At 67.7% G+C, this 57,671-nt stretch carries 50 protein-coding genes and 1 tRNA gene (2 of these 51 only partly in view); 29 read left to right on the forward strand and 22 right to left on the reverse strand.

Annotated features, from left to right (window positions below; translation table 11 throughout):
* On the reverse strand, window positions 1-597 hold the 5' end (the start) of the coding sequence (locus tag OG496_RS28830; protein WP_405972956.1) for an MFS transporter. It extends 612 nt beyond the left edge of the window; 597 of the gene's 1,209 nt are visible here — the first part of the coding sequence; its start codon is at window positions 595-597; its stop codon lies off the left edge, out of view.
* A gap of 141 nt (window positions 598-738) precedes the next feature.
* On the opposite strand from OG496_RS28830, the gene OG496_RS28835 reads away from it, so the two are divergent.
* A complete protein-coding gene (locus OG496_RS28835) occupies window positions 739-1,197 on the forward strand; it encodes a MarR family transcriptional regulator (RefSeq protein WP_366494815.1) in 459 nt (152 codons plus the stop codon).
* 40 nt (window positions 1,198-1,237) lie between these two features.
* Entirely contained in the window at window positions 1,238-1,690 is a 453-nt protein-coding gene (locus OG496_RS28840; RefSeq protein WP_405972957.1) for a GNAT family N-acetyltransferase, read from the forward strand.
* Between the two features lie 100 nt (window positions 1,691-1,790).
* Here the strand turns inward: OG496_RS28840 and OG496_RS28845 are convergent, their stop codons facing one another.
* Window positions 1,791-3,176: a serine hydrolase domain-containing protein gene (locus tag OG496_RS28845; RefSeq protein ID WP_405972958.1), complete on the reverse strand. Its 1,386-nt coding sequence runs from the start codon at window positions 3,174-3,176 to the stop codon at window positions 1,791-1,793.
* Window positions 3,177-3,261: 85 nt separating this feature from the next.
* On the reverse strand, window positions 3,262-4,740 hold the full coding sequence (dnaB, locus tag OG496_RS28850) for a replicative DNA helicase (RefSeq protein ID WP_405972959.1): 1,479 nt from the start codon (window positions 4,738-4,740) through the stop codon (window positions 3,262-3,264).
* A 459-nt stretch (window positions 4,741-5,199) separates the two neighbouring features.
* Between dnaB and OG496_RS28855 the strand changes: the two genes are divergently transcribed.
* Window positions 5,200-6,537 (forward strand): MATE family efflux transporter, encoded by a 1,338-nt coding sequence (locus tag OG496_RS28855; protein WP_405972960.1) that lies wholly within the window; start codon window positions 5,200-5,202, stop codon window positions 6,535-6,537.
* A 166-nt stretch (window positions 6,538-6,703) separates the two neighbouring features.
* Here OG496_RS28855 and rplI read toward each other — a convergent pair whose 3' ends face one another.
* The 4 genes from rplI to rpsF form a co-directional block, all read right to left on the reverse strand.
* Window positions 6,704-7,150, reverse strand: coding sequence for a 50S ribosomal protein L9 (gene rplI, locus OG496_RS28860; protein ID WP_019073380.1), 447 nt, complete (start codon window positions 7,148-7,150; stop codon window positions 6,704-6,706).
* An 18-nt stretch (window positions 7,151-7,168) separates the two neighbouring features.
* A complete protein-coding gene (rpsR, locus tag OG496_RS28865; protein ID WP_006381652.1) occupies window positions 7,169-7,405 on the reverse strand; it encodes a 30S ribosomal protein S18 in 237 nt (78 codons plus the stop codon).
* A gap of 57 nt (window positions 7,406-7,462) precedes the next feature.
* Window positions 7,463-8,062, reverse strand: a complete 600-nt coding sequence (locus tag OG496_RS28870; protein ID WP_405972961.1) for a single-stranded DNA-binding protein — start codon at window positions 8,060-8,062, stop codon at window positions 7,463-7,465.
* Between the two features lie 79 nt (window positions 8,063-8,141).
* Window positions 8,142-8,432 carry a 30S ribosomal protein S6 gene (rpsF, locus tag OG496_RS28875; RefSeq protein ID WP_006604399.1) on the reverse strand — a complete coding sequence of 97 codons (291 nt, stop codon included), beginning with the start codon at window positions 8,430-8,432 and terminating at the stop codon, window positions 8,142-8,144.
* A 276-nt stretch (window positions 8,433-8,708) separates the two neighbouring features.
* On the opposite strand from rpsF, the gene OG496_RS28880 reads away from it, so the two are divergent.
* The 3 genes from OG496_RS28880 to OG496_RS28890 all read left to right on the forward strand — a co-directional run bounded on the left by OG496_RS28880 (window position 8,709) and on the right by OG496_RS28890 (window position 11,439).
* Entirely contained in the window at window positions 8,709-9,023 is a 315-nt protein-coding gene (locus OG496_RS28880; RefSeq protein ID WP_318017438.1) for a hypothetical protein, read from the forward strand.
* A gap of 179 nt (window positions 9,024-9,202) precedes the next feature.
* On the forward strand, window positions 9,203-10,324 hold the full coding sequence (locus OG496_RS28885; RefSeq protein WP_366494810.1) for a peptidoglycan bridge formation glycyltransferase FemA/FemB family protein: 1,122 nt from the start codon (window positions 9,203-9,205) through the stop codon (window positions 10,322-10,324).
* An 83-nt stretch (window positions 10,325-10,407) separates the two neighbouring features.
* Window positions 10,408-11,439, forward strand: coding sequence for an alanine racemase (locus OG496_RS28890; protein ID WP_393750525.1), 1,032 nt, complete (start codon window positions 10,408-10,410; stop codon window positions 11,437-11,439).
* Between the two features lie 101 nt (window positions 11,440-11,540).
* Here OG496_RS28890 and OG496_RS28895 read toward each other — a convergent pair whose 3' ends face one another.
* Together OG496_RS28895 and OG496_RS28900 are read right to left on the reverse strand one after the other, a co-directional pair.
* Complete coding sequence (locus OG496_RS28895; protein ID WP_405972962.1) at window positions 11,541-13,040, reverse strand: glycosyltransferase family 87 protein; 1,500 nt, start codon at window positions 13,038-13,040, stop codon at window positions 11,541-11,543.
* A gap of 136 nt (window positions 13,041-13,176) precedes the next feature.
* The gene (locus OG496_RS28900; protein WP_366494925.1) at window positions 13,177-15,420 is read right to left on the reverse strand and encodes a transglycosylase domain-containing protein; all 2,244 of its coding nucleotides are present in this window, start codon (window positions 15,418-15,420) and stop codon (window positions 13,177-13,179) included.
* Window positions 15,421-16,155: 735 nt separating this feature from the next.
* Here OG496_RS28900 and OG496_RS28905 point away from each other — a divergent pair.
* The 4 genes from OG496_RS28905 (at window position 16,156) to OG496_RS28920 (ending at window position 20,052) form a co-directional block, all read left to right on the forward strand.
* A complete protein-coding gene (locus OG496_RS28905; protein ID WP_033285749.1) occupies window positions 16,156-16,842 on the forward strand; it encodes a PadR family transcriptional regulator in 687 nt (228 codons plus the stop codon).
* Window positions 16,843-16,887: 45 nt separating this feature from the next.
* Window positions 16,888-17,970: an inositol-3-phosphate synthase gene (locus tag OG496_RS28910; RefSeq protein ID WP_405972963.1), complete on the forward strand. Its 1,083-nt coding sequence runs from the start codon at window positions 16,888-16,890 to the stop codon at window positions 17,968-17,970.
* 77 nt (window positions 17,971-18,047) lie between these two features.
* Entirely contained in the window at window positions 18,048-19,325 is a 1,278-nt protein-coding gene (locus OG496_RS28915; RefSeq protein WP_405972964.1) for an MFS transporter, read from the forward strand.
* Window positions 19,326-19,458: 133 nt separating this feature from the next.
* Window positions 19,459-20,052: a hypothetical protein gene (locus OG496_RS28920; protein ID WP_405972965.1), complete on the forward strand. Its 594-nt coding sequence runs from the start codon at window positions 19,459-19,461 to the stop codon at window positions 20,050-20,052.
* 103 nt (window positions 20,053-20,155) lie between these two features.
* On the opposite strand, the gene OG496_RS28925 is transcribed toward OG496_RS28920, so the two are convergent.
* Window positions 20,156-21,598: a CCA tRNA nucleotidyltransferase gene (locus tag OG496_RS28925; RefSeq protein WP_366494804.1), complete on the reverse strand. Its 1,443-nt coding sequence runs from the start codon at window positions 21,596-21,598 to the stop codon at window positions 20,156-20,158.
* A gap of 258 nt (window positions 21,599-21,856) precedes the next feature.
* Here OG496_RS28925 and OG496_RS28930 point away from each other — a divergent pair, with 258 nt between their 5' ends.
* The 7 genes from OG496_RS28930 (at window position 21,857) to trxA (ending at window position 32,185) form a co-directional block, all read left to right on the forward strand.
* Window positions 21,857-24,256, forward strand: coding sequence for a DUF6049 family protein (locus OG496_RS28930; RefSeq protein ID WP_366494803.1), 2,400 nt, complete (start codon window positions 21,857-21,859; stop codon window positions 24,254-24,256).
* A gap of 46 nt (window positions 24,257-24,302) precedes the next feature.
* Window positions 24,303-26,540, forward strand: coding sequence for a murein biosynthesis integral membrane protein MurJ (murJ, locus tag OG496_RS28935; RefSeq protein ID WP_405972966.1), 2,238 nt, complete (start codon window positions 24,303-24,305; stop codon window positions 26,538-26,540).
* Window positions 26,541-26,658: 118 nt separating this feature from the next.
* Window positions 26,659-28,371, forward strand: coding sequence for a protein kinase family protein (locus OG496_RS28940; RefSeq protein ID WP_405972967.1), 1,713 nt, complete (start codon window positions 26,659-26,661; stop codon window positions 28,369-28,371).
* Window positions 28,372-28,987: 616 nt separating this feature from the next.
* Window positions 28,988-29,707, forward strand: a complete 720-nt coding sequence (sigM, locus tag OG496_RS28945; protein ID WP_405972968.1) for an RNA polymerase sigma factor SigM — start codon at window positions 28,988-28,990, stop codon at window positions 29,705-29,707.
* Window positions 29,704-30,666: a hypothetical protein gene (locus tag OG496_RS28950; protein ID WP_366494798.1), complete on the forward strand. Its 963-nt coding sequence runs from the start codon at window positions 29,704-29,706 to the stop codon at window positions 30,664-30,666. The genes sigM and OG496_RS28950 overlap by 4 nt, the downstream gene beginning before the upstream one ends.
* A gap of 172 nt (window positions 30,667-30,838) precedes the next feature.
* Window positions 30,839-31,807, forward strand: coding sequence for a thioredoxin-disulfide reductase (gene trxB, locus OG496_RS28955; RefSeq protein ID WP_366494797.1), 969 nt, complete (start codon window positions 30,839-30,841; stop codon window positions 31,805-31,807).
* A 42-nt stretch (window positions 31,808-31,849) separates the two neighbouring features.
* On the forward strand, window positions 31,850-32,185 hold the full coding sequence (gene trxA, locus OG496_RS28960) for a thioredoxin (RefSeq protein ID WP_366494796.1): 336 nt from the start codon (window positions 31,850-31,852) through the stop codon (window positions 32,183-32,185).
* Between the two features lie 69 nt (window positions 32,186-32,254).
* Here the strand turns inward: trxA and OG496_RS28965 are convergent, their stop codons facing one another.
* The 9 genes from OG496_RS28965 to rpmH form a co-directional block, all read right to left on the reverse strand.
* Complete coding sequence (locus tag OG496_RS28965) at window positions 32,255-32,872, reverse strand: GNAT family N-acetyltransferase (protein ID WP_405972969.1); 618 nt, start codon at window positions 32,870-32,872, stop codon at window positions 32,255-32,257.
* 327 nt (window positions 32,873-33,199) lie between these two features.
* Window positions 33,200-34,288, reverse strand: a complete 1,089-nt coding sequence (locus OG496_RS28970) for a ParB/RepB/Spo0J family partition protein (protein ID WP_366494794.1) — start codon at window positions 34,286-34,288, stop codon at window positions 33,200-33,202.
* Window positions 34,285-35,358, reverse strand: a complete 1,074-nt coding sequence (locus OG496_RS28975; protein WP_078532690.1) for a ParA family protein — start codon at window positions 35,356-35,358, stop codon at window positions 34,285-34,287. Before OG496_RS28975 ends, OG496_RS28970 begins: the two co-directional genes overlap by 4 nt.
* Before the next feature lie 342 nt (window positions 35,359-35,700).
* A complete protein-coding gene (rsmG, locus tag OG496_RS28980) occupies window positions 35,701-36,417 on the reverse strand; it encodes a 16S rRNA (guanine(527)-N(7))-methyltransferase RsmG (protein ID WP_019055150.1) in 717 nt (238 codons plus the stop codon).
* Between the two features lie 135 nt (window positions 36,418-36,552).
* Window positions 36,553-37,065, reverse strand: coding sequence for a R3H domain-containing nucleic acid-binding protein (locus OG496_RS28985; protein ID WP_019055151.1), 513 nt, complete (start codon window positions 37,063-37,065; stop codon window positions 36,553-36,555).
* Between the two features lie 16 nt (window positions 37,066-37,081).
* Complete coding sequence (gene yidC / locus OG496_RS28990; RefSeq protein WP_366494793.1) at window positions 37,082-38,383, reverse strand: membrane protein insertase YidC; 1,302 nt, start codon at window positions 38,381-38,383, stop codon at window positions 37,082-37,084.
* A 3-nt stretch (window positions 38,384-38,386) separates the two neighbouring features.
* Window positions 38,387-38,740, reverse strand: coding sequence for a membrane protein insertion efficiency factor YidD (gene yidD, locus OG496_RS28995; protein ID WP_033285733.1), 354 nt, complete (start codon window positions 38,738-38,740; stop codon window positions 38,387-38,389).
* The gene (gene rnpA / locus OG496_RS29000; protein WP_078532680.1) at window positions 38,737-39,108 is read right to left on the reverse strand and encodes a ribonuclease P protein component; all 372 of its coding nucleotides are present in this window, start codon (window positions 39,106-39,108) and stop codon (window positions 38,737-38,739) included. Before rnpA ends, yidD begins: the two co-directional genes overlap by 4 nt.
* A 21-nt stretch (window positions 39,109-39,129) precedes the next feature.
* Window positions 39,130-39,267, reverse strand: a complete 138-nt coding sequence (rpmH, locus tag OG496_RS29005) for a 50S ribosomal protein L34 (RefSeq protein ID WP_003967884.1) — start codon at window positions 39,265-39,267, stop codon at window positions 39,130-39,132.
* Window positions 39,268-39,665: 398 nt separating this feature from the next.
* On the opposite strand from rpmH, the gene dnaA reads away from it, so the two are divergent.
* The 10 genes from dnaA (at window position 39,666) to OG496_RS29055 (ending at window position 53,263) form a co-directional block, all read left to right on the forward strand.
* Window positions 39,666-41,594 (forward strand): chromosomal replication initiator protein DnaA, encoded by a 1,929-nt coding sequence (gene dnaA, locus OG496_RS29010; protein ID WP_405972970.1) that lies wholly within the window; start codon window positions 39,666-39,668, stop codon window positions 41,592-41,594.
* A 1,147-nt stretch (window positions 41,595-42,741) separates the two neighbouring features.
* Window positions 42,742-43,872 carry a DNA polymerase III subunit beta gene (gene dnaN, locus OG496_RS29015; RefSeq protein WP_019073352.1) on the forward strand — a complete coding sequence of 377 codons (1,131 nt, stop codon included), beginning with the start codon at window positions 42,742-42,744 and terminating at the stop codon, window positions 43,870-43,872.
* A 139-nt stretch (window positions 43,873-44,011) separates the two neighbouring features.
* The gene (gene gnd / locus OG496_RS29020; protein ID WP_405972971.1) at window positions 44,012-44,887 is read left to right on the forward strand and encodes a phosphogluconate dehydrogenase (NAD(+)-dependent, decarboxylating); all 876 of its coding nucleotides are present in this window, start codon (window positions 44,012-44,014) and stop codon (window positions 44,885-44,887) included.
* A gap of 79 nt (window positions 44,888-44,966) precedes the next feature.
* Window positions 44,967-46,088 carry a DNA replication/repair protein RecF gene (gene recF, locus OG496_RS29025; RefSeq protein WP_405972972.1) on the forward strand — a complete coding sequence of 374 codons (1,122 nt, stop codon included), beginning with the start codon at window positions 44,967-44,969 and terminating at the stop codon, window positions 46,086-46,088.
* Window positions 46,085-46,633 (forward strand): DciA family protein, encoded by a 549-nt coding sequence (locus OG496_RS29030; protein WP_366494789.1) that lies wholly within the window; start codon window positions 46,085-46,087, stop codon window positions 46,631-46,633. The genes recF and OG496_RS29030 overlap by 4 nt, the downstream gene beginning before the upstream one ends.
* Window positions 46,634-46,985: 352 nt before the next feature.
* Window positions 46,986-49,046 carry a DNA topoisomerase (ATP-hydrolyzing) subunit B gene (gene gyrB / locus OG496_RS29035; protein ID WP_405972973.1) on the forward strand — a complete coding sequence of 687 codons (2,061 nt, stop codon included), beginning with the start codon at window positions 46,986-46,988 and terminating at the stop codon, window positions 49,044-49,046.
* 42 nt (window positions 49,047-49,088) lie between these two features.
* On the forward strand, window positions 49,089-51,680 hold the full coding sequence (gene gyrA, locus OG496_RS29040; protein ID WP_405972974.1) for a DNA gyrase subunit A: 2,592 nt from the start codon (window positions 49,089-49,091) through the stop codon (window positions 51,678-51,680).
* 18 nt (window positions 51,681-51,698) lie between these two features.
* The gene (locus OG496_RS29045) at window positions 51,699-52,508 is read left to right on the forward strand and encodes a DUF3566 domain-containing protein (protein WP_399394302.1); all 810 of its coding nucleotides are present in this window, start codon (window positions 51,699-51,701) and stop codon (window positions 52,506-52,508) included.
* A gap of 148 nt (window positions 52,509-52,656) precedes the next feature.
* A tRNA-Ile gene (locus OG496_RS29050) sits at window positions 52,657-52,733 on the forward strand.
* 116 nt (window positions 52,734-52,849) lie between these two features.
* On the forward strand, window positions 52,850-53,263 hold the full coding sequence (locus OG496_RS29055; RefSeq protein ID WP_405972975.1) for a hypothetical protein: 414 nt from the start codon (window positions 52,850-52,852) through the stop codon (window positions 53,261-53,263).
* Between the two features lie 252 nt (window positions 53,264-53,515).
* On the opposite strand, the gene OG496_RS29060 is transcribed toward OG496_RS29055, so the two are convergent.
* Window positions 53,516-53,863 carry a DUF6344 domain-containing protein gene (locus tag OG496_RS29060; protein ID WP_405972976.1) on the reverse strand — a complete coding sequence of 116 codons (348 nt, stop codon included), beginning with the start codon at window positions 53,861-53,863 and terminating at the stop codon, window positions 53,516-53,518.
* Between the two features lie 337 nt (window positions 53,864-54,200).
* Between OG496_RS29060 and OG496_RS29065 the strand changes: the two genes are divergently transcribed.
* On the forward strand, window positions 54,201-54,329 hold the full coding sequence (locus OG496_RS29065; RefSeq protein ID WP_003999697.1) for a DLW-39 family protein: 129 nt from the start codon (window positions 54,201-54,203) through the stop codon (window positions 54,327-54,329).
* A 152-nt stretch (window positions 54,330-54,481) separates the two neighbouring features.
* A complete protein-coding gene (locus tag OG496_RS29070; protein ID WP_405972977.1) occupies window positions 54,482-55,867 on the forward strand; it encodes a hypothetical protein in 1,386 nt (461 codons plus the stop codon).
* 35 nt (window positions 55,868-55,902) lie between these two features.
* Here the strand turns inward: OG496_RS29070 and OG496_RS29075 are convergent, their stop codons facing one another.
* On the reverse strand, window positions 55,903-57,420 hold the full coding sequence (locus OG496_RS29075; protein ID WP_405972978.1) for a serine/threonine-protein kinase: 1,518 nt from the start codon (window positions 57,418-57,420) through the stop codon (window positions 55,903-55,905).
* A gap of 204 nt (window positions 57,421-57,624) precedes the next feature.
* Window positions 57,625-57,671, reverse strand: the 3' portion of a protein-coding gene (locus OG496_RS29080) for a DNA-binding protein (protein ID WP_019055167.1). Its footprint extends 502 nt past the window's final position; 47 of the gene's 549 nt are visible here — the last part of the coding sequence; its start codon lies beyond the right edge, outside the window; it ends in the stop codon at window positions 57,625-57,627.

Genomic DNA, 57,671 nt, shown 5'->3' on the forward strand with positions numbered 1-57,671 from the left:
GGTGTTCTTGAAGGCGGCCACTTCGTGGCGCAGCCGTACGCCCTCGGGCTTGGGCAGGTCGGGCACGAGCTTGGCGATACCGGCCAGGCCGATCACACCGAGGCCCGCGACGACGGCGAAGGTGACGCGCCAGCCGACGGACTGCCCGATGAGGGTGCCCAGCGGGACGCCGACGACGTTGGCGACGGTCAGTCCGGTGAACATCATCGCGATGGCTCCGGCCTTCTTGTCCGGGGCGACCAGTCCGGCCGCGACGACCGAGCCGATGCCGAAGAAGGCGCCGTGGGCGAGCGAGGCGACCACGCGGCCGATCAGCATCACGGAGAAGCTGGGGGCGACGGCGGAGAGCAGGTTGCCGACGATGAACAGGCCCATCAGCAGCATCAGCATCCGCTTGCGGGGGACCTTGGTACCGAGCACGGTCATCAGCGGGGCACCGATCACCACACCCAGCGCGTAGCCGGTGACCAGCAGTCCCGCGGTGGGGATGGAGACCCCGAAGTCACCCGCGACCTGGGGCAGCAACCCCATGATCACGAACTCGGTCGTTCCGATTCCGAAGGCCCCGATCGCGAGGGCCAGTAGCGCGAGAGGCATGTGGAGGTACCCTTCCCAGAAGATTGCAGGAGCGCTTTGCCTGCGCTCACAATAGTTGCAGGCGCGGGCTATATGCAAGCGCGGACTATTTCATCTGTGCTCTATCCTGGGTTCAACCGCTCCGGGACGGAGGAAACGCCAATGACAGCGACGGACCCCGCACTCACCGCCCTCGCCCAGGGCTGGTGCGCTCTCTCCTTGCTGCACGGGAGGATCGAGGCGCACATCGAGCGCGCCCTGCAGGCCAAGCACGACCTGAGCATGCGCGAGTACTCGCTGCTCGACGTGCTCAGCCGGCAGCACGACGGTGACGGGGGCCATCTGCAGATGCGGCAGGTCGCCGACGCGGTCGTCCTCAGTCAGAGCGCCACCACCCGGCTGGTCACCCGGCTGGAGGACCGCGGCCTGCTCGCGCGGTACCTGTGCCCGACCGACCGACGTGGCATCTACACGAACGTCTCCGAGGCCGGCCTCACCCTCCTCGAAGAGGCCCGCCCGACCAACGACACCGCCCTGCGCGAGGCCCTCGACGCGGCGGCCACGAACCCCGAACTGGCGCCACTGGTCCGGGTCGTGGAGTCGATGAACGTGCCCGCTTAGGTCCATCCCGGAGCAACACACCCGTGCCTAAGGTGTGGTCATGGGAGATCTTGAAATACGAGCTGCGGTCACCGAGGACGTCCCTGCGATCGTCGCCATGCTTGCCGACGACCCCCTGGGTTCCCAGCGCGAGTCACCGGACGACCTGACGCCCTACCTGGCCGCGCTGGACCGTCTGACCGCCGACCCGAACCAGCACCTCGTCGTCGCCGTCCGCGAGGGCCGCGTCGTCGGCACCCTCCAACTTACGGTCATTCCGGGGTTGTCCCGCAAGGGCGCCACACGCTCGATCATCGAGGCCGTACGCATCCACGCAGACGAGCGGGGCAGCGGCCTGGGCACACAGCTCATCGAGTGGGCGATCGCCGAATCACGCCGCCAAGACTGCCAGTTGGTCCAGCTGACTTCCGATGTCACCCGCACCGACGCCCACCGGTTCTACGAGCGACTCGGCTTCACCGCCTCACACGTGGGCTTCAAGCTCCCCCTCTGAGAAGACCTCTCCTCCGAAGAGAGAGCGAAGCGTCCGTCTCGGCCGACAACGGGAGGCGTCATGTTTCACGTGAAACATGACGCCTCGCCGACTACGGCGGCTAGCGGATCCCCCGCCACCCCTCCGAGTCCACCCCACCCGGCACGGAAGCGCTCTCGTCGTACGGCTGACGCGTGAAGACGAACGATCCGAGGTCCAGGTGACTCAGGGGCCCGTCCGGGCGCCGTACGGGCCGTATGAGCTCTCCGGCGTAGTAACCCTCCAGCCCGGTCCAGGTGCCGTCGCCGTTGGCCCGGAACCGCGAACGGCGGCCGTTGCCTGCCAGCGGCTCCAGTGAGGCCCCGCCGTCGGCCGTCAGCCGCAGGGCGAAGCCGTGCGTGCCCCAGTACCACTGCCCCGCCAACTCCAGTGCCTCGACGTCGACTTCGGGCATCGGGCGCCATGGCTCGGGAATCCGCGGCTCGGCCTCGGCGACGATCCGGACGAGATCGGCGCCAACCGAGGACAGCAGGGGACCCGAGGTGCAGTTGGCCAGCACGACGGCCGAGACGTCGTCGGCCAGGCTGATGGTGAGGTTCGCCAGGAAACCGGGCAGCGATCCGGAATGGCCGACGAGCAGCCGCCCATCGCGGTGCTGGACCTGTAGACCGAGACCGTAAGCGGAGCCGTCCACGACGTCAGCCGCCTCGGCCGGTGCCGCTGGGGTCCGCATCTCCCGTACGGACTCCGCACCCAGAACCCGGTCGTCCCCATGGGCGAGGAAGACGGCAAACCGCGCCAAGTCGCCGGTGGTGGACCAGAGTTGACCGGCCGACGCCATACGGCCCAGATCCTCGGCGGGTTCCGGCAACAGCGCATCGGCCCAGGGATGCACCGCCCAGCCACCCGCGTGCGGTGCCTGCGGCTGAGCACTCGTACGGTCGAGGCCCAGAGGTTCGAGCACTTCCCGCCGGAGTACGTCCTCCCACGGGGCGCCCCTCAACTCCTCGACAAGCGCGCCCAACACCGAATAGCCGGGATTCGAATAGTGGAACCGACGGCCGACCGGATGCAACAGCGGCTGTTCGCCCAGCACATCCCGGAGCTCAGGACGCAGGGAACCCGGCGTCCGCTCCCACCAGGGCGCGGGTGACTCAGCCGCTAACCCGCTTGTGTGCGCGAGCAGTTGGGCGATGGTGGCCTCCCCCGCGCCGGTGCCGGGCAGATGCTTCTCCAGCGGGTCACCGAGGTCGAGGACGCCCTCGTCCCGCAGCCGCAGGACCAGGACGGCGGTGAAGGTCTTGGTGATCGAGCCGATCCTGTACTGCACGTTCTCGTCCGGCCCGTGCCCGTCCACCGAGGTCCGCGCGCCGTGCCACACCGCCCGCCCGCCGCGCACCACCGCCGCGACCAACGACGGCGCTCGCCCCTCGGCCTGGGCCACGGCGATCCGATGCAGCAGCGCCCGGCGGGTACCGGGAAGCAAGTCGTCCTGAGATGTCGTCATGCCCCCAGTCCATCCGGCGGGACGGCCGTACGTCGAGCACATTTCTCGGGACACGGTCCTGGGTCGGCCGCCTACAGCCGCCCGGTCAGGTCTGCGCCATGTCCACGAAGCGCGAGTAGTGGCCCTGGAAGGCGACCGTGATCGTCGCCGTCGGGCCGTTACGGTGCTTGCCCACGATGATGTCGGCCTCGCCCGCGCGCGGAGACTCCTTCTCGTACGCGTCCTCGCGGTGCAGCAGGATGACCATGTCGGCGTCCTGCTCGATGGAGCCGGACTCACGCAGGTCGGACACCATCGGCTTCTTGTCCGTGCGCTGCTCGGGACCACGGTTCAGCTGCGAGAGCGCGATCACCGGGACCTCCAGTTCCTTGGCCAGGAGCTTGAGGTTTCGGGACATGTCCGAGACCTCCTGCTGACGGCTCTCCTGTCTCTTGGAGCCACCGGCCTGCATCAGCTGCAGATAGTCGATGATCACCAGCTTGATGTCGCTGCGCTGCTTGAGCCGGCGGCACTTCGCGCGGATCTCCATCATCGACAGGTTCGGGGAGTCGTCGATGTAGAGCGGCGCGGACGACACCTCGGGCATCCGTCGCGCCAGCCGCGTCCAGTCCTCGTCGGTCATGGTGCCGGAGCGCATGTGGTGCAGGGCTACTCGGGCCTCGGCGGACAGCAGACGCATCGCGATCTCGTTGCGCCCCATTTCGAGGGAGAAGATGACGCTCGGGAGGTTGTTCTTGATCGACGCCGCGCGTGCGAAGTCGAGCGCGAGTGTGGACTTACCCATGGCGGGACGGGCCGCGATGACGATCATCTGGCCCGGGTGCAGACCGTTGGTGAGCGAGTCGAGGTCGGTGAACCCGGTGGGCACACCGGTCATCTCGCCGCTGCGTGAGCCGATCGCCTCGATCTCGTCGAGCGCGCCCTCCATGATGTCGCCGAGCGGAAGGTAGTCCTCGCTGGTGCGCTGCTCCGTCACCGCGTAGATCTCGGCCTGGGCCCGGTTGACGATCTCGTCGACGTCGTCGTCGGCCGCGTATCCCATCTGGGTGATGCGGGTGCCGGCCTCGACCAAGCGGCGCAGGACGGCCCGCTCGTGGACGATCTCCGCGTAGTACTCCGCGTTCGCCGCCGTCGGAACGGTCTGGACGAGCGTGTGCAGATACGATGCGCCGCCGACCTTGTTGATCTCACCGCGCTTGGTGAGTTCGGCGGCGATGGTGATCGGGTCGGCCGGCTCGCCCTTGGCGTAGACGTCGAGGATCGCCTGGTAGATCGTCTCGTGCGCGGGCTTGTAAAAGTCGTGGCCCTTGAGGACCTCGACGACGTCGGCGATGGCGTCCTTGGACAGGAGCATGCCGCCGAGCACGGACTGCTCGGCATCGAGATCCTGCGGCGGTACGCGTTCGAAGGCCGAACCCGCGCCCTCCCACTCGCCGCCCTCCCTGCCGCGGTCGTGCTGTTCGTCCCGGCCGCGGCCTCCGTCACCTCGTCGTCGGGAAGCGGGCAGACGATCGCTTGGACCGCTATCGGCCCACGGGTCGTCCAAGGGCTCGGAAATACTCACCGAGCCACCTCCTCCCGTCCGTCGAGCGGACCTCGCCGTGCCCCTTATTTCTACGGCACGGCACTGACAAATGAAGCGCCCAACTCCGGTACGGGCGCGTCGGTTTTGTGATGGTTCTCGGTCCGACGGACGGGGCGGGTACCGGTCCACCGTAGGCCTGTGGGCACCGTCAGCCAATCTGGTTATCCACAGGCCATGTGGACGACGGCCCGGATGCTGTGGAGAACCTGCCAAAACCTGTGCACGACCCGGTGGACAGCCCTGTGAACAAGACCTCGCCACTTCTGCCGTAACCGATCTGACCTGCACCTTTCCCATCCACTGGCTGTGCAGAAGAAAAACTTTCCACATCGGACCAAGATCGCTTCGAACAGTGCGCGAGAGGACACGAGGCGAGATCAGAGGTAAGGGTCACAAAGCAATTGCATCTCTTACCTGTGGACGATTAGATTAGTGCTCATGACACAGGCTCCCGCGGCCACCAGGGCCACCCGACGACAGCACGACCGAGAGATCGTCATGCTGGCCGTCCCGGCCTTCGGCGCACTCGTCGCCGAGCCCCTCTTCGTCATGGCCGACAGCGCGATCGTCGGCCATCTCGGCACGGCACAACTAGCCGGACTCGGAGTCGCATCCGCCCTCCTGACGACAGCCGTGAGCGTCTTCGTCTTCCTCGCCTACGCCACCACCGCGTCCGTCGCCCGACGCGTCGGCGCGGGTGACCTCCAGGCCGCCATCCGCCAGGGCATGGACGGCATCTGGCTCGCCCTGCTGATCGGCGCCACCGTCATAGCCGTCGTCCTCCCCTCGGCACCCGCCCTCGTCGGCCTCTTCGGCGCCTCGGACACCGCCGCCCCGTACGCGAACACCTATCTGCGGATCTCCTCCATCGGCATACCGGCCATGCTGATCGTCCTCGCCGCCACCGGAGTCCTCCGCGGCCTGCAGAACACCAAGACACCGCTCTACGTCGCCGTCTCAGGCTTCGTCGCCAACGCCGCCCTCAACGTAGGGCTCGTCTACGGTGCCGATCTCGGCATCGCCGGCTCCGCCTGGGGCACCGTCATCGCCCAGTGGGGCATGGCTGCCGTGTATCTCGTCGTGGTCGTCCGCGGAGCCCGCCGGCACGGCGCCCCCCTCAGCCCGGACGCCGCAGGGATACGAGCCTCGGCCCAGGCCGGCGCAGCTCTCCTCGTGCGCACGCTCTCCCTGAGAGCGATCCTCCTGATCGCCACGGCCGTCGCGGCCCGCCTCGGGGACGCCGACATCGCCGCCCACCAGATCATCCTGTCCCTGTGGTCTCTGCTGGCCTTAACGCTCGACGCCATCGCGATCGCGGGCCAGGCCATCATCGGCCGCTACCTCGGCGCGGACGATCCCGCAGGTGCCCGCGCCGCCTGCCGTCGCATGGTGCAGTGGGGGATCGCCGTCGGAGTGGTGCTCGGTCTCCTGGTGATCCTGTCCCGCCCGCTCTTCCTGCCCCTGTTCACCAGCGACCCCACCGTCAAGGACACCGCTCTGCCCGCCTTGATCATGGTGGCACTCTCCCAGCCGATCTGTGGCGTCGTCTTCGTCCTGGACGGGGTACTGATGGGCGCGGGAGACGGGCCGTATCTCGCTGGGGCAATGGTGGTGACCCTGGCGGTCTTCGCTCCAGTGGCGCTGCTCGTACCGGCCCTCGGCGCCGGACTGACCGCGCTCTGGGGAGCGATGACCCTGATGATGGCGGTCCGCATGCTGACGCTCCTGCTGCGGGCCCGCTCGGGACGCTGGGTCGTCACGGGCGCGACCCGCTGACCGTTTCACGTGAAACACGGCGCACCGTCATGTTTCACGTGAAACATGAGCGCCGAAGCGCCCCCGAACGCAATACACGGGCCACGCATGCCTCATCCCGGAACACAGCAGAGGGGCCGCACCCCAACGGGTGCGGCCCCTTTCTCAGCTGTGCCGAGCGCAGCGATCAGGCTGCGATGACCTCGATGTTGACCTTGGCGGCAACCTCGGGGTGCAGACGCACGGACGTCTCGTGGGCGCCCAGGGTCTTGATCGGGGCAGACAGCTCGATACGACGCTTGTCGACCTCGGGGCCACCGGAAGCCTTGATCGCGGAAGCGATGTCGGCCGGGGTGACGGAACCGAAGAGACGACCGGCGTCGCCGGAGCGGACAGCCAGACGGACCTTGACGCCTTCGAGCTGGGCCTTCACAGAGTTGGCCTGCTCGATGGTCTGGATCTCGTGGATCTTGCGAGCACGACGGATCTGCTCGACGTCCTTCTCGCCACCCTTGGTCCAGCGGATAGCGAACTTCCGCGGGATCAGGTAGTTGCGAGCGTAACCGTCCTTGACGTCGACGACGTCGCCCGCGGCACCGAGGCCGGAGACCTCGTGGGTGAGGATGATCTTCATTAGTCGGTCACCCTTCCCTTATCGCGCGGTGGAGGTGTAGGGCAGCAGCGCCATCTCACGGCTGTTCTTCACAGCCGTGGCGACGTCACGCTGGTGCTGCGTGCAGTTGCCGGTCACGCGGCGGGCACGGATCTTGCCGCGGTCGGAAATGAACTTCCGCAGCATGTTCGTGTCCTTGTAGTCCACGTACTGGACCTTGTCCTTGCAGAATGCGCAGACCTTCTTCTTCGGCTTGCGCACAGGCGGCTTCGCCATGGTGTATCTCCTGTGTGATCAAGAAGTGTGGGTACGACCCACCCTCGGCCCGAGGGCCTAGAAGGGGGGCTCGTCCGAGTAGCCGCCACCGCCACCGCCGCCGCTGGCACCGCCGGAGTTTCCACCCCAGCCGCCACCGCCGCCGCCCTGGTTTCCACCGGCAGGAGCGCCGGTAGCCCACGGATCGCTGGCGGGAGCGCCGCCGGCCGGCTGACCGCCGCCGGAGTTTCCACCCCAGCCGCCGCCACCCTGGCCGCCGCCACCTTGGCCACCGCCCTGGCCGCCACGACCGCCGGGGGTCTTGGTGACCTTGGCGGTGGCGTAGCGCAGCGAAGGACCGATCTCGTCGACCTCAAGCTCCACGACCGTTCGCTTCTCGCCCTGAGGGGTCTCGTACGAACGCTGCCGGAGTCGTCCCTGAGCGACGACGCGCATACCGCGCGTCAGCGATTCAGCAACGTTCTCTGCGGCCTGACGCCAGATCGACGCGCGGAGGAACAGCGCGTCGCCGTCCTTCCACTCGTTGCTCTGGCGGTCGAACGTCCGAGGCGTCGACGCGATCGTGAAGTTCGCGACGGCGGCGCCGGACGGGGTGAAGCGCAGCTCGGGATCATCGGTCAGGTTTCCGACGACGGTGATGACGGTCTCGCCTGCCATGGGGGAACCTCTCGGCGGGTTTGCTGCTGTGGCTGCTTGATTGCTGCTACTCGAATCCCGGGATCAACTGAGCGGAAGCTCAGTGGGTCTCGGGGCGGAGGACCTTGGTCCGGAGGACCGACTCGTTCAGGTTCATCTGGCGGTCGAGCTCCTTGACGACCGCAGGCTCGGCCTGCAGGTCGATGACCGAGTAGATGCCCTCGGGCTTCTTCTTGATCTCGTACGAGAGACGACGACGGCCCCAGGTGTCGACCTTCTCGACCTTTCCGTTGCCCTCACGGACGACGGAGAGGAAGTTCTCGATCAGGGGGGAGACAGCGCGCTCCTCCAGATCGGGGTCGAGGATGACCATCACCTCGTAGTGACGCATGTGGAACCCACCTCCTTTGGACTCAGCGGCCACGGTCGATCCGTGGCAGGAGGGTTGTTATGCGTAAGCAACAGTGTGTGCCAGTAAAACAGCCGCCACTGACATCGGGTGCCCCTGGCGGGGATTCCGAGTCGTGGCATGGGCAGACACCAGTGCAGAGGGTACAGAGTACCCGCACACCGGCTTCCGGTTGAAATCCGGTGGCGGAGAGCGTCAATCTGTACACATCGGGTGCGTCCGGCGCGACGATGCGCCGCCTTCCGCAGGAGGTGCCACATGGCACAGGCATTGCGACCCAACACCGCCGGCTCTCTGTTCGCCACAGACGGCAAGCCTCATCCGCTCCAGGACACACTGCTCGCGGTGACCGTGGTGCTCGGGCTGACCGCGTTCATCACCGGGTTCTTCCACAACCTGCATCTGCTCAGCTCGTGGGCCGGCCTGGTGGGGATCCTCACCGGCGCGTACGGACAGTGGATCTCCGAGACGACGAGGGAGCGCTTCGGCCTGATCCTGGGTCTCGGTGCCGCGGGTGTCGGATTCTTCCTCGGCATGGCACACGGCGGCCTGTTCGGCGGCGTCATCAGCTGACGGCCTGGACGCCACAGTCCCAACTCCGCGTAAAACAGCACGGAACGCCTTGGCGGCCAACAGGCCGAGGCGAAGGTTGCATACGCCCAGTCGGGGCGCTCGCAAGGCGCAGTAGGCTTCGGCGCGAGAGCCGGAGCCCCTGTACCCATGGGGACACCCCAGCCCGAGGAGCGCCCCGAATGAGCCTGACCCTGAGGACCATCAGCCGTGAGCAGCATCTGGCATTCATCCAGAGCCTGCCCTCGGCGAGCCACATGCAGGTCCCGGCATGGGCTGATGTGAAGGCGGAGTGGCGCTCCGAGAGCCTCGGCTGGATCGACGAGAAGACCGGCGAGCTGGTCGGCGTGGGGCTGGTCCTCTACCGGCAACTCCCCAAGATCAAGCGCTACTTGGCCTACCTGCCCGAGGGCCCGGTCATCAACTGGTTCGCGCCGAATCTGGACGACTGGCTCCAGCCGATGCTGGCCCACCTCAAGCACCAGGGCGCCTTCTCGGTGAAGATGGGCCCGCCGGTCATCATCCGGCGCTGGGAGGCCATCTCCATCAAGGCCGGCATCCAGAACCCGGACGTGAAGCGACTGCGGGACATCGAGGCCGACTTCATCGAACCGCGCGCCTTCGAGGTGGCCGACAAGCTGCGCCGTATGGGCTGGCAGCAGGGTGAGGACGGCGGCGCGGGCTTCGGCGACGTCCAGCCGCGCTACGTCTACCAGGTGCCGCTGGCGAACCGCTCCCTCGAAGAGGTCCACAAGAACTTCAACCAGCTGTGGCGCCGCAACATCAAGAAGGCCGAGAAGGCCGGTGTCGAGGTCGTCCAGGGCGGTTACCACGACCTTGAGGAATGGCAGCGGCTGTACGAGATCACGGCGGTGCGCGACCACTTCCGGCCCCGCCCGCTGTCGTACTTCCAGCGCATGTGGACGGCCCTCAACACCGAGGACCCCAACCGGATGCGGCTGTACTTCGCCCGGCACGACGGGGTCAACCTGTCGGCGGCGACGATGCTCGTGGTCGGCGGACATGTCTGGTACTCCTACGGCGCCTCCGACAACATCGGGCGTGAGGTCCGGCCCTCGAACGCGATGCAGTGGCGGATGCTGCGCGACGCCTACGCGCTCGGCGCCACCGTCTACGACCTGCGCGGCATCTCCGACTCGCTGGACGAGACCGACCACCTCTTCGGTCTGATCCAGTTCAAGGTGGGCACCGGCGGGCAGGCCGCCGAGTACCTCGGCGAGTGGGACTTCCCGCTCAACAAGCTGCTCCACAAGGCGCTCGACATCTACATGTCGCGCCGCTGACCTCACGGTCCTCGCTTCGATAACGTCGACAGCTTCCATACTTCTGATACACCGCAGCCACCCGAAAGGTTCCAGGTCCGGCCATGGCGCTCACGCTCTACGTCGACACCGCGCGCTGGCGGGCGCATCACAAGCACGTTGCCGGGCAGTTCCCCGGGCTCGTCCCGGTCTGCAAGGGCAACGGCTACGGCTTCGGGCACGAGCGGCTGGCGGAGGAGGCGACGCGGCTCGGCGCGGACGTCCTCGCCGTCGGCACGACGTACGAGGCCGCCCGGATCAAGGACTGGTTCGGCGGTGACCTGCTGGTGCTGACGCCGTACCGCCGCGGCGAGGAGCCCGTTCCCCTGCCGGACCGGGTCATCCGCTCGGTGTCGTCCATCGACGGCGTGTACGGCCTCGTGGGCGCGCGCGTGGTCATCGAGGTGATGTCCTCGATGAAGCGTCACGGCGTGAGCGAGCAGGAACTGCCGCAGCTGCACTCCGCCATAGAGAACGTGCGCCTGGAGGGCTTCGCCATCCACCTCCCGCTGGACCGCACCGACGGCTCGGACGCCGTCGAGGAGGTCATCGGCTGGATGGACCGTCTGCGGGCCGCCCGGCTGCCCTTGCACACCATGTTCGTCAGCCACCTCAAGGCCGAGGAACTGGCCCGGCTGCAGCAGCAGTTCCCGCAGACCCGCTTCCGGGCCCGTATCGGCACCCGGCTGTGGCTGGGGGACCACGAGGCCACCGAGTACCGCGGGGCGGTCCTGGACGTCACCCGGGTCTCCAAGGGCGACCGCTTCGGCTACCGGCAGCAGAAGGCGGCCTCGGACGGCTATCTGGTGGTCGTGGCGGGCGGTACGTCGCACGGGGTGGGCCTGGAGGCCCCCAAGGCGCTGCACGGCGTCATGCCGCGCGCCAAGGGCGTCGCCCGCGCCGGCCTCGCCACGGTCAACCGGAACCTTTCTCCGTTCGTCTGGGACGGCAAGCAGCGATGGTTCGCCGAGCCGCCGCACATGCAGGTCTCGATCCTGTTCGTACCGGCGGAGGCGGCCGAGCCGAAGGTGGGCGAGGAACTGGTGGCCCATCTCCGGCACACCACCACGCAGTTCGACCGCATCGTGGATCGCTGAGCCACTCCAGGACAGCCGAAAGGCCGTACACGGGACCTCCCGTGTACGGCCTTTTCGTGTGGTCACGCCGTCTTCCGCAGGCTCTTCCGTGCCCTGTTCGCTCAGAGCGAACGGTCGGCCGGCCCCTCGCTGCCCCACTCCACCTGAGGTCCGTCGAAGGGGGCCGCGTGCCGCCCGGGACGGGCCGCGGCCCCGAAGACGAAGACGTCCTCCGCCCTGTCGAGCACCCCGCCCGAGGGGTCGTCGTCGCCCGCCAGGCGCACCACGTCCCGCTCCGGCATGAGGATGTCGCGCACGATCACGGCGCACAGGTAGAGCGTGCCCAGGATGTGCAGGCCGATGGCCCAGTGGTAGCCGTCGGTCGGCAGGCCCTTGTGGGCGTCTCCGCTGGTCGTGTAGGCGAGGTAGAACCAGATCCCCAGGAAGTACGCCACCTCGCACGCCTGCCAGATCAGGAAGTCCCGCCACTTCGGCCGGGCCAGCACCGCCAGGGGGACCAGCCACAGCACGTACTGCGGCGAGTAGACCTTGTTGGTCACGATGAACGCCGCGACGATCAGGAAGGCCAGCTGGGCGAAGCGCGGCCGGCGCGGAGCGGTCATCGTGAGCGCCGCGATGCCTGCGCAGCACAGCAGCATCAGCAGCGTGGCGAACGTGTTGACGGTGTCGGTGCTGAGCGGGTCGCTGGAGTTCTGGGCCAGGATCAGCCAGAAGGACCCGAAGTCGACGCCCCGTTCCTGGCTGAACGTGTAGAACTTCGACCAGCCGTCGAAGGCGAAGAGCATCACCGGCAGGTTCACCGCCAGCCAGGCGACGGCAGTTCCTCCGAACGCCTTCCCGAAGTCCCGCCATTTGCCCGCGCGCCAGCACAGCAGGAACAGCGGTCCGAGCAGGAAGACGGGATACAGCTTGGCGGCCGTGGCAAGGCCCAACAGGACGCCGAACGCGAGGGAACGGCCCCGCGACCACATCAGCATCGCCGCGGCCGTCAGAGCGACCGCCAGGAGGTCCCAGTTGATGGTGGCGGTCAGCGCGAAGGCGGGTGCCAGGGCGACCAGCAGGCCGTCCCAGGGCCGACGGGCGTGCGTGCGGCTGACGCAGACGACGATGACGGCCGCGCACACCATCAGCATTCCGGCGTTGACCATCCAGTACCACTGTTCCTGGTGCTGGATGCTGCCGCTGCCCGGCGTGAGCCAGGCGGCCACCTCCATGAACACACCGGTCAGCACCGGGTATTCGAGGTACTGCATGTCGCCGGGCAGCTTGTCGAAGTACGGCACGAGCCCGTCGGCGAAACCGCGCCCCTGATACAGGTGCGGGATGTCCGAGTAGCACGCGTGCGTGTACTGCGAGCTGGCCCCGAAGAACCAACCGCTGTTGTAGCAGGGCGCCTTCTGGACCAGACCGAGGGCGAACATGCCGATCGCCACCAGCGCGACGACCCGTACGGGAGTCCACCAGGACGTCCCCTGGAGAGCGCGCCGGCCGATGGGGCCACCGATCAGTTCACTCCCGGCGGCGGCGACCTCGTCGTCCTTGGTCGGCCGTACCGGATCCGGCTCGTGCACGCTCGTGGGCGTCAGTTCTGCACTGGGCATGGGGCACATCCTGCCGTACGGACCTAGGTGTACGCCGAGGGCCGCCGCACCTCGTGGATGCGGCGGCCCTCGTTTCACGTGAAACATCCAGTGAAGGGTGTTTCACGTGAAACACCCTTCATAGGCGATATGGCGGCTAACCGGTTGAGCCTCCGAAGATGCCCCCGTTGCCGCTGCCTCTGCTGGTGCCACTGGATTCCGTAGCAGTGGCCGTGTCCGTCGGCGTGGACGTCACACCTCCGTCGGTGCCACCGTCGTCGCTGCACTGCCAGCTGAACTTGCAGGACTCAGTGGCCGACGGTGTCGAACTCGGCGTCTCACTGGGCGTCTCGCTCGGTGTCTCGCTGGGCGTCTCACTCGGCGTCACGACGGGCGTCGGAGTGGGAGTCGGGGCACCGTCTTCGTTCGACACCTTGTCGATCTTGGTGGCGTCCGGGAAGCCGGGGTCGGACTTCCCCTTCAGCGCGGCCTCCATGTACTCGGTCCAGATCGCCGTCGGAATGTCACCACCATGGATGGACGCCACCCCTGCTGTGCCGTTCATGGAGAGCAGTTCGGCGTCCTTGGGGTTCTCCCTGAACATCGCGATCGACGTCGAGAGCTGCTGGGTGTAGCCGACGAACCAGGCCGACTTGTTGCTGTCGGTGGTACCGGTCTTGCCGGCCGCATCACGGCCCAGAGCCTTCGCGGCTTCGGCCGTACCGTTCTGGATGACGTTCTCCAGGGTGTTCGTGACGTTGTTCGCCACGTTCTCCGGCATGGCCTGCTTCACGGTCGGCTTGCTGAAGCCGGACACTGGCTGCCCGTCGTGCTTGACGGCGGTCACCGAGTACGGGTCCGCCTGCTTGCCGGACGCGGCGAACGTCGCGTACGCGTCGGCCATCCGGATCGCGCTGGGCGTCGAGGTGCCGATGGCGAAGGACGGGTTCAGCGTGGCGAAACTGTCGTCCAGTATCCCGGACGCCTTGGCAACGTCCCGCACCTTCGAGTTCCCTACGTCCATGCCCAACTGCACGAACGGCGTGTTGATTGACTGCTCCATCGCCTTGCGCAGCGTGATGTAGCCCCAGGGGTAGTTGCTCTCGTTGTTCTGGTAGAAGATCGAGCCGTCCTTGTTCAGGACGTTCGTGTCGTCCTGGTTTCTGACCTTGAGATGGTCGTCGCCGTTGTACTTGCTCAGTGGCGAGATACCGACGCCGTCGGTCTTGTACGTGCCGTACTCCATGGAGGCGGCGAGCACGAACGGCTTCCAGGTCGAACCCACGGGGACACCTGAGGTGTCGGCGTTGTTGGTGAAGTGGCCGTTCTCGTAACCGTCGCCTCCGTAGAGGGCGACGATCGCTCCGTCGTTGGGCACAACCGACGCGGCGCCGAACTGGACGTACTTGTCCAGATCGCGCTTCTTCGGGTCGATGCGTTCCTTCTGGACCTTCTTCACGGCCGCGCTCAGCTCGTTGACCTTGTCCTTCTGGAAGGTCGTATAGATCTGGTAGCCGCCCTGGTCGAACTCGGTCTGCGAGATGTTCGAGTGGTTCAGGACGTACTTCTTGGCCGTGTCCACCAGGTAGCTGATCTGGCCGGTCATGCCCTTAGTGGCCTTGAGCCCCTGAGGCATGGGGTACTTCTTGATCGCCGTCTGGTACTCGGCGTCCGTGATGCGCTTGTCGTTGTGCATCTGCTCGAGAATCCAGCTCCAACGAGCCTTCGACCGGGCGGTGTTGGACTTGGCGTCCGCCGCGGGGTCGATGTTCGTGGCGCCGATCGGGTCGTAGTACGTCGGCCCCTTCAGCAGGGCCGCCAGGAAGGCGCACTGGCTCGGCGTCAGCTTGACCGCGTCCACACCGTAGTAGGTCTGCGCGGCGGCCTGTATGCCGTAGGCGCCACGGCCGTAGTACGAGGTGTTCAGGTAGCCCTGCAGGACCTGTGCCTTACTGAGCTGCGTGCCCACCTTGATGGAGATGAACATCTCCTTGAACTTACGGGTGACCGTCTGTTCCTGGCTCAGGTAGGTGTTCTTGACGAACTGCTGGGTGATCGTCGAACCACCCTGCGTCTGACCACCCTTGGCCATGTTGGCCAAGGCTCGGGCGATACCCATGGGGTCGACGCCCGAGTCCGTGTAGAAGCTCTTGTTCTCGGCCGAGATCACCGACCACTGCATGGCCTGGGGGATCTGGTCGATGGTGATGTTCTGACGGTTCGCGCCGGTGCCCGTGGCGACCATCTGGTCGCCGTTGGACCAGTAGTAGACGTTGTTCTGCGACTTGGCCGCGGTGTTCTCGCTGGGGATGCCGACCATCGCGTAGCCGACGCCGACCGCGGCCACCAGGCTGCCGAAGAAGAACAGACACAGGCCGGAGACAAGCCTCCAGGAGGGCATCCAGCGGCGCCATCCGTACTTGTCGAAGCGCGGATAGTCGATGAACCGCTTCTTGCCGGGCGCGGGAGCTCGGCCTCTGCCCCGGCCGGGCCCGTTCGGGCCGCCGGGACCCTGGCCGGCGGGCTCTCTGCGACGGCCGCCGCTTCTTTGGGCAGCCCTGCGTGCTTCGGCGCGGCTGCCGTACTGGCGCTCCTCACCCCCCGGTTCTGCGGGGTTCGACCCATAGGAGTCGGAGGGAGACCCGGTGGTGGCGCCTCGCGGTGCCGCGCGGCGGCCGGAGGTCGGTCCGGACTGGCCGCGTCGGGCCGCGGCACGTCCGCCTCCCTGCGGCTGCGGCGGTTTGCGACGGTGCTCGCTCATCGAACGATTACTCCTCGGGCAGGCGCATCCGTGCGCGCCTGGAAACGGCGGCTGGTTTCCGGTCCCCCCGAAGTACGGATGTGGTCGGTTCTGCATTCATCCGTACCGCACCGGGGACGTCGACGCCCCCACGCGTCACTTGGTTCCCGGTGGTGTGCATGCCGCACAGACTACGCACCGTCAAAACCTGCTTAGCCCCGAAGTTCACCCCAAATCAGGCAACTTGATTCCAACGAATCAGTGATGTGACGCCGCTCACCATCTCCCCACTTGTCGCATCCGGAAGGCCGTTCTATCGTCTGGATGTATCGAGTCGATACATCAGCTCGGCATAAAGGCCGTCACGGTCGGACCGCGGACAGGAAGGAGGCGACGATGAGCAGACGCTCCGGCATCCTTGAGTTCGCCATCCTCGGCCTGCTCCGCGAATCTCCGATGCACGGCTATGAGCTGCGCAAACGACTCAACACGTCACTGGGTGTGTTCCGTGCGTTCAGCTACGGAACGCTCTACCCCTGCCTCAAGACGCTGGTCGCCAACGGCTGGTTGATCGAGGAGACGGGGAACACCCCCGAGGACGCCCTCACCGCCACCCTCGCCGGACGTCGCGCCAAGATCGTCTACCGGTTGACGGCGGAAGGTAAGGAGCACTTCGAGGAGCTGCTCTCGCAGACGGGGCCCGACGCGTACGAGGACGAACATTTCGCCGCTCGTTTCGCCTTCTTCGGGCAGACGTCACGCGACGTACGCATGCGCGTACTGGAAGGTCGCCGCAGCCGGCTGGAGGAGCGTCTCGACAAGATGCGCACCTCCCTGGCGCGGACCCGGGAGCGCCTCGACGACTACACGCTTGAGCTGCAGCGCCACGGAATGGAGTCCGTGGAGCGCGAAGTGCGCTGGCTGAACGAGCTCATCGAGAGCGAGCGAGCCGGACGGGACCTGAAGGGTCCCGCCTCCGGAGGCTCCGCTCAGCAGGACAGCACATCTGGGGAGTCGGGCGGCCTGCCCCGGCTCGGGGGCGCCACCCCCGGGCCGGATCCGTCCGACGAAACCACCACATGAGGTCCAGTCAGGGCCTCAACCTCGCACACACAGGGAGCAACCGGAATGGGTTCGGTTCGCGTAGCCATCGTCGGCGTGGGCAACTGCGCCGCCTCACTGGTACAGGGCGTCGAGTACTACAAGGACGCCGATCCGGCGGCCAAGGTGCCCGGTCTGATGCACGTCCAGTTCGGCGAGTACCACGTCGGTGACGTCGAGTTCGTCGCCGCGTTCGACGTCGACGCGAAGAAGGTCGGCCTCGACCTCTCCGACGCCATCGGTGCCAGCGAGAACAACACCATCAAGATCTGCGACGTCCCGAACAAGGGCGTCCAGGTCCAGCGTGGCCACACCCTCGACGGCCTGGGCAAGTACTACCGCATGACGATCGAGGAGTCCGACGAGACCCCGGTCGACGTCGTCCAGATCCTCAAGGACAAGCAGGTCGACGTCCTCATCTGCTACCTGCCCGTCGGTTCCGAGGACGCGGCGAAGTTCTACGCCCAGTGCGCCATCGACGCCAAGGTCGCCTTCGTCAACGCCCTCCCGGTCTTCATCGCCGGCACCAGGGAGTGGGCGGACAAGTTCACCGAGGCAGGCGTCCCGATCGTCGGCGACGACATCAAGTCGCAGGTCGGCGCCACCATCACGCACCGTGTGATGGCGAAGCTGTTCGAAGACCGCGGTGTCCGCCTCGAGCGCACGATGCAGCTCAACGTCGGCGGCAACATGGACTTCAAGAACATGCTGGAGCGCGACCGCCTCGAGTCCAAGAAGATCTCGAAGACGCAGGCCGTCACCTCGCAGATCCCGGACCGCGACTTGGGCGAGAAGAACGTCCACATCGGCCCGTCGGACTACGTCCAGTGGCTCGACGACCGCAAGTGGGCCTACGTCCGCCTCGAGGGCCGCGCCTTCGGCGATGTCCCGCTGAACCTGGAGTACAAGCTCGAGGTCTGGGACTCCCCGAACTCCGCGGGTGTCATCATCGACGCCCTGCGCGCCGCGAAGATCGCCAAGGACCGCGGCATCGGCGGCCCGATCCTCTCCGCGTCGAGCTACTTCATGAAGTCCCCGCCGGTGCAGTACTTCGACGACGAGGCCTTCGCCAACGTCGAGAAGTTCATCAAGGGCGAGGTCGAGCGCTAGGACCCGCCACCGATTCGGTCGTCGAGGGTCCCCGGGCATTCCGTCCGGGGACCCTCCTCGTATGTGAGGCTGTGCCCATGGCCGTCGTCCATGACCTGCGCATCCTCCTGCGCTTCCAGGGCTTCCGGCGCCTGCTCGCCGTACGACTCCTCTCCCAGGGCGCGGACGGCGTCTACCAGGTCGCGCTCGCCGCCTACGTCGTCTTCTCCCCGGAGAAACAGACCTCGGCCGGCGCGATCGCCTCCGCGATGGCGGTACTGCTCCTCCCGTACTCCCTGATCGGCCCCTTCGCCGGCGTCCTCCTGGACCGCTGGCGCCGCCGCCAGGCCTTCCTCTACGGCAACCTGCTGCGCGCCCTGTTGGCCGCGGTGACGGCCGTCCTGATGCTGAGCCATGTCCCGGACTGGCTCTTCTACATCTCCGCGCTCTGCGTCACCGCCGTCAACCGCTTCGTCCTCGCGGGCCTGTCCGCCGCCCTCCCGCGCGTGGTCGACGACGAACGACTGGTCGTCGCCAACTCCCTTTCCCCCACGGCCGGAACGCTGGCGGCGACGGTGGGCGGCGGCCTCGCCTTTCTGGTACGGCTCCTGGTCGCGGACACCGACGCCGCGGTGGTGCTGCTGGGAGCCGCCCTCTACCTGTGCGCGGCCCTCACGTCGTTGCGCATGGCCCCCGAACTCCTCGGCCCCGACCGCGCGTTGACCCGGCCCCGACTGGCGACGGCACTCGCCGGCACCGCCCGGGACCTGACAGCGGCGGTACGCCATCTCGCCGCGCCACAACGCAGAGAAGCGGTCTGGGCCCTCGTCGCGATGACGCTGATGCGCTTCTGCTACGGCGCCCTGACCGTCCTGCTGCTCATGCTCTGCCGCTACGCCCTCTCGTCGACCCCGGACGGCGGACTGCGCCTGCTGGGGCTGGCGTTGGGGGTGTCCGGCGCCGGCTTCTTCGTGGCGGCCGTGGTGACGCCCTGGGCCGCGGGACGACTCGGCCCCGGCCGCTGGATCGCGGTGTGCGCCGCGGGTGCCGCCCTCCTGGAACCGGCCCTCGGCCTCCCGTTCACCACCGCCCCCATGCTGGCGGCGGCCTTCGTCCTGGGCCTGACCACACAGGGCGCGAAGATCGCCACGGACACGATCGTGCAGTTCTCGGTCGACGACGGCTTCCGCGGCCGCATCTTCTCCGTCTACGACGTGCTCTTCAACGTCGCTTTCGTCGGCGCCGCAGCGATGGCCGCGCTGATGCTTCCCCCTGACGGCCGCTCGGCGGTGCTGGTGCTCACCGTGGCCGTCGTCTACGGAGCGGTTGCTGCGGCTATGGCCCACTTTGAGCGCCGGACAGTGTCACATCACTGATACGGAGCCGCTCCCGGCCATAGCGGTGTCAGTGGGGGCAGGTAGCTTACGGGCGTCTTATTTCGCATCATGCCGCACGCCAGACCATGGGTCCTGCCGTGTGCCATGCGTCCACGTTCCAGGGGGGACCCCAGTGACTACTCCGCCGCCTCAGAGCCCGAACCCGTACGCCCAGGGCCCGAATCCCTATACCCAGGACCAGCAGCCCTACGGCCAGCCTCAGACACCGGCGCCGTACCCGCCGCAGGCCCAGGCTCAGGCGCCCTACCCGCCGCAGGCCCAAGCGCCGTATCCGCCGCAAGGCGGCTACCCGCAGCAGCCCGGCCAGCCCGGCTTCCCGCCCCAGGGCGGGGCCCCGTACACTCCGGTCCCCCCGCAGCCGAAGCGCAAGTTCAGCCCCAAGATGATCCGCCTCGGCGTCATCATCCTGATCGCCGCCGGCGCGGCCATCTACGGTGTCATATCGAGCCAGGACGACGCCGACACCGCCAAGGTCGGCGACTGCATGCACCGCGGCAGCACCAGCGACACCAACCCGGACCTTGAGGTCGTGAAGTGCAGCGACTCGAAGGCCCAGTACACGGTGCTTGCCAAGATCAGCGGCAAGTACTCCGAGTCGGAGGCCGACGCCAAGTGCACAGCGGCCGCGAAGGACTTCCAGTACTCGTACACCGAGAGCGGTGACGGCAGTAACTTCCTGCTCTGCCTGAAGGACTACTCGAAGTAGGGCGAATACAGCGAGGGACGGTGTCTCATGTTTCACGTGAAACACCGCCCCTGATGCTGTCCGGGGTCATGTTTCACGTGAAACATGACCCCGTTCCGCGCCCTCAGCTCTCGGAGGCCCACCACTCCTTGAGCGCGGCCACCGCCGCCTCATGCTCCATCGGCCCGTTCTCCAGCCGCAGTTCCAGCAGGAACTTGTACGCACGGCCGATGACCGGCCCTGGTGTGACGCCCAGGACCTCCATGATCTGGTTGCCGTCGAGGTCGGGACGGATCGAGTCCAGCTCCTCCTGCTCCTGCAGCTGGGCGATGCGCTGCTCCAGACCGTCGTACGCCCGGGACAGCGCGGCGGCCCTGCGCTTGTTCCGCGTGGTGCAGTCCGACCGGGTCAGCTTGTGAAGGCGACCGAGGAGCGGGCCGGCATCACGGACGTAGCGGCGGACGGCCGAGTCGGTCCACTCGCCGGTGCCGTAGCCGTGGAAACGCAGGTGGAGTTCGACGAGACGGGAGACGTCCTTCACCAGGTCGTTGGAGTACTTGAGCGCCAGCATGCGCTTCTTGGTCATCTTCGCGCCGACCACCTCGTGGTGGTGGAACGAGACTCGGCCGTCGTTCTCGAAGCGGCGGGTGCGCGGCTTGCCGATGTCGTGCAGCAGGGCGGCCAGGCGGAGGATCAGGTCGGGGCCGTTCTCCTCCAGTTCGATCGCCTGCTCCAGAACGATCAGCGTGTGTTCGTAGACGTCCTTGTGCCGGTGGTGCTCGTCGCTCTCCAGACGGAGGGCGGGAAGCTCGGGCAGGACGTGGTCGGCGAGTCCGGTGTCGACCAGCAGGGCCAGTCCCTTGCGGGGGTGGGCGGAGAGGATCAGCTTGTTCAGCTCGTCCCGCACCCGCTCGGCCGAGACGATCTCGATCCGCCCGGACATCTCCGTCATCGCCGCGACGACCTCGGGAGCGACCTCGAAGTCGAGCTGGGCGGCGAACCGTGCAGCCCGCATCATCCGCAGGGGATCGTCCGAGAAGGACGCCTCGGGAGTACCCGGGGTCCGCAGCACCCGGGCCGCGAGGTCGGCGAGGCCGCCGTGCGGGTCGATGAACTCCTTCTCCGGGAGCGCGACAGCCATCGCGTTCACCGTGAAGTCGCGCCGGACGAGGTCCTCCTCGATCGAGTCGCCGTACGACACCTCGGGCTTGCGCGAGGTGCGGTCGTACGCCTCCGACCGGTAGGTGGTCACCTCGATCTGGTAGCCGTCCTTCTGCGCCCCCACGGTGCCGAAGGCGATCCCGACCTCCCACACGGCGTCCGCCCACGGCCGGACGATCCTCAGTACGTCCTCGGGGCGGGCGTCCGTCGTGAAGTCCAGGTCGTTGCCGAGCCGTTCGAGCAGCGCGTCCCGGACCGAGCCGCCGACCAGGGCGAGGGAGAACCCGGCCTCCTGGAAACGGCGGGCGAGGTCGTCGGCGACGGGAGCCACCCGCAGCAGCTCGCTCACCGCGCGGTGCTGTACCTGGCTCAGGGCACTGGGGTTGTCTTCGTTGGCGTTCGGCACAACAGAAAAGGGTACGTGGCCCCAGCCACCGCGAGCGCCTCTATTAAATGTGCACGGACACGTCCGCCGATACCCGCGCAAGCGCTGCCCTTGCGACGTACCCGAGTGCTCCCCTTTATACGGGCACATACGGGACGGTCCGCCGCTGTTCTCCGATCTTGTGGACCAGTCCGCGGCACTTCCCCTCAGCGCGCATCGTTACCATGCGTGGACGCACATTGCGACGACCACTGACGATGACGAGGGACGGGCGAGCGCGTGGCCGAGGCGGCAGACTTCCAGGGGACGTGTCCCTCACCTGCCCGCCGGTGGCTGCGGCGCACCGGCACACTGCTCGCCGGGGCGCCTCTGCTGGCCGGCCTCCTCCAGCTGTCCGCTGTCGCACCCGCCGGTGCGGCCGAGCAGACGTCCGCGAAGGCCGCCTCCGGCTCGCAGACGGTGTCCATCTCCCTGGACACGCTCAGCCCCAGCATCCCCACGGACGGGGACACCCTGACCGTCTCCGGGACGGTGACCAACAACGGCAAGCAGGCGGTCACCGACGCCCATGTGGGCCTGCGCCTGGGCCAGGCGCTGAGCACCCGTTCGGCGATCGACACCGTCGCCAAGCGCACCGACTTCATCCAGGGCGTCGACGGCTCGGAGGTCGGCGACAAGTACACCGAGCAGTTCTCCAAGCTCACTCCGGGCGTCGCAGAGCCCTTCACCCTCTCCGTGCCGGTCGACAAACTGGACCTCGGTGACGACGGCGTCTACCCGCTCGGTGTCTCGCTCTCCGGCCAGACCTCGGCGCAACCGTGGGAGCAGGTGCTGGGCATCCAGCGGACGTTCCTGCCGTGGCAGCCCGACGAGGCGGACACGAAGACGAAGACGACGTATCTGTGGCCGCTCGTCTCCGGCGTCCACATGACAGCGCAGACGGGTTCCAACGAGCAGCAGACGCCGGTCTTCCTCAACGACGACCTCGCCAAGGAGATCGCTCCGGGCGGTCGCCTCGACCAGATGCTGTCGCTGGGCAAGGATCTCGACGTCACCTGGGTGATCGACCCGGACCTGCTGGCCTCCGTCGACGCGATGACCCGCAGCTACAAGATCCAGGGAGACGGCGACACCACGACGACGGGCACCCACCAGGCGGTCGCCAAGGCGTGGCTCGCCGAGCTCCAGTCGGCGGTCGCGGACAAGGAAGTCGTCGCCCTCCCCTTCGCCGACCCGGACCTGGCGTCCCTCGCCCACAACGGCACCAGCGTCACCGGCTCCCTGAGTCACCTCAAGGACGCCACGGACGTCGCCGCGAGCACCGTGGAGACGGTGCTGCACGTGACGCCGAACACGGACTTCGCGTGGCCGGTGAACGGCGCCGTGGACCCGTCGATCATCAAGGTCGCCACGTCGGCCGGCGCCGACAAGGTGATCGCCCGCAGCGACAGCCTCCAGGAGACCGGCGGCCTGTCGTACACGCCCTCCGCGGCCCGCCCCATCGGCGGCGGCACGACGGCAGTGGTCGCGGACGCACGGCTCTCGACGGCGTTCGAGGGCGACCTGACGAAGGCCGGGGCCGCCACACTCGCCGAGCAGCAGTTCCTCGCCCAGAGCCTGGCGCTCGACCTGCAGACGGACAAGCAGCGCAGCGTCGTCGTCGCCCCGCAGCGCATGCCGACCGGGAGCCAGGCCCAGACGATGGCCGAGGCGCTGACGACCCTCCAGGGCAGCACCTGGTCCGCGTCGCAGGATCTCGCCGCGGCGGCCAAGGCCAAGCCCGACCCGAGCGCCACCACGAAGATCCCGTCGTCCTCCTCGTACCCCTCCTCGCTGCGGAGGCAGGAACTGCCGAAGTCGGCGTTCGAGCAGATCGCGGCCACCCAGGACAGGCTCGACAACTTCCGGGTGATCCTCACCGACGAGTCCCGGGTCGTGACCCCGTTCGGGCGGGCCATGAACCGTGAGATGTCCACGTCGTGGCGGGGACAGGCGGGCGAGGCGGCGAACTTCCGCCAGAGCGTGCTGGACTATCTCGACGACCTCACCAACCAGGTGAAGCTGATCGACAAGTCCGAGACCAAGCTCTCGGGCCGCAGCGCCACGATCCCCGTGACCGTGCAGAACAACCTGGTGCAGGGCGTCGGACACCTGGTCCTGCGCCTCACCTCGACGAGCCCCACGCGACTGAAGATCGGCGGCAAGGCCTACACGGAGCAGCAGGTCACGGTCAACGGCGGGCACAGCCAGTCCGTGAAGTTCACCACCTCGGCCAACGCCAACGGCAAGGTGACCGTGATCGCGCAGCTGTACACGGAGGACGGCCAGGAGTACGGCCAGGCCGTCAGCTTCGACGTGAAGGTCACCGAGGTCACGGCCACCGTCATGCTGGTCATCGGCGGCGGTGTCCTGCTGCTCGTCCTGGCCGGCTTCCGGATGTACACGCACCGCAAGCGCGCCGTCGCCCGCCAGGCCGAGGAGGGTCCCGACGGACCCGACGACGAAGCGGCGGGGGAGCCCGACGGCCCGGAGAACCCCGAAGGCCCCCAGGACCGTCTCAAGGAGGAGTCCGGCACTCCGTCCCGGGCAGACGACCCGGAGCACCCGAGTGACCCGACACCGGACACCGCACCGGAAAGCGCCGACCCGTCCGGCACGGGTGAGAGAGTGGACCGTTGAGCGATGTCGTGGCCGGTGGGCCCGGGGACGATGAGGTGGGGTAACCATGAACGCGCCGTACGACGGTGACCGCGGTCAGGGCGCGGGCGGCTCGGGCTACCCCGAGGGCCCGCCGCCCGAACACGGCCAGGTGCCGCCGCAGCCCCCCGCGGACATGTACCTCCAGGACGCCTACGACCAGGACCCCTACCGGGCGCAGGACCTCTCCGCCCAGGACCCGGTCGCCGAGGCGCTCTACGACCGCGCCGCCCACCCCCCGCCGCCTCCGGGCACGTACCAGCCGCAGCCCCCGCTCTACGCCCAGCCGCCCCAGTCCCCGTACGCCCCCGACCCCCGCGTCTGGGCACAGACCCCGGCGCCGGAGCCGGAGGGCCCGACCCAGTACCTGCCGTACGGCGACGACGCCCGGACGACCCAGTTCGTGGGCGTGGACGACCTGGTGTCGGGGGCCGGCGAGGAACACCACGAGCCGGACGCCTTTGCGCATCTCTTCCGGGACCAGGGCCAGGGCGGCGGACGTCCGCAGATGGACTCCCCGGCGGTCCCCGGCCCGTCCCCGGCACCACCCTCGGGCCCGGCGCCGATGTCCGACGCCACGATGCAGCTCACTCCTACGGCGCCGGCACCCGCGCCCGCGGCCGCTCCCAAGAAGGGCGGGAAGGCCTCCGGCCTGCTGAAGTCGAGCGCCGTGATGGCGGCGGGCACGATGGTCTCCCGCCTGACGGGCTTCGTCCGCTCCGCGCTGATCGTCGCGGCTCTCGGTGTCGGCATGCTCGGCGACACCTTCCAGGTCGCCTACCAGTTGCCGACGATGATCTACATCCTGACCGTGGGCGGTGGCCTCAACTCCGTCTTCGTGCCACAGCTCGTGCGTGCCATGAAGGAGGACGACGACGGCGGTGAGGCGTTCGCCAACCGGCTGCTGACCCTCGTCATGGTGGCGTTGGGCGCGCTCACCGCACTGGCGGTCTTCGCGGCACCCCTCCTGATCCGTCTGCTGTCCGACTCGGTGGCCAACGACCCGGCGGCCAACGAGGTGGGCGTCACCTTCGTCCGCTACTTCCTGCCCTCGATCTTCTTCATGGGCGTCCACGTCGTGATGGGCCAGATCCTGAACGCGCGCGGCAAGTTCGGCGCGATGATGTGGACACCGGTCCTCAACAACATCGTCATCATCGTGACGCTCGGCATGTTCATCTGGGTGTACGGAACCTCCGCGAACTCCGGCATGAAGGTCACGAACATCCCGCCGGAGGGCCAGCAACTGCTCGGCATCGGTGTGCTGCTCGGCCTGGTCGTCCAAGCGCTCGCGATGATCCCGTATCTGCGGGAGACCGGATTCCGGCTGCGGTTGCGCTTCGACTGGCGGGGACATGGCCTCGGCAAGGCCGCGACGCTCGCGAAGTGGACCGTCCTCTTCGTACTCGCCAACCAGGCCGGCGCGATCGTCGTGTCCCAACTGTCCACCGCTGCGGGCAAGTCCTCGCCCGTCGATGGCACCGGCTTCGCCGCCTACGCCAACGCACAGCTCATCTGGGGCCTGCCACAAGCGATCATCACCGTTTCTCTGATGGCCGCGCTGCTGCCGCGCATCTCGCGCTCAGCGGCGGAGGGTGACGGCGGAGCCGTCCGCGACGACATCTCCCAGGGTCTGCGCACGACCGCCGTCGCGATCGTGCCCATCGCCTTCGGTCTGCTCGCTCTGGGTATCCCGATGTGCACCCTGATCTTCGGCTCCTCGGGCATCAGTTCAGCAACCAACATGGGCTTCATGCTGATGGCCTTCGCCCTCGGCCTGATCCCTTACTCGGTGCAGTACGTCGTCCTGCGTGCCTTCTACGCCTACGAGGACACCCGGACGCCCTTCTACAACACCGTCATCGTGGCCGCGGTCAACGCGGGTGCCTCGGCGGTCTGTTACTTCGTGCTCCCGGCCCGCTGGGCCGTGGTGGGCATGGCGGCCTCGTACGGCCTCGCGTACGCGACCGGTGTCGGCGTCGCCTGGAACCGGCTGCGCAAGCGGCTGAACGGCGACCTGGACGGCGCTCGCGTGCTGCGGACGTACGCTCGGCTCAGCATCGCCTCCGTGCCGGCCGCACTGCTCAGTGGTGCGGCTTGCTACGGGATCGGTCATACGCTCGGCCAGGGGGTCGTCGGCTCGTTCGCCGCCCTCCTGGTGGGCGGTGCCGTACTGCTCGGAATCTTCTACGTCGCGGCCCGACGCATGCGCATCGAGGAGCTCAACTCCCTCGTGGGCATGGTGCGCGGGCGCTTGGGGCGTTGAGGCGGGGGCACACGCACAACCATCGTCCGCCGCTGTGTGTCGTGCATAGCGGCAGACTGTGGGCACAATTGGTTTCGGCGTCGGACAGCGTGCAACGGATGGGGAGGCAGGAGCGACGGTGGCGGAACGGAGCACGGCTGCCGTCGACGTGGCAGACAACAGCGGCGACGAGCCGCTGACCGCCAAGGCGGACCAGGCCACGGCCGACGGGGTGGCCCAGAAACCGGAGCGGGACACGGAGAGCGACAAGGCACAAGGGAGCGGCGGGATCGAGGAAACCGAGAAGGCCTCTCCTCCCGAACTGCACAGCGGTCACAAGCTCGCCAGACGCTATCGCCTCGAAGAGTGCGTCACCCGTCTGGACGGCTTCAGCAGTTGGCGCGCGGTGGACGAGAAACTCCGTCGTGCCGTCGGCGTCCACATCCTGCCCGCGGACCATGCGAGGGCCCGCTCTGTGCTGGCCGCAGCCCGTTCCTCGGCGCTGCTGGGTGATCCCCGCTTCGTCCAGGTCCTCGACGCCGTGGAGGAGAACGACCTCGTCTACGTCGTCCACGAATGGCTGCCCGACGCCACGGAACTGACGGCGCTTCTGGCGCCCGGCCCGCTGGAGGTGCACGACGCCTACCAGATGGTCAGTCAGATCGCCTCGGCCATGGCCGCCGCGCACCGCGAGGGCCTCGCCCATCTGCGCCTGAACCCGAACGCGGTGCTGCGCACCTCGTCCGGTCAGTGGCGCATCCGCGGTCTGGCCGTCAACGCCGCACTGCGCGGCATCAGTTCGGACACCCCGCAGCGCACGGACACGGAGGCGATCGGCGCCCTGCTGTACGCGGCGCTCACCCAGCGCTGGCCGTACGAGAGCGACGCCTACGGCCTGTCCGGGCTGCCCAAGGGCGTCGGTCTCATCGCCCCCGACCAGGTGCGCGCCGGTGTCCACCGAGGTCTGTCGGAGCTCGCCATGCGCGCGCTCGCCAACGACGGCGCCACGGCCTCCCGGCACGAGTCCGCGTGCACCACGCCGGAGGAGCTGGTGAAGGCGATCGGCGAGATGCCCCGCATCCGCCCGCCGGAGCCCGCGTTCACCGCACCGCCCGAGTACCAGCGCACGACGTACCAACAGGGCACGTACGGCCGCCCCGCACCGCATCCCGGCGCCACCCGGGCCGTACCGACCCCGCCTGCCCCACTGCAGAGCCGCACCGGCAAGGCCCTCAAGTGGGCTGTGTCCGCACTGCTGATCGCCGCGCTGGGCCTGGGCAGTTGGCAGCTCGCCGACGCGCTCATGGACCAGGGCAACAGCGACAACAGCAGCCCGACCGAGGGCACTCACGAGGGCACTGACAAGAAGCAACCCGCGAAGAGCGTCCCGCTCAAGATCGATGGCGCAACGGAATTCGCGCCGAGCGGGTCAGGCATAAAGGAAGACGAAGTCTCGCTTGCCGTCGACGGAAAAACGAGCACTTCTTGGATCACTCCGCAGTACAAGGGCTATCCGAATTTCGGCAACCTGCCGAATCGGAAAGATGGCAGCGGCATCATCGTGGACCTCGGGAGCGTCAAGACGGTAAATGGCTTCGATATCACCATGTATCGAAGTGGACAGACCGTCGAAGTACTCGCGGCATCTGGTGGAGGATCATCCGCCTCGGAGCTGTCAGATTTCTCCCAGCGCCTCACTCCGTTGACAGAGTCGAGCAAAGAGATAAAGGGATCACTGAAGAATCCCTTGCGCACACGATACATACTGATTCACATCACTGAACTGCCCACGGACGGCTCCACAGAACTTTTCCGAGGTGGTATTTCGGAGATTAATATCACCGGGTCCTGAGTCACGGCAAGACCTGTCGTGAACGTCGGTCGACGGAATTTTTGTACTTGCGAGTTTCCGCAAAATGTTTCCCGTGATCTGCGATGTAGCTTTTCTGCAAGCTGGTCTCAACATGCAGGAGAGTTGACAACACCTCGCTCCGCTGCTTACAGGTTACGTCTTCCTCAGCTATACGCTTCTCCTCGACGGTCGGCCTCGCATTCTGCCATTTGGGATCGTTGTTCACCTCCCACATGTCCTTGTAGTCACGCCCAAATCCTTTCATGCATGTGCTCCAATCGCTCATGGCTCTCCGCACCTCAGCATCTCGACTGGCCACGACAAAGGAATCCTCGTGGCACGAAAGCAGATACTGAAGAGCTGGCTTGAGCCCATCCTTTTTCATTGGTGACACTGCGCCGACTAGTTTTCATGTTCATGATAAGCAAGCCTGCCATCCTTTAGTAATCCCTTATCGACCACCTCACCATAAATGCAAATTTTCACATATCACCCTAAAACGGCACATGTAAATCCTTCGCCTCTTTCCTCGAAGGCATGTCACTGAATTCTCTCGTTTACATTCACCCAAAACTCTTATACGGTATATTCGCCGAGCGGAAGGAGGTGAGGGTGTTTGCCACTCAACCTCGACGGTGTTCCCGATGACGAACTCCTGGCCCGCCACGTCGCAGGGGACCCGGACGCCTTCGGTGAGCTCGTACGCCGGCATCGGGACCGGCTTTGGGCCGTGGCCCTGCGCACGCTGGGAGACCGCGAGGAGGCCGCTGACGCGGTCCAGGACGCCCTCGTCTCCGCCTACCGGGCCGCGCACACCTTCCGCGGCCAGTCGGCCGTCACGACCTGGCTGCACCGCATCACGGTGAACGCCTGCCTGGACCGCGCCCGCAAGGCCGCCTCCAGGAAAACGTCTCCGGTCGACGACACCGAGCGCCTGGAACAGCTCCTGGAACCGCACGAGTCGGCTTCGGCCCCCGCGGAGCGCAACGACCTGCACCGCCAACTACTGGAAGCCCTGGGGACCCTCCCGCCCGACCAGCGCGCCGCCCTCGTCCTCGTGGACATGCAGGGCTACCCCGTCGCGGAGGCCGCCCGCATGCTCGATGTGCCGACCGGCACGGTGAAGAGCCGCTGCGCCCGCGGAAGAGCCAGACTGCTGCCGCTGCTCACCCATCTACGGCCGGAAAGAGCCGGTGACGGCAAGGAACCGGGCGCTGGACGGAACCGGGCGCAGGGGACATCCGTCCCACCGGCAGCGGGATCTCGCGACGGAGGTCCCAAGGATGCAGGACCGAGCGATTCAGCTGCCGTGAAGGGCGGAGGTGGGCGAGCGTGACATCCACGACAGACACGGCCGGGCACCCGGACGTCGCGGAGATCTCCGACCTCACCGAGGGTCTTCTCCCGCCGTCCAGGGGTTCCGAGGTACGGCGGCATCTGGACGAGTGCGAGCTCTGTGCGGACGTCCACGACTCGCTGGAGGAGATCCGGGGTCTGCTGGGCAGCATGCCCGGCCCACCTCGCATGCCCGCCGAGATCGCGAGCCGTATCGACGCAGCCCTCGCCGCGGAGGCCCTACTGGGTTCCACCGCCCCCGAGTCCCTGGCTGCGCCGACGTTGGTGAGCGCGTCCCGAGCCACATCGGGCGAGGACAGCGAGCACACCGAGGCGCATGTTTCACGTGAAACATCGCTGACGGCCCGCCCATCAGGACACGCACACGCGGCAACCGGTCCCGGACGCAACAAGGAACGCAAGGAACGGACCCGCGGCGGACGTCGCGGGAGGATCGTCCTGGGAGCCGTGTTCACCGCGGCCGTTCTGGGAGCCGGCTCCCTGTTCATCCAGTCGCTGGGCGACCACACCTCGTCCGACACGGCTCACGGGAACCCGACCAGCTCTGCGGACACCTTCTCCAAGGGGAAGCTGGAGAGCGAGGTCTCGGGTCTCCTCTCCACCAAGTCGTCCACGAGTCAGGGCGCCAACAGTGAGAAGCCCTGGAACGTCGCTTCCGACCCCGGCGGCGCGGAGTCTTCCACCAAGACTCCCAAAACCCTGATCCAACCGTCCGGCTCCATCCCGGACTGCATCCGACAGGGCGTCGACCGTGGCAACACCGATGTCCTCGCTTTCAAGAAGGGCACCTACAACGGGACCGCCGCCTATCTCGTGGTGCTGCCCGACGCTTCCGACAACAGCCAAGTCACGGCCTACGTCGTCGACGCGGCCTGCGTGAGCAGCCAGACATCCACCCCTGGCAAGGTCCTTCTGACACGGTCGTTCCCGCATTCCTGACTGCGGGCCCCTCCTCTCCGTCCGTCGTGGCGATTCCCTGCCACGTGCCGTCTCCGTGTGCCCGGACACAGCGGGAATGCGGGCCCCGTAGGATCCGTTGGGTGGTGTGGAGGCTCCGACAGGGGACTCCCACCGGTCGTACTGACGCAGTCCAGAGACGAGGAACCAAGCCGTGAGCGACGTCCGAAACGTGATCATCATCGGCTCCGGGCCCGCCGGCTACACGGCGGCGCTCTACACCGCGCGCGCGTCGCTGAAGCCGCTGGTGTTCGAGGGTGCCGTCACCGCTGGTGGCGCGCTGATGAACACCACCGAAGTCGAGAACTTCCCGGGCTTCCAGGACGGCATCATGGGCCCCGAGCTCATGGACAACATGCGCGCCCAGGCCGAGCGCTTCGGTGCCGAGCTGATCCCGGACGACGTGGTCTCTGTCGACCTGACCGGTGAGATCAAGACCGTCACGGACACCTCGGGCACCGTGCACCAGGCGAAGGCCGTCATCGTCACCACCGGCTCTCAGCACCGCAAGCTGGGCCTGCCGAACGAGGACGCGCTCTCCGGCCGGGGTGTCTCCTGGTGTGCCACCTGTGACGGGTTCTTCTTCAAGGACCAGGACATCGCCGTCATCGGTGGTGGCGACACGGCGATGGAGGAGGCGACCTTCCTCTCCCGCTTCGCCAAGTCAGTGACGATCGTCCACCGCCGGGACAGCCTGCGCGCCTCCAAGGCGATGCAGGAACGCGCCTTCGCCGACCCGAAGATCAAGTTCGTCTGGGACAGCGAGGTCGCTGAGATCGAGGGCGACCCCAAGCTCGCCAGCCTCAAGCTGCGCAACCTGAAGTCCGGGGAACTCTCGGATCTGGCGGTGACTGGCCTGTTCATCGCGATCGGCCACGACCCCCGCACGGAGCTCTTCAAGGGCCAGCTCGACCTGGACGGGGAGGGCTACCTGAAGGTCGAGGCGCCCTCGACCCGCACCAACCTGACCGGTGTCTTCGGCGCCGGTGACGTCGTCGACCACACCTACCGCCAGGCGATCACCGCCGCCGGCACTGGCTGCTCTGCCGCTCTGGACACCGAGCATTTCCTTGCCGCCCTCGCGGACAAGGAGCAGGCAGAACCCGCGAAGACCACCGTCTGACCTCCATCCTCCCCACCGCACGATCAAGTTAAGGAGCCCGCCGTGGCCGGCACTCTGAAGAATGTGACCGACGATTCCTTCGACGAGGACGTCCTCAAGAGCGACAAGCCCGTCCTGGTGGACTTCTGGGCTTCCTGGTGCGGCCCGTGCCGCCAGATCGCTCCGTCCCTCGAAGCCATCGCCGCCGAGCACGGCGACGCCATCGAGATCGTCAAGCTCAACATCGACGAGAACCCGGCGACGGCCGCCCGGTACGGCGTCATGTCGATCCCGACCCTGAACGTCTACCAGGGTGGCGAGGTCGCCAAGACCATCGTCGGCGCCAAGCCGAAGGCCGCGATCCTTCGCGACCTCGACGAGTTCATCGCCAGCAAGTGATGTTTCACGTGAAACCGTGTTCCACGTGAAACACGAAGGGGCCGACTCTCCGGAGTCGGCCCCTTCGCTTTAGAGCGGTCGAAGCGCTGGTTCCTTCTGTACGGCTCCCAGCAACCGGTCGAGCGCCATCTCCACGTCTTCCTTCCAGGAGAGCGTCGTACGCAGCTCCAGCCTCAGCCGTGGATAGGCGGGATGCTGACGGACCGTCTTGAAGCCCACGGCGAGCAGATGGTCGGCGGGCAGGACGCAGGCGGCCTCTTTCGCATGGGCATCGCCGAAGGCCTCGATCGCCTTGAAGCCGCGTCGCAACAGATCCTTGGCCACCGTCTGCACCATGACCCGGCCCAGTCCCTGCCCCTGGTAGCCCGGCATGATGAACGACGTCATCAGCTGCACGGCATCCGGTGACACAGGGCTCGTGGGAAACGCTGTCGAGCGGGGGACGTAGGCCGGGGGCGCGTAGAGGACGAAACCCACCGGCACGTCATCGACATAGACAACGCGGCCGCAGGAGCCCCAGTCCAGGAGGACGGCGGAGATCCAGCCTTCCTTCTCCAGGGCCGCCGTGCCCGCCTTTACCGCGGCTTGTCCGCTGACGGGGTCCAGCTCCCAGAAGACGCACGACTGACAACGGTTGGGAATGTCCGGGAGGTTGTCCAGCGTGAGCGGTACGAGCCGACGCCCCATGAAGGCTGATCCTCGCTTCCTTCGCCCGCAGCGCCACGGGCGGCTGTCAGAGCGCTGCGTTCCCTGAGCAGACTGCCGACGAACCCGCCGACCGCCCCCAAGCCCAGACCCGCGCTCAGCAGTCCGGTGCGGCTCACCGTTCGCATGGCCCCCGCCTCCCCTAAGAGGTGCTGCCAGGTGGATGCGCCATACCCAAACGCATCGTATCGATGATGCGATTGCATCGATACCGACAGAAAGCAAAGAGCGGGCCGCGTTCCGGTACACACCGGACACGGCCCGCTCTGCTGGTCGGACGGACAGGACGCCCGCCATCGGCAGGACGACTCAGGCCTCGTCCTCCGAGTCGTCGTCCAGCAGACTCCGCTGCAGGACCGGACCCTCGCCCGGAGCCAGCGAACCGAGGATCCGCTCAAGGTCCTCCATCGAGGCGAACTCGACAGTGATCTTGCCCTTCTTCTGGCCCAGGTCGACCTTCACCCGGGTCTCGAAGCGATCCGAGAGACGCGTGGCGAGGTCGGACAGCGCCGGGGAGACCAGGGCGCCGGCCCGCGGTCCCTTGGAGCGCTGAGCGGTCTGGGGACGCGAACCCATCAGGGTCACGATCTCCTCGACGGCCCGCACGGAGAGCCCCTCGGCCACGATCCGGTGGGCCAGCCTGTCCTGCTCCTCCGAGTCGTCGACGGAGAGCAGTGCTCGGGCGTGGCCGGCGGAGAGGACTCCGGCGGCGACACGGCGCTGGACCGACGGCGAGAGCTTCAGCAGACGCAGGGTGTTGGAGACCTGCGGACGCGAACGTCCGATGCGGTCCGCCAGCTGGTCGTGCGTGCAGTTGAAGTCCTTGAGCAACTGGTCGTAGGCAGCCGCCTCTTCGAGCGGGTTCAGCTGGGCGCGGTGCAGGTTCTCCAGGAGGGCGTCCAGGAGAAGCTTCTCGTCGTCCGTGGCCCGCACGATCGCCGGGATCGCCTCTAGGCCAGCCTCACGGCAGGCCCGCCAGCGCCGCTCGCCCATGATGAGCTCGTAGCTCGTCGGGCCGATCTGCCGTACGACGACGGGCTGGAGGAGGCCGACCTCCTTGATGGAGGTGACCAGCTCTTGCAGCGCGTCCTCGTCGAAGACCTCACGCGGCTGGCGCGAGTTCGGCGTGATGTCGTCGAGGGGCAGCTCAGCAAAGTAGGCACCGACGGGCGCGGCCGGCGTCTGCAGGACGCCGTACGACGGGTCCTCTGTCTCGTAGGAGACCGGCGGCAGCGTGGTGACCTTCGCCGCGGCCACCCCCCGGTCGCCGGTGATGACCGGAACAGTCGTCGGGGAGGCGGACCCCATAGCAGCCGGAGCCACCGTCTTCTCCCCGGTCGGGGCTGCGGGGATCAGTGCGCCGAGCCCACGGCCCAAACCCCTCCGTCGCTCGCTCACTGAATGCCCTCCACCATGCTCTGGTCGCTCTGAGCGCCGATGTGCGCATGCGGTGCGTCGTAGCTGACGCCCACACCCTTCAGCGCGATTTCCCTTGCTGCCTCAAAGTAGGAGAGGGCACCGCTCGATCCGGGATCGTAGGTCAGTACCGTCTGCCCATAACTCGGCGCCTCGGAGATACGGACCGAGCGGGGAATGCTCGTCCGCAGCACCTCGTCGCCGAAGTGACTGCGCACCTCGTCCGCGACCTGGGACGCGAGACGCGTCCGACCGTCGTACATGGTGAGCAGGATGGTCGACACATGCAGGTTGGGGTTGAGGTGCCCCCGAACCAGGTCGACGTTGCGGAGCAACTGTCCGAGGCCTTCCAGTGCGTAGTACTCGCACTGGATCGGGATGAGAACCTCCGCGCCGGCGACCAACGCGTTGACCGTCAGCAGGCCGAGTGAGGGCGGACAGTCGATGAGGATGTAGTCCAGCGGCTGCTCGTAGGCCTGAATCGCCCGCTGCAGTCTGCTCTCTCTCGCCACCAGGGACACCAGCTCGATCTCCGCACCGGCGAGATCGATCGTGGCAGGGGCACAGAAGAGACCCTCGACATCGGGGACCGGCTGCACGACCTCGGAGAGAGGCCGGCTGTCGACCAACACGTCATAGATGGAAGGGACTTCCGCGTGGTGGTCGATCCCCAGTGCCGTGGACGCGTTGCCCTGTGGGTCGAGGTCGACCACCAGAACACGGGCACCGTGCAGTGCCAGCGAAGCGGCAAGATTGACGGTCGTCGTCGTCTTGCCCACCCCGCCCTTCTGGTTGGCGACGACCATGATGCGGGTCTGCTCAGGACGTGGCAGGCCCTCGCCGGCACGACCTAGGGCTTCCACCGCCAGTTGGGCAGCACGACCGATGGGAGTGTCGTCCATAGGGGGCGGTGTTTCACGTGAAACATCCTCCCCCATCGACTCGGTACGGGGACCGGGGACCGGATCGGTCATCGGTCCCGCGATGTTGGCGTCGGACCGCAAGGATTCACTCTCCTCGACTTCAGGCTCGCAATGAACAGAGCCTCCCATGTCTTCAGGGTCGTGAACCAGTGAGGCCTGTTGTTCTGTGGAGAATTCCACCTCTGTGGACAACTCCGTGCCCTCTCCGAGTGATCCGAGAGGCTTCCGGTCGCGGGGTTCGGCCGCGGCGCGGGTGCGACCGATGATGCCGTGTAGCAGTGAGCGACGTTTCACGTGAAACACGATGCACAGCCGCCGAGGCCGAACTGTCCGCGACACTCCGTCATGCGTAGGTTTGGCAGCTTGTGTGGAGTAAGTCTCGTCGTCACGACGGATCGGCGACACGCTTCACGCACTGACACCGCCGTACTTCCAGTGCTGAGACCGACCCGCCCCAGCACTGACACAGCCTCAACGACGCCGACGTGTACGCCCCGTACGAGCCGCCTTGGCCCGCTTCGCCGCGAAACGAACTCCGCCGGGGCTTTCTCCGACCTCGACACGCACCACCGTGGACAGCGGATCGACGATGCCTTCGCCGACATGCAGGATGGACGTCTCCACGGCTCCGAGCTTGCTGAGCACGGTCCCCGCACTCTTGAGCTCCTCCTCGGCCGTGTCCCCCTTGAGGGCGAGCATCTCGCCGTAGGGACGCAGCAGGGGGATACCCCAGGTCGCCAGTCGCTCCAGCGGAGCCACCGCCCGGGCCGTCACCACATGGACCGGCTGCAGTGTGCCCATGACCTCCTCGGCGCGCCCTCGCACGACGGTGACGTGGTCGAGGCCCAGGAGTTCGACGACCTCGGTGAGGAAGGTCGTACGGCGGAGCAGCGGTTCGAGGAGGGTGATCTTGATGTCCTCGCGGACCAGGGCCAGGGGAATGCCCGGGAGGCCGGCGCCGGAGCCGACATCGCAGACCGTCACTCCGTCCGGCACGACCTCCGAGAGGACCGCGCAGTTCAGCAGGTGCCGTTCCCACAGGCGGGGCACCTCACGTGGGCCGATCAGACCGCGCTGCACGCCAGCGTCGGCGAGCAGCTCGGCGTATCGGACCGCGTCCTCGAAGCGATCGCCGAACACCTCGCGCGCCTGCTCGGGCGCGGGGGGAAGCTCCGCTGCCTCCGTCACGGGGGACCGTCCTTCCGTACCGCAAAAGCGCATTGGGCGCTGACCACCAGGACCACCAGAACTACACGGCTATCAGGCTGACAAAGTTCGGCCCCGTCTGATCGACAGACGGGGCCGGTGGAACGTCGGGACCGATCAGGCGGGAAGCACGACGACGAAGCGCTGCGGCTCCTCGCCCTCCGACTCGCTGCGCAGTCCCGCGGCCTTGACCGCGTCGTGCACGACCTTGCGCTCGAACGGGGTCATCGGGTTCAGCTTCACCGGCTCGCCGGTGTTCTTCACGTCGGCCGCGGCCTTGGCACCCAGCTCGGAGAGCTCGGTGCGCTTCTTGGCACGGTAGCCCGCGATGTCCAGCATCAGCCGGCTGCGGTCCCCGGTCTCCCGGTGCACGGCCAGGCGGGTGAGCTCCTGGAGTGCTTCCAGCACCTCACCGTCACGGCCGACGAGCTTCTGGAGGTCACGGCCGCTGCTGTCGCTGATGATCGAGACAGCGGCGCGGTCGGCCTCGACATCCATGTCGATGTCGCCGTCGAGATCGGCGATGTCCAGCAGACCCTCAAGGTAGTCCGCCGCGATCTCGCCCTCCTGCTCCAGGCGGGACAGGGTGTCTGCACCCTCGGCAGCGGCGGAGGTGGTGCCTTCCGTCACGGGATGGACTCCTTCTTTACTTCTTGGACGGGGACTTGGGCCGCTGCGGACCCTTGCGCTGTCCGGACTGGGCCTTGCTGCGGGTACCGCCGGCCGGCTTCGGGGCGGGCTTCTTCGCGGCGGTGGCGGGCTTGGCGTCCTCGGGCTCGTCCGACTTGCTCAGCGAGGTCTTCGGCTCGTCGGCGTCGTCGTCCGCGTGCTCGGCGCTGTCGTCGGCCGCCTTCGCTGCGGCGGACTGGCGCTGGGCCTTGGTCTGCCGCTTGGGCTGCTGACGCCTGGGAGTGGCCGGGGTCGTCGTCGTACCGTCCTCGGACTCCACAGCCTCGCTCTCGCCCTTCGCCACGGTGCCGTCCGGCTGGGCCACGAGGCCCACCTTGGTGAGGCTGTTGATGAACTTGCGCTCGAACTCGTTGCGGTCACGGCCCTTGGAGACGATCGCCTTGACGATGGCCTTCTCGCCCCGGCTGCGGGTCTTCTCGTGGTGCGTGACGTGCTTGGTCAGGCGCTCCAGGTAAGCGGCCTGGGCCTTGGAACCCGGGGTCGGGTTGTTGTGGATGACGTACATCTGCTGGCCCATGGTCCACACGTTGGTGGTCAGCCAGTAGACGAGGACACCGACGGGGAAGTTGATGCCGAAGATGGCGAACATGACGGGGAAGACGTACATCAGCATCTTCTGCTGCTGCATGAACGGTGTCTTCACCGTGGTGTCGACGTTCTTCGTCATCAGCTGGCGCTGCGTGTAGAACTGCGACGCCGACATCATCACGATCATGATCGCGGTGACGACCCGGACGTCGGTCAGCGTGGCACCGAGCGCCTCGACCTTGCTGCTGCCGTCCGTGAACTTCGCGGCCAGCGGAGCACCGAAGATGTGCGCCTTACGCGCGCTGGCGAGCAGCGAGTCGTTGATGACGCCGATCGTCGAGCCCGTCGCGATGCCGTTGAGCACGTGGTACAGGGCGAAGAAGAACGGGGACTGCGCCAGGATGGGAAGGCACGAGGAGAGCGGGTTGGTACCCGACTCCTTGTACAGCTTCATCATCTCTTCGGACTGACGCTGCTTGTCGTTCTTGTAGCGTTCCTGGATCTTCTTCATCTCGGGCTGCAGGGTCTGCATGGCCCGGGTCGCCTTGATCTGCTTCACGAAGAGCGGGATCAGACAGATGCGGATCAGGATCACCAGGGACACGATGGACAGGCCCCAGGCCCAGCCCGTGTCGGGACCGAAAACCTTCCCGTACACCGAGTGGAACTGGACGATGACCCAAGAAACGGGTGTCGTGATGAAGCTGAAAAGACTGGCAATCGTGTCCACTAATCATGCTCCTTGGGCATGGGACGGTGTCTCTGCGGCCGGGCTCGAAGGACTCAGCCCTTCAGTGGCCGTTTCGGCGGCGGAGGTCCCGCCCTTGCGTGCGCGCCATGCGCCCCGCAGCATCTCGTGCCACCGCGGACGCTTGCGCGGTGGGACATGGTCCACACCGCCGAGCGACCACGGATTGCAGCGCAGGATGCGCCAGGCCGTGAGCGCTGTGCCCTTGATCGCGCCGTGCCGGTCTATGGCCGTGTAGCCGTAGTGGGAGCACGACGGGTAGTACTTGCAGACCGGCCCGAGCAAGGGACTGATCGTCCACTGGTAGAGCTTGATCAGCGCCAGTAGTGGGTACTTCATCGCGCGCCCCCTCCCAGCAGCCGCTGAACGGCGGCATCCAGGTCTTGGGCCAGCTGTGCATGGTCGGCGTCGCCCGCTCCGGGCAGCGCTCGTACGACTACCAGGCTACCGGGGGGAAACAGGGCGACTCGCTCGCGCATCAGATGACGGAGTCTGCGCTTCACCTTGTTGCGCACCACGGCGCCGCCCACCGCCTTGCTGACGACGAAACCCGCACGCGTCGGGGGAGCGCTCTCCCCTGGCGCGTGCGGGTCCGTTGCACCGCTACGAAAGTGGACGACGAGAAGCGGGCGGCCGGCCCGGCGACCCCGTCGTACCGCGGTCGCGAAGTCTTCGCGCCGCCTCAGCCGATGCTCGGTAGGCAGCACGACGTCATGACCTGATCGGGATCAGGCGGACAGGCTGCTGCGACCCTTGCCACGACGGTTCGCGAGAATCGCGCGACCGGCACGGGTACGCATCCGCAGGCGGAAGCCGTGGGTCTTGGCACGACGACGGTTGTTCGGCTGGAAGGTGCGCTTGCTCACGAGGGGGCTCCAGAAATAAATCGGTGGTGGCGGGTGCCGTCCTGGCTGTCACCGTGCGCCCACGAGTAGCTCGCAGTTACGCCCGAGTGCACCGCTTCCCGATCACCTAGAAGCGATCTGTGCCCATCGGAGGCAGGCGGCAGCAGCCATCGACAACTCGACCTGGTCACGGTACGCGGGGCTACGCCATCCGGTCAAACCAGCGGTCACGAGGAGACACTATCCACAGGCTGGGGACAACAACTTGAACCGCACCCGTCGCCCTGACTACCGTGGCTGGACTCCGATTCGTTCCTTTGTCCCCCGCCCCACACCTTTTTCCCGAGCGCCCCACCCGATGTACATCCCGTCCCGTCCGCGAACCACACGTTCGTGGGACCCGTGAGAGAGCGTGCCCTGTGGCTGACGTACCTGCCGATCTTGCCGCAGTGTGGCCACGAGTGCTGGAGCAACTTCTCGGTGAGGGGCGTGGGCAGGGTGTCGAGACCAAGGACGAGCACTGGATCCGGCGCTGCCAGCCCCTGGCACTCGTCGCCGACACAGCCTTGCTCGCCGTACCGAACGAGTTTGCGAAAGGCGTCCTCGAAGGCCGCCTCGCCCCGATCGTCAGCGAGACGCTGAGCCGCGAGTGCGGCCGGCCGATCCGCATCGCGATCACCGTCGACGACTCCGCCGGCGAGCCCCCCGGCCCGCCGGCACCCCCCGCGCAGCCCCAGCGCCGCTACGAGGAACCCGAGCAGAGCCGGGACCCCTACGAGGGCGGCTACGGCCGTCATCGCGCCGAGCCGCTCCCGGGCGGCCCCGGCGACCAGCTGCCCACCGCCCGCCCCGCCTATCCGTCGGAGTACCAGCGCCCCGAGCCGGGCGCCTGGCCGCGGCCGTCGCAGGACGACTACGGCTGGCAGCAGCAACGGCTCGGCTTCCCGGAGCGGGACCCGTACGCGTCACCGTCGCAGGACCAGTACGGCCCACCGTCCCAGGACCAGTACGGGGCACCGGCCAAGGACAAGTACGGCCCGCCGCAGGACTCGTACCAGCCGCAGCAGGACCAGTACGCGCCGCCGCAGCAGGAGTACCGCCCGCAGTCGATGGAGCGTCCGTCGTACGAGCAGCAGCGCGCCGAGTACGAACAGTCGCGGGCCGAGTACGAGAAGTCCCGCGAGCAGTACAACCAGCGCGACGCGCGCCGCGACCTGTCCGACTCGCACGCGCCGTCCAACTCCGGTCATGTGCACCGCAGCGGTCCGGGACCGCTGGGCTCGAAGCCCGCGCCGGCGGCCGGCCCCGGTGAGCCGACCGCGCGCCTGAACCCGAAGTACCTCTTCGACACGTTCGTCATCGGTGCCTCGAACCGTTTCGCGCACGCGGCCGCGGTCGCCGTCGCCGAGGCGCCCGCGAAGGCGTACAACCCCCTTTTCATCTATGGGGAGTCGGGGCTCGGCAAGACGCACCTGCTGCACGCGATCGGGCACTACGCGCGGAGCCTGTACCCCGGCACGCGCGTGCGGTACGTCAGCTCCGAGGAGTTCACCAACGAGTTCATCAACTCGATCCGCGACGGCAAGGGCGACAGCTTCCGCAAGCGGTACCGCGAGATGGACATCCTTCTTGTCGACGACATCCAGTTCCTCGCGGACAAGGAGTCGACGCAGGAGGAGTTCTTCCACACGTTCAACACGCTCCACAATGCGAACAAGCAGATCGTGCTCTCCAGCGACCGGCCGCCCAAGCAGCTGGTCACGCTGGAGGACCGGCTGCGGAACCGTTTCGAGTGGGGACTGATCACCGACGTCCAGCCGCCCGAGCTGGAGACCCGTATCGCCATCCTTCGTAAGAAGGCGGTGCAGGAGCAGCTCAACGCCCCGCCGGAGGTCCTGGAGTTCATCGCCTCCCGCATCTCGCGCAACATCCGCGAGCTGGAGGGGGCGCTGATCCGGGTGACGGCGTTCGCGTCGCTCAACCGGCAGCCCGTGGACCTGGGTCTCACCGAGATCGTCCTCAAGGACCTCATCCCGGGCGGCGAGGACTCGACGCCGGAGATCACCGCGACGGCGATCATGGGAGCGACCGCCGACTACTTCGGCATCACGGTCGAGGACCTGTGCGGCAGTTCGCGCGGCCGCCAGCTGGTCACGGCCCGCCAGATCGCCATGTACGTGTGCCGCGAACTGACCGACCTCTCCCTGCCGAAGATCGGCGCGCAGTTCGGCGGCCGCGACCACACGACGGTCATGCACGCCGACCGCAAGATCCGCGCGCTGATGGCCGAGCGCCGCTCGATCTACAACCAGGTCACGGAACTGACCAACCGCATCAAGAACGGCTGACAGCCGCGGAGTTACGACACCAGAGCTACGACGACGAAGGGCGCCCCGGGATCTCTCCCGGGGCGCCCTTCGTCGTGCCGGGAGACGGTCGGTACGGCGCCCGGAGACGACGGGGCGCTTCGGCGGGCGGCGGGAGAGGGCGGCGGGGGCCGTCGGAGGGGGTGTCGAGAGAGGGCGTCCCGGAAGTGTGCGGAGGCGTCAGAGGACGATCCCCAGCCGTTCATGGACCCCCTCCGGAGCCACTCAGGAGCCTCTCCGAAGCCGATCCGAAGCGGTCCGCGGCCGACCCTCAGCCCCTCCAGAGCCCCTCCAGAGCCGATCCGGCAGCCGATCGCCGTCGTTTCAAACCCGCGGACCGAGCCCCCGCTGTTCGAATACCCGCCGGGTTACGGCCGTCCTCCACAGATTCGGTGACTTTCTTCCGTCCACATCCTGGGGACTGTGAAGTTGTCCAGATCGTGTCCACAGGCGCTGCGGGTGAGGGACCATCAGACCAGGTCAAGTGCTTGTGGATTCGTGGACAAAAGATATCCACAGGCTGTGGAGAGATTCTTGCTCCCCAGCCTGTGGATCAAGTTGTCCACCGACAACCCACAGGCTGGGGCCGGTTGTCCCCAGCGATCACCAGCTTCTCCACACCGCTGTCCACTGTTCGGCAACGCAACGCGCCACCTCACCGTGTCGAGTGAAAGGCGTCACACGAAGGTGCCGGGTTGGGCTGTGGGAAAGGTGGGTAAAGCTGGGGACGGCGCTGGGGAGAAGTGGCCCTCGGCTGTGCATGGGGTGTGCAGAACTTTCCGTTCTCCACAGAAACCCGAGGTTGTCCACCGCCGTCGCCCACAGGGTCGGTGGACAAAATTCCCGCTCTGAGCTGCGAAAACGCGGTTATCCACGGTATCCACAGCCCCTACTACTACTAGCAACTAGAGAGAGCTGGGAATCCGGTTCGAAGTGGGGCCTGTGCACAACTCGCGCTTCGTCGCCCGACAGCCCCTCGTCACGACTTGACCCCGATAGGCACCTACTGTCAGTGCCGTGCGTCAGACTGTTCCCCGATGTCCTTCCCCTCACAGGGACCGACGACACCGAGACAGACGACGAAGCCAGGCAGGCCGAGAAGCGCCGGCAACAGCAGGAGGCGGCAACAGTGAAGATCCGGGTGGAACGCGACGTACTTGCGGAGGCAGTGGCCTGGGCGGCACGCAGCCTCCCGGCCCGTCCGCCGGCGCCGGTCCTCGCCGGCCTCCTGCTGAAGTCCGAGGAGGGACAGCTGAGCCTGTCCAGCTTCGACTACGAGGTCTCCGCGCGCGTGTCGGTCGACGCGGAGGTCGAGGAGGAGGGCACGGTCCTCGTCTCCGGCCGACTGCTCGCCGACATCTGCCGCGCCCTTCCCAACCGGCCGGTGGAGATTTCCACAGACGGTGTACGGGCGACGGTGGTCTGCGGCTCCTCCCGCTTCACCCTGCACACACTGCCTGTGGAGGAGTACCCGGCGCTGCCGCAGATGCCGGGCGCTACCGGCACGGTCCCCGGTGAGGTGTTCGCCTCGGCGGCCGCCCAGGTCGCCATCGCGGCAGGCCGTGACGACACGCTGCCCGTCCTCACCGGTGTGCGCATCGAGATCGAGGGCGACACGGTGACGCTGGCGTCCACCGACCGCTATCGCTTCGCGGTCCGCGAGTTCCTGTGGAAGCCGGAGAACCCGGAGGCGTCCGCGGTCGCCCTGGTGCCCGCCAAGACGCTCCTGGACACCGCCAAGGCCCTCACGAGCGGCGACAGCGTGATCCTGGCGCTGTCCGGTTCCGGCGCGGGAGAGGGCCTCATCGGCTTCGAGGGCGCCGGACGTCGTACGACGACCCGCCTCCTGGAGGGCGACCTCCCGAAGTACCGCTCGCTGTTCCCGACGGAGTTCAACTCCATCGCCGTGATCGAGACCGCCCCCTTCGTGGAGGCTGTCAAGCGCGTGGCCCTGGTCGCCGAGCGCAACACGCCGGTGCGGCTGAGCTTCGAGCAGGGCGTGCTGATCCTGGAGGCCGGTTCCAGCGACGACGCACAGGCTGTGGAGCGGGTCGACGCGAACCTTGAGGGTGACGACGTGTCGATCGCCTTCAACCCGACGTTCCTGCTGGACGGCCTGAGCGCCATCGACTCCCCGGTGGCCCAGCTGTCCTTCACGACGTCCACCAAGCCCGCGCTGCTCAGCGGCAAGCCGGCCCTGGACGCCGAGGCGGACGAGGCCTACAAGTACCTGATCATGCCGGTACGCCTCAGCGGCTGATCGGCGTCGACGGGAACACCGCAGGTCGGGGCATACGTCTGAGCGCGTATGCCCACAGGTGTGCATGACTGTCCGGGTTTAGGCTCGGACACAGGTACGCAAGTGCCTTCATGCCACGTCGCACCCTAAGGAACAACTGATGGAGCTCGGTCTCGTCGGCCTCGGCAAGATGGGCGGCAACATGCGCGAGCGCATCCGCCGCGCAGGCCACACCGTCATCGGATACGACCGCAACCCGGACCTCGCCGATGTCCACAGCCTGGGAGAGCTTGTGGGCAGGCTCAAGGGCCCGCGCGTGGTGTGGGTGATGGTCCCGGCCGGCGCCCCGACCCAGGCGACCGTCGACGAGCTGGCCGGACTCCTGGAGCCCGGCGACGTCGTCGTGGACGGCGGCAACTCCCGCTGGACGGACGACGAGAAGCACGCCGAGGAGCTGGGTGCCAAGGGCATCGGCTTCGTCGACGCGGGCGTCTCAGGCGGCGTCTGGGGCCTTCAGAACGGCTACGCGCTGATGGTCGGCGGCGACGCCGAGAACATCGCCAAGGTCCAGCCCGTCTTCGACGCCCTCAAGCCCGAGGGCGAGTTCGGCTTCGTCCACGCCGGCAAGGTCGGCGCGGGCCACTTCTCGAAGATGGTCCACAACGGCATCGAGTACGCGATGATGCAGGCCTATGCCGAGGGCTGGGAGCTGCTGGAGAAGGTCGACTCGGTGACGGACGTCCGCGAGGTCTTCCGCTCCTGGCAGGAGGGCACGGTCATCCGCTCCTGGCTGCTCGACCTGGCCGTCAACGCCCTGGACGGCGACGAGCACCTCGACAAGCTCAAGGGCTACGCCGAGGACTCCGGCGAGGGCCGCTGGACCGTCGAGGCGGCCATCGACAACGCCGTGCCGCTCCCCGCGATCACGGCCTCCCTGTTCGCGCGGTTCGCGTCCCGTCAGGACGACTCGCCGCAGATGAAGATGATCGCGGCGCTGCGCAACCAGTTCGGCGGCCACGCGGTCGAGACGAAGTAGTCCACAACGACGAAGTGATCCACAGATCCACGGGCCCGGGCCCGTGGATCCACAACCTGGGGGAGGTCGGCGAACGACCATGCACGTCACGCATCTGTCGCTGGCCGACTTCCGCTCGTACGCCGGGGTCGACGTCCCGCTCGACCCCGGCGTCACCGCGTTCGTGGGTCCCAACGGGCAGGGCAAGACCAACCTCGTCGAGGCGATCGGCTACCTCGCCACCCTGGGCAGTCACCGCGTCTCCTCCGACGCCCCGCTGGTCCGCATGGGCGCCGAGCGCGCGATCATCCGGGCGCAGGTCAAACAGGGCGAGCGGCAGCAGCTGGTCGAGCTGGAGCTGAACCCCGGCCGCGCCAACCGCGCCCGCATCAACCGGTCCTCGCAGGTCAGGCCCCGTGATGTGCTGGGCATCGTACGGACCGTGTTGTTCGCCCCCGAGGATCTCGCCCTGGTGAAGGGGGATCCCGGGGAGCGGCGGCGGTTTCTGGACGAGCTGATCACCGCGCGCTCTCCGCGCATGGCCGGGGTCCGTTCGGACTACGAGCGGGTGCTCAAGCAGCGCAACACCCTGCTGAAGTCGGCCGCGTTGGCGCGGCGGCACGGTGGGCGGTCGATGGACCTGTCCACGCTCGACGTGTGGGATCAGCATCTCGCGCGCGTGGGCGCCGAGTTGCTCGCCCAGCGGCTCGATCTGATCGCCGCGGTCCAGCCCCTCGCCGACAAGGCGTACGAACAACTGGCGCCCGGCGGCGGCCCGGTGGCCCTGGAGTACAAGCCGTCGGCTCCGGGTGAGGCACACACGCGTGAGGACCTCTACGAGCAGTTGATGGCGGCGATCGCGGAGGCGCGCAAGCAGGAGATCGAGCGGGGCGTCACCCTCGTAGGACCGCATCGGGACGATTTGGTTCTCAAACTCGGTCAGTTGCCCGCCAAGGGGTACGCCTCGCACGGGGAGTCCTGGTCGTACGCGCTGGCGTTGCGGCTCGCTTCGTACGACCTGCTTCGGGGTGAGGGCAATGAGCCGGTGCTCGTGCTCGACGACGTGTTCGCGGAGTTGGACACGCGCCGGCGGGAGCGGCTGGCCGAGCTGGTGGCGCCCGGTGAGCAGGTGCTGGTGACGGCCGCCGTCGACGACGACGTACCGCATGTCCTGGCGGGGACGCGGTACAGCGTGGTGGAGGGGGCGGTGGAGCGCGTATGACGACGGATCAGCCCGCGGGCGGGGAACCCGCGCCCAAGAAGGCCGCCGAGCCCTCAGGTGTCGACCTCGCGCGCGTGGCGCTGCGTGCCGCGAAAGAACAGGCACGCGCGCGTGGGGACGCGGCGCAGCAGAAGAAGCAGGCGCGGCGCGGCGGCCTGCGCTCCGGCGCGCGCGCCGACGGCCGCGACCCGATGGCACTCGGCGCTGCGATCAACCGGCTGCTGAACGAGCGCGGCTGGGAGACGCCGGCCGCGGTGGGCGGGGTGATGGGCCGCTGGCCGCAGATCGTCGGCGAGGACCTGGCCAACCACTGCGTACCGGAGAAGTACGACGAGGACGAGCGGGTGCTGGTCGTGCAGTGCGACTCCACGGCCTGGGCGACCCAGTTGCGGCACCTCACGCCCACGCTGGTGGCCCGGCTCAACGAGGACCTGGGGCATGGCACCGTGCGGATGATCAAGGTGCTCAACCCCGGTGGGCCGCCCCGCCGCTACGGTCCCCTGCGCGCTCCTGGCAGCACGGGTCCCGGCGACACCTATGGGTGACTGACATCACAGCGCGGGCTCCGGCGGGTGAACGGACGCGGTTGCGAATACCGACCTGACCCTTGAGTAGCAAAGGGTTGACACCCGGAAGCGCTGAGTGCCTCCGTGAGCCTCTTTGAGCCCCGTTCCGCATATGGGGAGTCGGGAGAGACCGGTTCAGGGCGGCACATGAGGACTCAGGTACCGGCAAACCCCCATCCATGTCGGCGCTACCGGTAGACTGGAAGCAATCCCGCCCCACTTGTGGGACAGACACCGAGCAACGCTGACTAAGGCTTACCAACGCAACACGCCGCAGCCGCTCCGGCCACCAGCCTGAGCCTGGCTTGTGCTGTGCCAGAAAGGGCGCTTCGTGGCCGATTCCGGCAACCCCAACGAGAACATCCCGTCCACCGACGCCGGCGCCAACGGCGGGGCTCACACCTCGAACGGCGAGGTCACCGCCTCGTACGACGCCAGCGCCATCACCGTCCTCGAAGGGCTGGACGCGGTCCGCAAGCGACCCGGTATGTACATCGGCTCGACCGGTGAGCGCGGCCTGCACCACCTGGTGCAGGAAGTCGTCGACAACTCCGTCGACGAGGCGCTGGCCGGGCACGCGGACACGATCGACGTCACGATCCTTCACGACGGCGGCGTCCGCGTCATCGACAACGGCCGAGGCATCCCGGTGGGCATCGTCCCGTCCGAGGGCAAGCCGGCCGTCGAGGTCGTGCTGACGGTGCTGCACGCGGGCGGCAAGTTCGGGGGCGGCGGTTACGCGGTCTCCGGCGGTCTGCACGGCGTCGGCGTGTCCGTGGTGAACGCGCTGTCCAGCAAGGTCGCCGTCGAGGTCAGGACCGACGGATACCGCTGGACGCAGGACTACAAGCTGGGCGTTCCGACCGCCCCGCTCGCGCAGCACGAGGCCACGGACGAGACCGGCACCTCGGTCACCTTCTGGGCCGACCCGGACATCTTCGAGACCACCGAGTACTCCTTCGAGACGCTGTCGCGGCGCTTCCAGGAGATGGCGTTCCTCAACAAGGGTTTGACGATCAAACTCACTGACGAGCGCGAGCTGGCGAAGGCCACGGCCGGTGCCGACGAGGCGGGTGCGGACGAGAAGGACGACGTCAAGACCGTCACGTACCACTACGAGGGCGGCATCGTCGACTACGTGACGTACCTCAACTCCCGCAAGGGGGACGTGGTGCACCCGACCGTCATCGACCTGGAGGCGGAGGACAAGGACAAGAGCCTGTCCCTTGAGGTCGCGATGCAGTGGAACAGTGGTTACAGCGAGGGTGTGTACTCCTTCGCCAACATCATCCACACGCATGAGGGCGGCACGCACGAAGAGGGCTTCCGGGCCGCGCTGACGTCGCTGATCAACAAGTACGCGCGCGACAAGAAGCTGCTCCGCGAGAAGGACGACAACCTCACGGGCGACGACATCCGCGAGGGTCTGACCGCGATCATCTCGGTGAAGCTGGCCGAGCCGCAGTTCGAGGGGCAGACGAAGACCAAGCTCGGCAACACCGAAGCGAAGACCTTCGTACAGAAGGCGGTCTACGAGCACCTCAACGACTGGCTCGACCGCAACCCGAACGAGGCCTCGGACATCATCCGCAAGGGCATCCAGGCGGCCACCGCGCGCGTGGCGGCCCGCAAGGCCCGTGACCTCACCCGTCGCAAGGGTCTGCTGGAGACGGCTTCGCTACCGGGCAAGCTGTCCGACTGCCAGTCGAACGACCCCACCAAGTGCGAGATCTTCATCGTCGAGGGTGACTCCGCCGGCGGCTCGGCCAAGTCCGGCCGGAACCCGCAGTACCAGGCGATCCTCCCGATCCGCGGAAAGATCCTCAACGTCGAGAAGGCCAGGATCGACAAGATCCTGCAGAACCAGGAGATCCAGGCACTGATCTCCGCCTTCGGCACCGGAGTCCACGAGGACTTCGACATCGCCAGGCTGCGCTATCACAAGATCATCCTGATGGCGGACGCCGACGTCGACGGTCAGCACATCAGCACCCTGCTGCTGACCTTCCTGTTCCGCTTCATGCGGCCGCTGGTCGAGGCCGGGCACGTGTTCCTGTCCCGTCCCCCGCTGTACAAGATCAAGTGGGGCCGTGACGACTTCGAGTACGCGTACTCGGACCGTGAGCGCGACGCCCTGATCGAGCTGGGCCGGCAGAGCGGCAAGCGCATCAGGGAAGACTCGATCCAGCGCTTCAAGGGTCTCGGCGAGATGAACGCCGAGGAGCTGCGCATCACCACGATGGACCAGGAGCACCGCGTCCTCGGCCAGGTCACCCTGGACGACGCCGCGCAGGCCGACGACCTGTTCTCGGTCCTCATGGGCGAGGACGTCGAGGCGCGCCGCCAGTTCATCCAGCGCAACGCCAAGGACGTCCGCTTCCTCGACATCTGAGTCGGTCTCAGCTGACCGCATCAGGAAGGATCTTCACCAGCAATGGCCGACGAGAACACTCCCAGTACGCCTGAAGAGGGCGTCATCGCCCAGCGCGTCGAGCCCGTAGGGCTTGAGACGGAGATGCAGCGCTCGTACCTCGACTACGCGATGTCCGTCATCGTGTCGCGAGCCCTGCCCGACGTCCGTGACGGCCTCAAGCCCGTCCACCGCCGCGTCCTGTACGCCATGTACGACGGCGGCTACCGGCCCGAGAAGGGCTTCTACAAGTGCGCCCGTGTCGTCGGCGACGTCATGGGCAACTACCACCCGCACGGCGACTCCTCGATCTACGACGCGCTGGTCCGCCTCGCGCAGCCCTGGTCGATGCGGATGCCTCTGGTGGACTCCAACGGCAACTTCGGCTCCCCGGGCAACGACCCCGCCGCCGCCATGCGCTACACCGAGTGCAAGCTGGCGCCGCTGTCCATGGAGATGGTCCGTGACATCGACGAGGAGACCGTCGACTTCACGGACAACTACGACGGCCGCTCCCAGGAGCCGACCGTCCTGCCGGCCCGCTTCCCGAACCTGCTGATCAACGGCTCGGCGGGCATCGCGGTCGGCATGGCCACCAACATCCCGCCGCACAACCTCCGTGAGGTCGCGGCGGGCGCCCAGTGGTGCCTGGAGAACCCCGAGGCCTCCCACGAGGAGCTGCTCGACGCGCTGATCGAGCGCATCAAGGGCCCCGACTTCCCGACCGGCGCGCTCGTCGTCGGCCGCAAGGGCATCGAGGAGGCGTACCGCACCGGCCGCGGCTCGATCACCATGCGCGCGGTCGTCGAGGTCGAGGAGATCCAGAACCGCCAGTGCCTGGTGGTCACCGAACTCCCCTACCAGACCAACCCCGACAACCTCGCGCAGAAGATCGCCGACCTGGTGAAGGACGGCAAGGTCGGTGGCATCGCGGACGTCCGCGACGAGACGTCGTCCCGTACCGGCCAGCGCCTCGTCATCGTCCTCAAGAGGGACGCGGTCGCCAAGGTCGTACTGAACAACCTCTACAAGCACACGGATCTGCAGTCCAACTTCAGCGCCAACATGCTGGCCCTGGTCGACGGTGTGCCGAGGACCCTCTCCCTGGACGCGTTCATCCGGCACTGGGTGGCGCACCAGATCGAGGTCATCGTCCGCCGGACGAAGTTCCGGCTGCGCAAGGCCGAGGAGCGGGCGCACATCCTGCGTGGCCTCCTGAAGGCCCTGGACGCCATCGACGAGGTCATCGCGCTGATCCGGCGCAGCGACACCGTCGACATCGCGCGCACGGGCCTGATGGGCCTCCTGGAGATCGACGAGATCCAGGCGAACGCCATCCTGGAGATGCAGCTCCGTCGGCTGGCCGCCCTGGAGCGCCAGAAGATCATCCAGGAGCACGACGAACTCCAGGCGAAGATCACCGAGTACAACGCGATCCTCGCCTCCCCGGTCCGCCAGCGCGGCATCGTCAGCGAGGAACTCGCCGCGATCGTCGAGAAGTTCGGCGACGACCGCAAGACGATGCTGGTGCCCTTCGACGGCGACATGTCCATGGAGGACCTGATCGCCGAAGAGGACATCGTCGTCACCATCTCGCGCGGCGGCTACGTCAAGCGCACCAAGGCGGACGACTACCGCTCCCAGAAGCGCGGCGGCAAGGGCGTTCGCGGCACGAAGCTCAAGGAAGACGACATCGTCGACCACTTCTTCGTGTCGACGACCCACCACTGGCTGCTGTTCTTCACCAACAAGGGCCGCGTCTACCGCGCGAAGGCGTACGAACTCCCGGACGCCGGACGGGACGCGCGCGGGCAGCACGTAGCGAACCTGCTGGCCTTCCAGCCGGACGAGGCGATCGCCGAGATCCTCGCGATCCGCGACTACGAAGCGGCTCCCTACCTGGTCCTCGCCACCAAGGGAGGCTTGGTGAAGAAGACGCCTCTGAAGGATTACGATTCGCCCCGCTCCGGCGGTGTCATCGCGATCAACCTCCGTGAGACGGAGGACGGTTCCGACGACGAACTGATCGGCGCCGAACTCGTTTCGTCCGAGGACGATCTGCTGCTGATCAGCAAGAAGGCACAGTCGATCAGGTTCACGGCCACGGACGACGCGTTGCGCCCCATGGGGCGTGCGACCTCCGGTGTCAAGGGCATGAGTTTCCGCGAGGGCGACCAGCTTCTCTCGATGAATGTTGTTCGACCCGGTACGTTCGTGTTCACTGCCACAGACGGCGGGTACGCGAAGCGGACCGCCGTCGACGAGTACCGCGTCCAGGGTCGCGGCGGCCTGGGTATCAAGGCCGCCAAGATCGTCGAGGATCGCGGTTCTCTCGTCGGCGCGCTGGTGGTCGAGGAGACCGACGAGATCCTCGCCATCACGCTGTCCGGCGGTGTGATTCGTACGCGAGTCAACGAGGTCAGGGAGACGGGCCGTGACACCATGGGCGTCCAACTGATCAACCTGGGCAAGCGCGATGCCGTCGTCGGTATCGCTCGTAACGCCGAGGCGGGACCCGAGGCGGAGGAAGTCGTCGGCGACGAAGCCGTCGACGAGACCACCGAGGGTGTCGCGACCACCGGCACGGACGAGGGTGACGCACCTTCGGACGAGTAGCACGAGGAGAGAGTCATCGTGAGCGGAGCCACGGGCGCCGGATCGACCGGTACGGACACGGACGGCGGCGGCCGTGGCTCCGCCGCGAACGCGACAGATCCGCACACGACCCAACTGCGGGCGATCGACGTGAAGAAGACGGACGCGCACTCGCCCGACTCGCATGGATCCCAGGGGGGAACTGTGACGGACACCCGAGGTCCGCAGACCCAGCAGCAGTCCGCTGGGGCGGGCCCGGCCGCGCCGGGCGCCAAGGCTCCGGCCCAGGGCCAGGCGCCGGCCCAGCCCGCCGCGCCGCCGACGGGGTCCCCGCTGCCGGGTTCGCCCCTGCCGGGGGAGCGTCAGCCGCAGCAGGCCGCGGGGCCGTACCACCCGCCGCAGGCCTACCCCACGCAGGCGCCCGCCGCCCAGAGCGGTGCCGTACGGCGGCCGCGCACGGGCGCGCGTACCGCGCCGCGCACCCGTAAGGCGCGGCTGCGGGTGGCCAAGGCCGACCCGTGGTCGGTGATGAAGGTCAGCTTCCTGCTCTCCATCGCGCTGGGCATCTGCACGGTCGTGGCGTCCGCGGTGCTGTGGATGGTCATGGACGCGATGGGGGTCTTCTCGACGGTCGGCGGCACGATCTCGGAGGCGACCGGCTCGAACGAGTCGAACGGCTTCGACCTGCAGTCCTTCCTGTCCCTCCCGCACGTCCTGACGTTCTCGGGGATCATCGCGGTCATCGACGTCGTCCTGGCCACGGCCCTCGCGACGCTCGGCGCGTTCATCTACAACCTCTCCGCCGGCTTCGTCGGCGGCATCGAGCTGACGCTCGCCGAGGACGAGTAGGAACGCGGACGGGAAGACGGACGAGAAGCCGGGTGAACGCGGGTTGAAACCCCTCCCGACGGTCCTGTGACTATCGATTTTGGGACTGCCCATGTCGTGCGCTAATCTTCAGGAGTCAGCGCGCGGGACACACTCCGCAAAGCGCGGCGGGGCTATAGCTCAGTTGGTTAGAGCGCATCCCTGATAAGGATGAGGCCACAGGTTCAAATCCTGTTAGCCCCACCAGCACGAAGACCCCCAACCGGTTGCGGTTGGGGGTTTTTGGCGTTTCAGGGGAGGACGGTTCAGGCTCGGGAGGATTTCGGTTGCCGTGCCCTCCTGGTGGCCGGTGATACTCGCCCATGAGCAGATTCGCCGAGGTCGTCGTGTTGGCCAGGGACGCAGAAAACATCATGAAACCGCTGACCGAGCGGGACGACAGCCGTCCGTGGACTGGGCAGTTCACCGACATCGGCCACGGCATGTTCGACGGCTGGGCCATCGAGTTCGTGCGGCGGAGTCGATGGGCCGGACTGCTGGATCACCTTGAGTCTCTGCCCTGGCCGTCGCCGCACACCGTCCAGGTGCTGATCCACGATGAGGAGGACGACTGCTTCGGCCTGTGGATGATCCATGACGGCCGCCTTGTGGAAGTGCCGTTGCCGCGCACCCGGCGGGACTTCTGGACCAGCCCCTACACAGGCGTGGTCGATCCGGATTGCCCCGGGATTCTGGTCCGCACGGACGGGCCGTTCGGTGGGGCCGGGGAAGGCTGAGCCGCGCGCACGCCGGAAGACCCCCGGCCACAGTGGGCAAGGGGTTCTCGGGGTCCTCTGTGTTGTCTCTGGAGCTTTGTACGCAAGTTCGCCGCTGTGTCAGAGAGGGCGGACGGTCGGGCAAGTCGGCCAGGTTGAGCAAGTCAGGTAAGGCCAGGGAGACTCGCGGGCCGGGGGTCGGCACGCAGGTCGGTGCTGGACGGGCCTGAGGCAGTGCTGGAGGGACCCAGGGTGGTGCTGGAGGGACTCGGGTCAGCGCTGGAGCGGGGCTCCAGGCTCGGCGTGGTCCGTCTCCGTCGCGTCGGCCGTCTCCGTGGCCTCGTCCGTGTCCGTCGGCGGGCGGTGGCGGCAGCTGGGGGACTTGCCGTGGGCCTCGGCGCGGATGCGCTGCTTCATCGTGGGGGGCAGTGACCTGGTGAAGGACCAGGGGGAGATCGCCGGTGTCGTCGTCTCGGCGACCGCGCTGGTGCTCGCAGCCTCGGACCGCGGAGTCGCGGCGGCGGCCGTCGCGGTGACCGTGATGAGTCCGAGCGCCGTGCACAGTGCCAGGAAGCCTGTGACGAAGGCGTTCCACAACTTCATGACCTTGATCTGGGCCATGGCCCCTCACTTTCAGGTTGGGCGATTTGCGTACTTTCCTCATGATGTGTATGGGGGTCGCGAAGTGGTGGACCGACGCCCATGGCGCGTCGATGTTCTGATGAACACCACTCGGATGGGTGCAAGAGGCCAGAAAACGGCCGAAGATGCACGAAAGGAGGGCGAAGTAACCGTCCGTGGGGATGTGATCACCCTCAGATCGGAGCGGCTGCGTCCGCTCCTACTGCGCTGTCCCGGGCGGGAGTTGACCCCGGACGCAGGTCACTGATCGGTCTCGGTCGGTGTGTATAGTCGGGCGACAGAGGTCCCCTACGTCAAGGAAAGACGAGGTCGCGCGGTGAAGAAGCTTCTCCTGGTCGCACTGGCCGCCATCGGCGGGCTCCTCGTGTACCGCCAGATCCAGGCGGATCGCGCCGAGCAGGATCTGTGGACGGAGGCGACCGACTCCGTGCCCACGGGTTCGTGAGTACCGAGATCCAGTTCTGAGCACGCCCCGACCGCCTGGCGGTCGGGGCTTTGTGTTGCGCCCCCGCCCCGGTGCGGGTACGGCCGCCACGCCCCCGGAGTTTCGGACACTCGTCCGCGTTGCCGGGATGCCACGCGCGCGTGCGGGGCAGGATGGGCCACGTCCGGAGCAACGACGAGGGGTGGCGCGTGATGGGGCGGCGTACGGCGTGGTGGCGGACGACGCGGGCACAGGGCGGCCGTAGGCCCGTCGCCGGGGCCGTACGACGTGTCGTGGTCCTCGCCGCCGTCCTGTGCGCGACGGCCGCCCTCACGGACCGCCCCGCCATGGCGGCCGGGTCGTCCAGCTCCTACGGCTACGACAAGGGCGACCGGGTTGTCGACGGAGCGACCGGCACCGCCGACGCCGAAGAACTGAAACCCGGTGGGACATACCGGAGTTCCCTCTCTAAGGGGGCCAGCGTCTACTACGGCCTTGATCTCGACGCCACGTCGAACGCCTACGTCTCCGTGACCGCCGTACCTCCGGCGGGCACCACCGTCGCCGCCACCGACGGCATCAAGGTGTCGATGCGGAACGCCAAGGGCTCCGGCTGCACGTACCGGAGCGCCACCTTCGGGGCCGGCCGGAGTCCCCACCCCGTGGCCGCCTGGGCCGTGCGGGAGGCGGGCAAGGCGCTGTGCAAGGGGAGCGGCAAGTACTACGTGCTCGTCGAACGCGTCGACGCGTCGGATTCCTCGTCGGACACCTGGGGGCTGGAACTCACCGCGGTGTCGGAACCCGCGCTGGCGCAGGCCGGCGCGACCGAAGCGCCCCAGGTCTGGGACTCCGCGTCGCCCGAGGCCATCACGGGGGAGGCGCGGCGCCGTGCGGGCGGTTCGGGCTTCGCCGGGGCCGTCGCCGTCGGACAGGGCGCGTGGCGGGACGACATCGGGCCCGGCCGGACCCTCTTCTACAAGGTGCCGGTCGGCTGGGGCCAACAGCTGTCCGTCACGGCCGAGTTGGGCGCTTCCGACGGCGCCAGCGGCTATGTGAACCGCGCGCTGGACCTGACGCTCTACAACCCCGTCCGCGCCTCCGTCGACGCGGCCGGCCTCGGTTACCGGGGCACCGAGAGGTCGGTGGCACTGGAGCCCCTGCCGCCCGTCGAGTACCGCAACCGCTACTCCGTCGTCGACCACGAGAACGGGATGCGCTTCGCCGGGTCGTACTACCTCGTCGTGCACCTCGACGCGCAACTGGCCGACGACTTCGGCCAGGGACCGTTCCCGGTGACGCTGCGCGTGCGCGTCGCCGGTACGGCGCACGCCGGTCCCGGGTACGAGGGCCGGCCCGACCCCCCGAACATCTTCGACGTCACCACCCAGGACCGTGCGGCGGCCGTGACGGGGCCGGGGAGCGCCGGGGGAGGCGGCGACACCGCGATGAAGGTGCTCGCGGTGGCCGGGATCGGCGCGGGCACCGCGCTGCTGGCCACGCTCGGCGTGTGGACGGTGTCGGCCCGGCGCCGGGACCGGGCTTCGACGGCGGCCCTGTAACCGCCCCACCCTTTTCCCGGTTCGGATTGCACGGTTCAGATGCGGGTCAGCGCCCAGAACCCCACCGCGTAGCAGGCCAGCGCGAGCAGCAGGACCGGGATCGCCACTCTCGCGGGCGGCCCGGGCCGGCGCCTGGCCCGCCTGCCGCGGCGCTGCGGAACCGGCGGCGCCGACGGTGGAACCTGCGGGACCTGAGCGGTGTATGAAGCAGTAGAGGGATCAGCACGCGGCTGGGGGGAGGACAGGACATGCGTGAGGTCATGAGGGGAGGAGTGCTGGGGGGAGAGGTACATGGGCGGCTGGTACTGGCCGCCCTGGTGGGCCTGGGCTGCCTGATGTGCCTGCTCCGCCTGTGCCTGGTCCGCCTGTTGTCCGTACGGGGCCCGCGGGGGCGGCAGATGGAAGCTGCCGGTGTCCGACATCGGGGCCGGAGTCAGGGGTGGGGAAGCCGGCGGGGCCGGAGTCGGGGTGGGAGTGGGCGTCGGGGGCGCGGTCGGCTGGGAGACGATGCCCTGCCGTGGATCCACGGGTACGGAGTCCGTGCCGGGCCAGGCCGAGTCGAGAACCTCGCCGCCGACACCGCCGACAACGGCGCCCATGCCGTCCCCGGGTTCGGGAGTCCCGGCCGACGAGGGAGTCGTCGTCGACCCCGTGTCCACCCCGGAAGCCCGCTTCAGCGGACCCTCGGGCGCGAACTCCGAAGGCAGCGGCCCGATTTGGTCGAAGATCTCGATCAACTCGTCGTCGGGGCCGGGCTCGGGCAACAGCTCCGCGGCCGCCGCGAGCGCCTTGCGCGCCCCCGTGGCCGTCCGGAAGCGGGCCTGCGGATCGGGCTGCAGCAGCATCGCCACGACCTGCCACAGCGCCTCGGGAATGCCCTTGGGCGCCCCCGGAGTCCCATGCTCCGCGAAGTACTGCACCAGCGCCTTGGAGTCCGGCTTGGCCCCCTCCAACAGATACAGAGCCACCAGTCCTACGGCGAACAGGTCGGCGGGGAAGTCCGGCTCCGCGCCCATCATCTGCTCGGGCGCGAGGTAACCCGGCGTCCCCACCACGAGGTTGGTCTCCGTCAGGCGTGCCTCGCCCAGCCGCATCGCGATGCCGAAGTCGGACAGGCGCAGGCGCGGGCGGGCCGTGCCGGTGGCTTCGAGGAGCAGGTTGGCGGGCTTGATGTCGCGGTGCACGACACCTTCCGCGTGCACCGCGGCGAGACCGGAGAGGAGCTGGTCGAGCAGCGTGCAGACGAACGCGGGGGGCAGGGGACCGTAGTCCCCGATGAGATGGACGAGTGAACCGCCTGCCACCAGGTCCATGGTGAACAGGACCTTGTCGTCGTCGGCGGCCCAGCTGGCCGGTGCGAGCACATGGGGGTGGTCGATCCGCAGCGCCTGTTCCCGGACGAAGCGCAGCAGCGAGTGCGCGTCGCTCTGCTGCAGGACCTTGGCGGCGACATAGCGGCGACGCCGGTGGTCCCAGGCGCGCCAGACCGCGCCGACACCGCCGCGCCCGATCGGGTCGACCAGTTCGTACCGGCCGGCGAAGACCTCACCCATGGCTGTGCGTCGCTCCTCCCCCTTCGGCTACCCCCGTTGCTTCCCCCGGGACGAGCGACACGACTCCCCCTCGTGGCAGTTCCTCATGGCACTCCCTCGCGGCTGTTCCGCACGTGCTCCCGGTGAGCGGCACGACCCCCTCATACCCCTCGCCGGCCGCGTGCCCGGCTGCCGAACCCCCGATCGGCGGCCGGGCCGTGAGGCTCAGCTCTGGTGGGACTGGTAGTGCGCGACCGCGTCCGAGGTGCGGC

Origin of the sequence: Streptomyces sp. NBC_00988, from assembly GCF_045162645.1 — a bacterium.
Classification (GTDB): Bacteria; Actinomycetota; Actinomycetes; order Streptomycetales; family Streptomycetaceae; genus Streptomyces.

Bases quoted from the DNA above. Each gene is read 5' to 3' on its own strand.
- recF (WP_405972972.1), top strand. From the start codon at position 44,967: ATGCACGTCACGCATCTGTCGCTGGCCGACTTCCGCTCGTACGCCGGG.
- OG496_RS28910 (WP_405972963.1), top strand. From the start codon at position 16,888: ATGGGTTCGGTTCGCGTAGCCATCGTCGGCGTGGGCAACTGCGCCGCC.
- OG496_RS29060 (WP_405972976.1), bottom strand. From the start codon at position 53,863: ATGGCCCAGATCAAGGTCATGAAGTTGTGGAACGCCTTCGTCACAGGC.
- murJ (WP_405972966.1), top strand. From the start codon at position 24,303: ATGAACGCGCCGTACGACGGTGACCGCGGTCAGGGCGCGGGCGGCTCG.
- OG496_RS28895 (WP_405972962.1), bottom strand. From the start codon at position 13,040: ATGCCCAGTGCAGAACTGACGCCCACGAGCGTGCACGAGCCGGATCCG.
- OG496_RS29075 (WP_405972978.1), bottom strand. From the start codon at position 57,420: ATGGGTGAGGTCTTCGCCGGCCGGTACGAACTGGTCGACCCGATCGGG.
- OG496_RS28845 (WP_405972958.1), bottom strand. From the start codon at position 3,176: ATGACGACATCTCAGGACGACTTGCTTCCCGGTACCCGCCGGGCGCTG.
- rpsF (WP_006604399.1), bottom strand. From the start codon at position 8,432: ATGCGTCACTACGAGGTGATGGTCATCCTCGACCCCGATCTGGAGGAG.
- OG496_RS28835 (WP_366494815.1), top strand. From the start codon at position 739: ATGACAGCGACGGACCCCGCACTCACCGCCCTCGCCCAGGGCTGGTGC.
- OG496_RS29070 (WP_405972977.1), top strand. From the start codon at position 54,482: ATGGGCCACGTCCGGAGCAACGACGAGGGGTGGCGCGTGATGGGGCGG.
- yidD (WP_033285733.1), bottom strand. From the start codon at position 38,740: ATGAAGTACCCACTACTGGCGCTGATCAAGCTCTACCAGTGGACGATC.
- OG496_RS28975 (WP_078532690.1), bottom strand. From the start codon at position 35,358: ATGGGAGGCTCTGTTCATTGCGAGCCTGAAGTCGAGGAGAGTGAATCC.
- OG496_RS28900 (WP_366494925.1), bottom strand. From the start codon at position 15,420: ATGCCCTCCTGGAGGCTTGTCTCCGGCCTGTGTCTGTTCTTCTTCGGC.
- OG496_RS28885 (WP_366494810.1), top strand. From the start codon at position 9,203: ATGAGCCTGACCCTGAGGACCATCAGCCGTGAGCAGCATCTGGCATTC.
- OG496_RS28965 (WP_405972969.1), bottom strand. From the start codon at position 32,872: ATGGGGCGTCGGCTCGTACCGCTCACGCTGGACAACCTCCCGGACATT.
- rplI (WP_019073380.1), bottom strand. From the start codon at position 7,150: ATGAAGATCATCCTCACCCACGAGGTCTCCGGCCTCGGTGCCGCGGGC.
- gyrA (WP_405972974.1), top strand. From the start codon at position 49,089: ATGGCCGACGAGAACACTCCCAGTACGCCTGAAGAGGGCGTCATCGCC.
- OG496_RS28915 (WP_405972964.1), top strand. From the start codon at position 18,048: ATGGCCGTCGTCCATGACCTGCGCATCCTCCTGCGCTTCCAGGGCTTC.
- OG496_RS28870 (WP_405972961.1), bottom strand. From the start codon at position 8,062: ATGGCAGGCGAGACCGTCATCACCGTCGTCGGAAACCTGACCGATGAT.
- OG496_RS28840 (WP_405972957.1), top strand. From the start codon at position 1,238: ATGGGAGATCTTGAAATACGAGCTGCGGTCACCGAGGACGTCCCTGCG.
- OG496_RS28880 (WP_318017438.1), top strand. From the start codon at position 8,709: ATGGCACAGGCATTGCGACCCAACACCGCCGGCTCTCTGTTCGCCACA.
- OG496_RS28855 (WP_405972960.1), top strand. From the start codon at position 5,200: ATGACACAGGCTCCCGCGGCCACCAGGGCCACCCGACGACAGCACGAC.
- rpsR (WP_006381652.1), bottom strand. From the start codon at position 7,405: ATGGCGAAGCCGCCTGTGCGCAAGCCGAAGAAGAAGGTCTGCGCATTC.
- OG496_RS29030 (WP_366494789.1), top strand. From the start codon at position 46,085: ATGACGACGGATCAGCCCGCGGGCGGGGAACCCGCGCCCAAGAAGGCC.
- OG496_RS28905 (WP_033285749.1), top strand. From the start codon at position 16,156: ATGAGCAGACGCTCCGGCATCCTTGAGTTCGCCATCCTCGGCCTGCTC.
- OG496_RS28890 (WP_393750525.1), top strand. From the start codon at position 10,408: ATGGCGCTCACGCTCTACGTCGACACCGCGCGCTGGCGGGCGCATCAC.
- OG496_RS29055 (WP_405972975.1), top strand. From the start codon at position 52,850: ATGAGCAGATTCGCCGAGGTCGTCGTGTTGGCCAGGGACGCAGAAAAC.
- gnd (WP_405972971.1), top strand. From the start codon at position 44,012: ATGGAGCTCGGTCTCGTCGGCCTCGGCAAGATGGGCGGCAACATGCGC.